This is a genomic window from Pseudaquabacterium inlustre (assembly GCF_038066595.1).
Taxonomy (GTDB): domain Bacteria; phylum Pseudomonadota; class Gammaproteobacteria; order Burkholderiales; family Burkholderiaceae_C; genus Pseudaquabacterium; species Pseudaquabacterium inlustre.
In genome coordinates this window covers 283,621-341,066 of sequence record NZ_JBBUTH010000009.1, presented here as the reverse complement: position 1 = coordinate 341,066, position 57,446 = coordinate 283,621, and the positions used below count along the sequence as shown (strand labels likewise).

The window sequence follows — 57,446 nt, the reverse complement described above, 5'->3', positions numbered from 1 at the left end:
CGCTGGCCCGGCCCTCGAACACCACCGGCGCGTCGGCCAGCGGCGTTCCGCGCCGCCAGCGGCGGATCACCCGCGGGTAGCCCGAGTCGGTCAGCGAGCCGGGGCCGAAATCGCTGCCCACGTACAGCGTGTCGGCATCGGCCCAGCTGACCCGGCTCTTGGCCTCGGGCAGCGCGAAGCCGCCTTCCGATGCGGGGACGAAGCGCTTGGCCACGGTGTCGAACTCGCGCACCACGGTGGCATCGGCGCCGCCGCGCGACAGGCTCACCAGGCAGCGGCGGTAGTCGGGCCCCAGGGCCTGGGCGCCGGCCCACACCCAGTTCTCGCCCTCGGCCTTGGCCAGGGCGTCCAGGTCGATCACGGTCTCCCATGCCGGGCTGTCCTTGCGGTACTCCACCAGCGTGCAGCGCCGCCACAGGCCGCGCGGGTGCTGGGCGTCGCGCCAGACGTTGTAGAACCAGTCGCCGCGGCGCGTGACGGCCGGGATGCGGTCACGCGAGTCGAGGATGGCGCGCAGCCCGTCGCGCGTGGCGGCAAAGCGCGGCTGGGCCTCCAGCACGGCGCGGGTGGCGGCATTGCGTTCGCGCACCCAGGCCAGCGCGCGTTCGCCCTGCACGTCTTCCAGCCACAGGTAGGGGTCGTCGGCGGTCGGGGCCGGCAGGGGCGACTGGGCGTCGGCTTCGGTCATCGTCAGTCCCAGGCCGGCCAGAGCCGGCAGCGTGCGAAGGAGTTGGCGGCGGTGCATGGCGTTGCGGTGGGCGGGTGCGGTGCTCAGGCGTCGGCGCCCCACAGCGGCTGCGGCGAGATCTCGACGTTGCGGCTGTCGTCGCTGACGTAGACATGGCCGTCCTGCACCGTGACGGTCAGGCGCATCGCGCGGCTGGCCAGCGCGGCCAGGGCCTGGCTCTGCTCGGCCGGGATCTGCCAGACCTTCAGGTTGCCCAGCCGGGTGATCTTGTTGGCGATGCCGGCAAACCAGATCGGCGTGCTGCTGGCGTAGGCGTAGATGGCCACGCGCTCGGCGCGGCCGCAGGCCTTGGCCAGGCGCCGCTCGTCGGGCTGGCCGACCTCGATCCACTGGATCAGCTGGTCCGACAGGTCCTTCTGCCACAGGTCGGGCTCGTCGGTGTCGGACAGGCCGCGCGCGAACTGCAGCGTGCCGTTCAGGTCGTCGGCCGGCAGGTTCAGTGCAAAGGCCAGCACGCGCACCATCAGGCGCTCTTCGGTCTCGCTGGGGTGCAGGGCCAGGGTCAGCGCATGCTCGCCGTAGACATGGCGGTCCATGTCCGACAGTTGCAGCGTGGCCTTGTAGATCGTGGACTTGAGTGCCATCGGGAGACGGGGCGGGCAGGCGTGGAAAAGGCGCGACTGTGCCACAGTCGACTTAGCATCGCGCCATGAACGCTGCACCGCCTGCCGACCTGGCCGCCGCCGCCACCTTCGGCCGCCCGCTGGCCGGCTGGCGGCTGAAGGCCTACGCCATCATCTTCGAGGCCGACACCCGCGCCGGCCGCGCCTTCGACCTGGCGCTGGTGGGCCTGATCCTGGCCAGCGTGGCGGTGGTCATGCTCGACAGCGTGGCCAGCCTGCATGCCCAGTGGGGCGGGGTGTTCACGGTGCTGGAATGGGGCTTCACGGCGCTGTTCACGCTGGAGTACCTGCTGCGCCTGGCCTGTGTGCAGCAGCCCTGGCGCTATGCGCGCAGCTTCTTCGGCGTGGTCGACCTGCTGGCCATCGCGCCCACCTACCTGGCGCTGCTGTTCCCGGCGCTGCATGCGCTGATCGATGTGCGCGTGCTGCGGCTGCTGCGCATCTTCCGCATCCTGAAGCTGGCGGCCTATGTCAGCGAGTACCGCGCGCTGGGCCAGGCGCTGTGGGCCACGCGGCGCAAGATCGCGGTGTTCCTGGGCTTCGTGCTGCTGGTCACGCTGGTGATGGGCACGCTGATGTACGTTGTGGAGGGGCCGGCCAACGGCTTCACCAGCGTGCCGGTGTCGGTGTACTGGGCCATCACCACGATGACCACCGTGGGCTTCGGCGACATCACGCCCAAGACCGACCTGGGCCGCCTGATCGCCAGCACGATGATGCTGCTGGGCTGGGGCACGCTGGCCGTGCCCACCGGCATCGTCAGCGCCGAGATCGCCGCGCGCCGTGGCCCGGCCGAGGTGACCACGCGCACCTGCCCGGCCTGCCTGAGCGAGGGCCACCTGTCCAGCGCGCGCTTTTGCCGCGACTGCGGCCAGCCGCTGCCGCGCCACCAGCGCGACGCCTGACCGGCCGGCGGCTCAGGCCGGCTGGTAGGCCAGGCGCACGTAGATCGGCGCGAAGGCCTCGGCCTGGGTGATCTCGAGCAGGTGCTCGCGCGCCAGTTCGAGCATGGCGATGAAGGTCACCACCATCACCGGCACGCCGCGCGTGGGGTCGAACAGGTCCTCGAACTCGACGAAGCGCCGGCCCTGCAGCGTGCGCAGCACGATGCTCATGTGCTCGCGCACGCTCAGCTGCTCGCGGCTGATGCGGTGGTGCTGGTTGAGCTTGGCGCGGCGCAGGATGTCGGCCCAGGCCTCGCGCAGGTCGACCACCTCCACATCGGGGAAGCGCGGCTTCAGGCTCTGCTCGATGTGCACCTGGGCGCGCAGGAAGTCGCGACCGATCATCGGCAGCTGGTCCAGCCGGGCGGCGGCCAGCTTCATCTGCTCGTACTCGAGCAGGCGGCGCACCAGCTCGGCCCGCGGGTCGGCCACCTCGCTGCCGTCGTCGCTCTTCTTGGGCGGCAGCAGCATGCGCGACTTGATCTCGATCAGCATCGCCGCCATCAGCAGGTACTCGCTGGCGAGCTCGAGGTTGCGCTGGCGGATCTGGTCGACGTAGGCCAGGTACTGGCGCGTCACGTCGGCCAGCGGGATGTCGAGGATGTTGAAGTTCTGCTTGCGGATCAGGTAGAGCAGCAGGTCCAGCGGGCCTTCGAAGGCCTCGAGGAACACCTCCAGCGCATCCGGCGGGATGTACAGGTCCTGCGGCATGGCGAACAGCGGTTCGCCATACAGGCGCGCCACCGCCACGTGGTCCACCGGCAGCGCGTCGGTGTCGGGCGCGGCGCGCGGCAGCCCGTCGTCGGCCGACGGGTTCAGGGCCGCCTCCAGCAGCGCGGCGGCCTCGGTGGACTTGCTCACGTCGTGGACGGGCGGGTCAGGCGGAAGGGCAGGCGGGGCTCGGCACCGGCGCGGGGCGGCCGGGCGGCCTCAGCGCGTGCTGTTCTTCGGACGGCCGAAGTACACGTAAGCGCCCTGCGGCACGCGGGCGGCCTTGAAGTCGGCCTGCGCGTCGCGGTCCTGCTCGCGGTCCCACAGCAGGTTGCGGCCGGCGCGCTGCTCGGCTTCCAGCGTCGGCTTCTTGGCCTTCAGCTCGTTGATGAACTGGGTGGCTTCGGACTGGTAGTGCTTCCAGAAAAGCGGCATGGCGTGGGCTCGTTCGGCAAGGCGGAGCGGGGGCTCCGGGTCAACCCGGCATTGTATGCGTGGCACCGGCCGCGGCTGTCACGGTCGCATGGCACCATCGTCGCCATGACGCACGAGGTCGAGCTGAAGTTCCGCATCCCCGCCCATCGCCTGGCCGCACTGCGCCGCGCCGTGGCCACCCGCAGCGCCCGGCCGCTGACGCTGGCCGCCCGCTACATGGAGACGCCCGATGGCGACCTGGGCCGCGCCCGCGTGGCGCTGCGCCTGCGCCAGGAGGGCGACGGCTGGGTGCAGACGCTCAAGGCCGAGGGCCGTGTGGCGCTGCAGCGGCTGGAGCACAACGTGCCGCTGCCGGACGAGGCCACGCCAGCGCTCGACATCGCCCGCCATGACGGCACCGAGGCCGGCGCCCGCCTGCGCGAGGTGCTGGCCGGCGCGCGCCAGGCCACGTTGCGCGAGCACTACGCCACCGCGGTGCAGCGCACCTGCCGGACGGTGCGGCACCAGGGCGCGCTGATCGAGCTGGCGCTCGACGAGGGCGAGATCCGCGCCGGCGGCCTGGTGCTGCCGGTGTGCGAGATCGAGTTCGAGCTGCTGCAGGGCGAGCCGGCGGCGCTGCTGGGCCTGGCCGCCGCCTGGGCCCGCCGCTTCGAGCTGTGGCTGGACGTGCGCAGCAAGAGCGAACGCGGCCATGCGCTGGCGCACCAGGCGCAGCAGCCCGGCGGCAGCGCGGCGCAGGCCATCAGCCGGCCGGCCCGACCGCGGGCGCTGACCTTGCCCGGCACGCTGGGCCCGCAGGCCGCCGCGGCGGCGATGCTGGCCGAGGGCCTGCAGCAGGCGCTGGCCAATGCCAGCCAGATCGCCGATGGCCAATGGCAGCCCGAGCACCTGCACCAGCTGCGCGTGGGCCTGCGCCGGCTGCGCAGCGTGCTGCGCCTGCATGCGGCGCTGCTGCCGGGCCTGGAGCCGGCGCTGGCCGACGCGGTGGCCGCGCTGTTCCAGCGCCTGGGCGCCGCACGCGACCGGGATGTGCGTGCCGCCTGGCTGTGGCCGGTGCTGCACGCCGCCGGCGGCCCGGCCATCGCCCAGCCCGAGCCGCAGGTCGATGCGCTGGACCTGCCAGCCTGGCTGACCAGTGCTGACACGCAGCAGCTGTGGCTGCGCCTGCTGGCGCTGACGCTGCCGGGCGCCGTGCTGTCCGCCGGGGCCGAGGCGCGGGCTGCGGGCCAGGGGACGGCCAAGGCCCTGCGCCAGGCCCTGCGTCCACCGCTGCACAGCCTGCTGCGCCAGTTGCGGCGCGATGCCCGCGCCTTCGCCACGCTGGACGATGCGGCGCGCCACCGCCTGCGCCGGCGCATCAAGCGCCTGCGCTACGCGGCCGAACTGAGCGCCAGCCTGTGGCCGGCGCGGCGGCTGCAGGCGCTGCTCGACGCGCTGCAGCAGGCCCAGCGGCCGCTGGGGGTGCTGAACGACGCGGTGGTGGCCGCCGCCCATTGCCGGGCTCTGGCGGGCGGGCAGCCCGAGGCCTGGTTCGCGGTGGGCTGGTTGGCGGCACGCCACGAGGCTGCGGTGGCGGCCTGCAGCGCGCCGATGGCGGCGCTGGCCGAGGTGCGCTCGCCCTGGGCCGACTGACCGACTGACGCCCGGGCCTGACCCACGCGTGACCCCCGCGCGCCGCCGCCTCAACCGGCCGCTGGCGGGGTCATCGTCGGCACCACGCCCGCCGCATCGGCCACGCTGGGCACGATCTGCTCGGCGCCGATCTCGGCCTCGAAGCCCGATCGGCGGATCAGGCCCAGCGGCTGCGGGTTCACGTGGGCCAGCACCAGGGCCACGCCGCGGCGCTGCAAGGCGGCGTGCAGTTGGTGCAGGGCGTCCAGCCCCGAGGTGTCCATCGAGATCAGGCGGTGCATCTCCAGCACCACCGCGCGCGTGCCCTCGGGCACCTGGGCCGGCAGGGCCTCGATCTTGCCCACCGCGCCGAAGAACAGCGCGCCGTACAGCTCGAAGGCCGCCACGCCCGCAGGCAGCGGGTCGGCGCTGGCATGCGGCTGCACCGAGAACAGGCTGCTCATGCGGTAGATGAAGAAGCCGCAGGCCATCAGCAGGCCCACCTCCACCGCCACCGTGAGGTCGAACACCACGGTCAGGACGAAGGTGCCCAGCAGCGTGGCGCGGTAGGGCAGCAGGAAGTGCTTGAGCCGCGCGAACTCGCGCCACTCGCCCATGTTCCAGGCTACGAACAGCAGGATGCCGGCCAGCGCCGCCAGCGGCACATGCAGGGCCAGCGGCGCGGCCACCAGCACCACGGCCAGCAGGGTGGCGGCGTGCACGATGCCGGCCACCGGCGTGGCGGCCCCGGCGCGCACATTGGTGACGGTGCGGGCGATGGTGCCGGTGGCCGGGATGCCGCCGAAGAACGGCGTCACCAGGTTGGCCAGCCCTTGAGCCATCAGCTCCTGGTTGGGATCGTGGCGTGGATGCTGCGGCGCCATGTTGTCGGCCACGCGCGCGCACAGCAGCGATTCGATGGCGCCGAGCAGCGCGATGGTGATGGTGGGGATCACCAGCTGCTTGGCGGTGGCCCAGTTCAGGTCGGGCAGCGCGAAGGTGGGCAGGGCCTGCGGGATGCCGCCGAAGCGGCTGCCGATGGTCTCGACCTTCAGCCCCAGCAGCAGCGTGGCCAGCGTGGCCAGCGCCAGCGCGACGATGGTGCCCGGCACATGCGCGGCCAGCCGCCGCGTGTGGGCCAGCGCACCCACCGGGCCCACCGGCATGGTGTAGCTCTTGGGCCACAGCACCACCAGGGCCAGGCAGCCCAGGCCGAGCGCCAGCGCGGCCGGGTTCAGCGTGTGGGCATGGCGCGCCAGCATGGCGATCTGGCTGAAGAAGTCGCCGGGCATCTTGTCGATGGCCAGGCCCAGCAGGTCCTTCACCTGGCTCAGGCCGATCAGCACCGCGATGCCATTGGTGAACCCGATGACGATGGACACCGGGATGTAGCGCACCAGCGCGCCCAGCCGCAGCCAGCCCATCACGAACAGCAGCACGCCGGCCAGCGAGGTGGCCAGCAGCAGGTTGGCCAGGCCGTAGCGCTCGATGATGCCGTAGACGATGACGATGAAGGCGCCGGCCGGACCGCCGATCTGCACCTGCGAGCCGCCCAGCGCCGAGATCAGGAAGCCGGCGATGATGGCCGTGAACAGCCCGGCCTCGGGCTTCACGCCGCTGGCGATGGCGAAGGCCATGGCCAGCGGCAGCGCCACGATGCCCACCGTGAGGCCGGCACCGCAATCGGCGGCGAACTGCTGGCGTGTGTAGCCGCGCAGCGCCGAGATCAGGCGTGGGCGGAAGGGATGGATCGGGACGGGAAAGGACATGCGGCCTCCGACGGACGGGAACGTGGAACGGTGCGGTTCAACGTCGGAGGGCCGCCATGCTGGATGCGCGCGATGTAGCGCCGGCGCGCGGAAATGCGCGCTGCAGCGGGGCCAATGGCGGGGCTGGCATGCATGGCTGGGCCCATGCTATCACCCGTATCTGCGGGTAACACCTGAGCGCGTTGACCGGCCTCACCCCACGCCGGGCTGAATGCCGATACGATGCCGATCACCCTTTCGTGCACGATGGGCCGCAGGTGCGCACATGCTGAACACGGTGATGGTGGTTGACGACAGCGACATGGACCTGCTGTTCGCCCGCATCATGCTGGAGCGCGCAGCGCTGGCCGAGCGGCTGCTGTGCTTCGACACCGCCCGCACGGCGCTGGCCTTCCTGGACACGCCCGAGGGCGCGGCAGTCGACCTCATCCTGCTGGACATCCACATGCCGGGAATGAACGGCTTCGAGTTCCTGCAGCAGCACGAGGCCGCCAGCGCAGCGGCCGGACGCCCGGCCGTGCCGGTGGTGATGCTGACCTCGTCGCCTGACCCGGCCGACCGGGCGCGCGCGGCGCAGTACCGCTGCGTGCGCGACTACCTGGTCAAGCCGCTGAGCCTGGACGCCGCGCATGACATCGCCGCCGCGCACTGAGCCCGACGGCGCGCCGGGGCTGTCGCCGGCCCTGCAGCGCTGGCTGCAGGCGCGTCAGCCGGTGCGTTTCGGGCCCGAGCGCGACTACGGGCCGTTCGTGTTCCAGCAGCCCGATGGCCGGCTGGACGGCCTGTCGGTCGACATGCTGCGCCTGGTGCAAGCGCGCACCGGGCTGCAGGTGCGCGAGCTGCCGGCGGCGCCGCTGCGCGAGTTGCTGGCCGCGGCGCGCACGCGGCAGGTGGATCTGCTGTCGTCGCTGCGACCCACGCCCGAGCGGGCCGAGTACCTGCGCTTCAGCCAGCCGTATGTGTCGGTGCCTGCGCTGCTGGTGCGCCGGGCCGACGACGCCGTGGTTGGCCTGGCGCAGCTGGCGGGTGTGGCGGTGGCGGTGGGCGACGGCTATGCGGTCGAGGCGCCGATGCGCCAGCGCCATCCGGCCGTGCGCTGGGTGCCGATGGCCGATGACGGCCTGGCGCTGACCGCGCTGCTGCAGGGCGCCGTGCAGGCCGTGGTGGTGGATGCGGCCAGCCTCGCCTTCCTGGTGCGCAGCCGGGGCCTGGGCGGCTTGCGCGCCGACGGGCCGGTGGGCTTCGAGTACACGCTGAGCTTCGGTGTGCGCGCCGACTGGCCCGAGCTGGTGGAGGTCATCAACCGCGGCATCCAGCTGATCGGCAAGCAGGAGCGCCAGCGTGTGCTCGACCGCTGGCTGACGCCGCTGCCGGCGCTGGCCGAGGCGGCCACCGGGTCGTGGGCGGTGCGCTGGGGCGGGGCGCTGGCGCTGCTGCCGGTGCTGACGCTGGGTGGCCTGTGGCTGCGCCGTCGCCGCCTGCGCGCGCAGAAGCGGCCGCCCGATACGGGGGACCGCCTTGGCTGAACCGATCACCGGCTTCGATGCCTTGCCGCCGCCACCGGGCCAGCCCGATGAGCCGGCGGCCGACGAAGCCGGGCCGGGCCGCCGCCTGCGCCTGATCTGGCAGTGCCTGCTGCTGGCTCTGGGCTATGGCGCGGCGGCCATGCTGTCGATCGCGCTGAGCCGCGAGCCGGGCTCGGTGGCCAACATCTGGTACGCCAACGCGGTGGCCGTGGTGGTGCTGCTGCGCCAGCCGGTCGCGCACTGGCCGGCGTTGCTGCTGGCCGTGGGCCTGGCCAACGTGGCCGCCAACCGGTGGTGGGGCGATCAATGGTCCACCGTGCTGCTGCTGGCCGTGCCCAACCTGCTGGAGGTCGCGCTGGCCGCCTGGAGCCTGCGCCGCCTCCGCCTGCCGGCCGAGCCGCTGCGTGCGCCGATGAGCCTGCTGCGTCTGCTGCTGCACGGCGCCTTCCTGCCGCCGCTGGCGGCGGCCGTGCTGGCGGCCGTGCTGCTGGGCTGGCATGGCGCGCGCGAGCCCTGGCTGGTGGGCCTGACCTGGCTGGAGGGCGGCACGATCGGCGCGGTGTCGGTGCTGCCGCTGGGCCTGGCCCTGGCACCGGCCCCGTGGCAGGCCCTGGGTCGGGTGGCCAACGACCTGCGCGCGATGCTGATGCTGCCGCTGGCGGTGGGCCTGTCGCTGGTGTGTCTGGCGGTCATGCCGTACCCGTTCGTCTACGTGCTGCTGCCGCTGCTGGCCGCCGCCATATTGCTCGACATGACGGCGGTGGCGCTGCTGACGCTGTCGGTGTCGCTGACCATCGCGCTGGCGCTGGGCACCGGCGTGCTGCTGCCACCGCCCACCACGGCCGAATGGCAGTTGGGCCTGGTGTACATGGCGGTGGCGGCCGTGCTGGTGCCGGCGCTGCTGCTGGCCAGCGCCGTGGCCGCCTGGCGCGACGACCATGCCCGGCTGCTGCAACGCAGCGAACAGCTGGAGCGCGCCCATGCCGGCCTGCGCCAGTTCGTGCACGCGGCCTCGCACGACCTGCGCGAGCCGCTGAATGCCATCACGCAGTTCAATGCGCTGGTGCGCGATGACCACGGCGGACGCCTGCCGCCCGATGCGCGCGACTGGCTGGGCCGCGTGGCCAGCGAGGCGCAGCGCATGCGCGCCATGCTCGACGAGGTGCTGCAGTACGCCCAGGTGCAGCGCCTGTCGCTGCCGCCACCGCAGGCGGTGGCGCTGGACACCGTGCTGGCCGAGGTGCTGAGTGCGCTGCCGGCGGCGCAGCGCGCGGCCGTGCGCCTGTCACCGTTGCCGGTGGTGGCGGGGCAGCAGGGCCTGCTGGTGCAACTGTTCGCCCACCTGGTGGGCAATGCGCTGAAGTTCGTGGCGCCGGGTCAGGCGCCGGAGGTCAGCGTGCGGGCGCTGGCGCGCGACGGCTGGGCTGCGGTGGTGGTGGCCGATCACGGCATCGGCATCGCCGAGGCCGACCTGCCGCGGCTGTTCCAGCCCTTCCAGCGCCTGCACCGGCGCGCCGACTACCCCGGCACCGGCCTGGGCCTGGCGCTGTGCCAGCAGGTGGTGATGGCGCACGGTGGCGACATCACGCTGCGCTCGCGGCCCGGCCAGGGCACGCGCGTGCTGGTGCGCCTGCCGCTGTGGGCGGCGGCCGGGCGGGGCCCGGCCTGACGCGTCAGCGGATGCGCATGCCCGGCTGGGCGCCGGCGTGGGGCTCGAGGATGAAGATGCCCGGCGTGGCCTTCTCGTCGGCGTGGCTGGCGGCCAGCACCATGCCTTCGCTCAGGCCGAACTTCATCTTGCGCGGCGCCAGGTTGGCCACCATCACGGTGAGCTTGCCCAACAGCGCGGCCGGGTCGGGGTAGGCGCTGCGGATGCCGGAGAAGACATTGCGCATGCGGCCTTCGCCCACGTCCAGCGTCAGGCGCAGCAGCTTGGTGCTGCCGTCCACGAACTCGGCGTTGGCGATCTTCGCCACGCGCAGGTCCACCGCGGTGAAGGCGTCGATGCCGATCTCGGCGGCGATGTCCTCGCCACCGGGCTGCGGCGCGGGCGGGATGGCCTCGGCAGGAGGCTCGGGCGGTGTCAGCAGGGCCTCGACCTTGGCCGCGTCCACGCGCTGCATCAGGTGCTGGTAGGCGCCGATGGTGTGGGCGCCCAGTGCACGCGACGCATCGGCGAACTGCAGCGCCGGCACCTGCAGGAAGGCTTCCACGCTGGCGGCCAGCGCCGGCATCATGGGCTTGAGGTAGATGGTGAGCACGCGGAAGGCCTCGATGCACACCGAGCACACGTCGTGCAGCTGGGCCTCGGCATCGGGCTTCTTGGCCAGCTCCCAGGGCTTGTGCTGGTCGACGTACTCGTTCACGCGGTCGGCCAGCAGCATGATCTCGCGCACGGCCTTGCCGAACTCGCGCGTTTCGTACAGCTCTTCCACCGTGGCCCGGTGGGCGCGCAGGCCATCCAGCAGCACGCGGCCTTCCACGCCGCAGTCGGCCGACAGCTTGCCGCCGAAGCGCTTGGCCAGGAAGCCGGCGGCGCGGCTGGCGATGTTGATGTACTTGCCGACCAGATCGCTGTTGACGCGGGCGATGAAGTCCTCGGGGTTGAAGTCGAGGTCTTCCACCCGGGCGTTGAGCTTGGCGCAGATGTAGTAGCGCAGCCACTCGGCGTTCAGGCCCAGCTCCAGGTACTTCAGCGGGCTGATACCGGTGCCGCGGCTCTTGCTCATCTTCTCGTTGTGCACGGTCAGGTGGCCGTGCACAAACACGTGATCCGGCACCTTGCGGCCGCTGAACTTCAGCATCGCCGGCCAGAACAGCGTGTGGAAGGTGACGATGTCCTTGCCGATGAAGTGCACCTGCTCGCGCTGCGGGTCGGCGAGGTAGGCGTCGAGGTCTTCGCCGCGTTTGTCCAGCAGGTTCTTCAGCGAGGCCAGGTAGCCCACCGGCGCGTCCAGCCAGACGTAGAAGTACTTGCCCGGCGCATCGGGGATCTCGATGCCGAAGTACGGCGCGTCGCGGCTGATGTCCCAGTCGCCGAGGTTGGCCTTGCCGTCCTCGTCGCGGGTGAACCATTCCTTGACCTTGTTGGCCACCTCGGGCTGCAGCTTGCCGTCCTGTGTCCACTGCTCCAGGAACTCGACGCAGCGCGGATCGCTGAGCTTGAAGAAGTAGTGCTCGCTGGTGCGCAATACCGGTGTGGCGCCGCTGAGCGCCGAGTACGGGTTCTTCAGCTCGGTGGGCTGGTACACCGCGCCGCAGACTTCGCAGTTGTCGCCGTACTGGTCCTTGGCGCCGCACTTCGGGCACTCGCCCTTGATGAAGCGGTCGGGCAGGAACATGCCCTTGTCGGGATCGTAGAACTGCTCGATCGTGCGCACCTCGATCAGCTCGTTCTTGCGCAGCGCGCGGTAGATGTCCTGGGCCAGCGCGTGGTTCTCGGGCGCGTCGGTGCTGTGCCAGTTGTCGAAGGCGATGTGGAAGCCGTTCAGGTAGGGTGGCCGGCCGGCGGCGATGTTGGCCACGAACTGCTGCGGCGTCACGCCGGCCTTCTCGGCGGCGATCATGATCGGCGCGCCGTGGGCGTCGTCGGCACAGACGAAGTCCACCTGCGCGCCCCGCATGCGTTGTGCCCGCACCCAGGTATCGGCCTGGATGTACTCCATGATGTGGCCGATGTGGAAGGCGCCGTTGGCGTAGGGCAGGGCGGTGGTGACGAAGAGCTTGCGGACCATGGCGGACCATCCAGGAAGACAGCCCGCGATTCTAAGTTGGGGCCATCGCCTGCGCCGGGCCGTCGCGTGAGCGTCAGCGCTCGACCCGGAATCGCGCCACCCCGGCGCTGAGCGACTGCGCCTGGCTGCGCATGGCACTGGCGGTGGCGGCCGTGTCGTGCACCAGGCGTGCGTTGCGCTGGGTGCTGCCGTCCAGCTCCTGCAGCGCGCTGCCGATGTGGGCCACGCCGGCGCTCTGCTCGGCCGCACCGCCGGAGATCTCGGCCAGCAGCTGCTTGATGCGGTCGGCGTTGCGCACCACCTGAGCCATGGTGCTGCCGGCGGCCTGCACGCGCTCGGTGCACTGGGCCACGGTGTCGACGCTGCCGCCGATCAGGTCGCGGATCTCGCGGGCGGCCAGGGCCGAGCGCTGGGCCAGCGCCCGCACCTCGGTGGCCACCACGGCAAAGCCCTTGCCCTGCTCGCCGGCGCGGGCGGCCTCCACCGCGGCGTTGAGCGCCAGGATGTTGGTGCGGAAGGCCAGCCCATCGATCACGCCGACGATGTCGGCGATGCGGCCCGAGGACGCGCGCACCGCGTCCATCGTGCTGACCACCTCGGACACCATGGCGCCGCCGGCGCCGGCGGTGGCCGCGTTGTCGACCGCCAGGCGCGCGGCATCGCGGCTGGCTTCGGCGCTCTGCTTCACCGTGGCGGCGATCTGCTCCATCGACGCAGCCGTCTCCTCCAGCGCTGCGGCATTCGCCTCGGTGCGTGCGGACAGGTCGCCTGCGCCCTGGCTCACCTGTTCAGCATTGGCCAGCAGGGCCTGCGCCGCATCGCGCACACCGACGACGATGCCGCACAGGCCCTGGCGCATGTCCTCCAGCGCCAGCATCACCTCGGCGATCTCGTCGCTGCCCACCACGTGGGCGGGCTGGCCCAGCCGGCCGTCGCGCACGGCGTGGATCTGGCCGGTCAGCGCCTGCACGCCGCGCGCCATCACACGGTAGAAGCTGCCCATCGCATACGCCGCCAGCAGCAGCCCGACCAGCACGGCGCCGAAGCTCAGCAGGCGCTGGCGCTCCAGCCGCGCGATGCGTTCGGCCAGCAGGCCGTCCAGCGCCGGCAGGCCGCGCTCGTACAGCGTGAACAGCTGGCCCAGCGCCTGCCGGCCGGCGTCGTAATGGGTTTGCGCGGCGCTGGCCGAGCGCTCGCGGCCCAGTTGCTGCGCGGCCGTGACGAAGGCCTGGGCGGCGGCCAGCGGCGCCATGTCCAGCTGACCGGCCAGTGCGGGGTTGGCCTTCACCACGTGCTGCAGGTGGGCGCCCAGGTCGCGGGCATACACGTTCGCGCTGGCGACCCAGCCGATGTAGCGGTTCTCGTGCGTGACGCTGCCGAAGCCGCCGTTGGCGGCCGCGAAGCTGCCCCAGCCCCAGACCTGGCCCAGGTCTTCGGCCAGGCGCGGCAGCGTGAGAACCAGCGCGTTGATGGTGTAGAAGCTGTCGACGTCGGGGTCGAGCACCAGGTTGGAGTCGTCGCCCACGCGCTGGATCAGCGTGACCAGCGCCGCGGACACCGGGCCGAACACCGTTCGCCCCTGGCCGTCGACGCCCTGGCGCGACGTGGCCGTGGCCTGCCAGGCGCGGGCGAGCTCATCCACCGTCGGCAGCAGCCCGAGGTCGTCACCCTCGGTGCGCAGGTGCTGCTGCAAGGCCTGCAGGGCGACGTCGGTGGCTTGGCGGGCACGCTGGTAATCGGCGGCCGCGTCATGCCCGCCCAGCAGGGCACGCGTGGCATTGCGCGTGGCCAGCACCCCTTGCAGCAGCGGCGCGACGCGGTGCATCACCGCCACGCCCAGCCGCTCCTTGCGGGCGAATTCGATCTCGGTGGCCATGTTGCTGGCCAGCAGCGTGCTCAGCACCGCGATCGGCAGCAGAAAGCACAGCGTGATCAGCGCCGCCTTGGCCGGAAAGCGCAGCCGCCGCAGCAGCCGCACGCCGGGGCGCAGCACCTGGTCGAGCCAGGCATCGCGCCCACCCGCGGACGGCCCGGCATCCGCCGAGGCGGACAGGGGGGCCGACGAGGAGCAACCCGTCAGAGCGGGGCCTGTGACTGCTGAGGCTCGCCTGGACATCGACAACTCTCCTGAAAGGGTGGGGGCGCGATGGAGACCATTGTTTCTGTGAGGGGCTTTCTCTATCGCCGAAGTAAGGGGTTCTTGATTGCCTAGATCGCTTCGGCCGTGCGGGGCATTCGGGGCGAGGGCGCGGACCGGCCGTGGCTTGGATAGACTCGCGCGCTGTCGTCCGCCGGCCCGTCGGGTCGGCGGTGCCTCCAGAACACCAGCCTCCAGCACCATGCCCACTGTTGTCGAAGCGGACCTGATCGCCGCCCTCAAGACCGTCGCCGACCCCCTCACGGGCAAGGACTTCGTTGGCACGCGCCAGTTGAAGAACCTGAAGATCGACGGCGATGACGTCGCCTTCGACGTCGAGCTCGGCTACCCGGCCAAGAGCCTGCACGGCGCGCTGCGCCGCCAGCTGATCGAGGCCGCGCGCAAGGTGCCGGGCGTGGGCAACGTCAGCGTCAACGTCAGCAGCCGCATCGTGGCGCATGCCGCGCAGCGCGGCGTGGCGCTGCTGCCGGGCGTCAAGAACATCATCGCCGTGGCCTCGGGCAAGGGCGGCGTGGGCAAGAGCACCACCGCCGCCAACCTGGCCCTGGCCCTGGCCGCCGAAGGCGCCACGGTGGGCATGCTGGACGCCGACATCTACGGCCCCAGCCAGCCGATGATGCTGGGCATCAGCGGCCGCCCCGAAAGCGTGGACGGCCAGAGCATGGAGCCGATGGAAGGCCACGGGCTGCAGGTGGCCTCGATCGGCTTCCTGGTCGAGCCCGACCAGGCCATGATCTGGCGCGGCCCGATGGCCACCCAGGCGCTCGACCAGCTGCTGCGCCAGACCCGCTGGCGCGAGCTCGACTACCTGATCGTCGACATGCCCCCGGGCACCGGCGACATCCAGCTCACGCTGAGCCAGCGCGTGCCGATCACCGGCGCGGTGATCGTCACCACGCCGCAGGACATCGCGCTGCTGGACGCCAAGAAGGGCGTGGCCATGTTCGAGAAGGTAGGCGTGCCCATCCTGGGCCTGGTGGAGAACATGGCGGTGTACTGCTGCCCCAACTGCGGCCACACCGAGCACATCTTCGGCGCCGACGGCGGCAAGAAGATGGCCGAGGAATACAAGTTCGATTACCTCGGCGCGCTGCCGCTGAACCGCAGCATCCGCGAACAGGCCGACTCCGGCCGCCCGACGCTGGTGTCGGACCCCGACGGCGAGATCGCCGGCCTGTACAAGAGCGTGGCCCGCCAGGTGGCCGTGAAGATTGCCGAGAAGGCCAAGGACTTCTCCAGCAAGTTCCCGACGATCACGGTGAGCAAGGGAACCTGAGAGCGGGTTTTCAGCATCCCGCGAGTGCGGGGTCGATGTGCGTGGGATGGTCCGCCACCACCAAAGTGCGTGATGCTTTGCGCTTCTTCACTGAATCGTTGAGCAGCGTCATGCCCTTGTCCACCTTGTTCCGTCCCGTCCTGGCCGCCGCTGTGATCGCTTCGGCGGCCATGCCTGCCTCAGCCTTCGATCAGGTGGTGGTCTTTGGCGACAGCCTGTCCGATACGGGGCGCTTGGCGGCGCTTTCTTCGACCCTGAATCTGCCGGGTATCGGCACGGTCCCTGCGTCGCCGTATGTGGATGGCCGCTTTTCCAACGGCATGGTGGCCGTTGAGTACCTGGCGCAGTCCTTGGGCCTGAGCGGTGCGCTCACCAATTACGCCTATGGTGGGGCCACCAGTGGCCTGCTCAATGCGCACTTCGGCATTGATGAGTTGATCGACCCGGGCCTGACCGCCGCTGCACTTCCGTTGCGTAACACCGGCATTCAATCGCAGGTGGGCATGTTCCAGGCAGACCTGGCAGCGGCCGGAAAGTCTGCGTCATCGTCAGCGTTGTACGTCGTTTGGGGCGGGGCCAACGATTTCCTGTACGCGCCCGCAGAGGTCTATCAAAGCCAGGCCGCGGCGATAAGCTTCATCCAAGGTGTGGTCGGCAATCTCGTGAGCTCGGTTCAGACCTTGTACGCGATGGGTGCCCGCAACTTCCTGCTGCCGACGCTGCCAGATCTGGGCATCACGCCGCGCACCATGGACTTGGGCGCGATCGAGTCTGGCGGGGCCACCAGTCTGTCATGGGTATTCAACACCGTACTGGTGAACACCTACAAGGGCCTGGCGTCAGCGCTTCCTGACGAACGCTTCTACGCCTTCAATACGTTCCTGGCCAGCCGTGATGCGCGTGCAAGCTTTGCCAATACTTCGGAGGCTTGCATCGCCACCGGCGATGCCAAGGACTGCCTGGGCTACATGTTCTTTGACGACATTCATCCGACAACGGCCACCCATGCCATGCTTGGCGCGCAAATGGCCGCGGCAGTCCCGGAGCCACACGGTGTGTTGCTGATGGCTTTGGGTGCTTTGGTTCTGCTGGGCCATTCGGCGCGCCGCCAACGTCGCGCATGACCACACGCGGCTGACCGTTTGCAGCCGTAACTGCAACTCAGGCGGCTGGGGCGTTCTCCCAAGGCGGCACATCCATTGCCGCTGGGTTGAGTGCCGCTGGCACCGGAGGGTTGCGAGCTAGGTTGTCTGGCATGACGCTCGGTGCAACGTCACCCAACGCCTGCTCGCCCCCCAACGCGTCCAGCAGATCGCCGATCATCGGCAGCAATTCGCCGGTGCTTATCGCCGCGTCGGCGTCGAAGTTCTCGTCGCGGCTGGCGCCGGGCTGCTTCTCGAACACGCCGTCCTCGAAGGCGATGCGCTTGACCTGCAGGCCCTCGGTCAGCACGAAGCTGACGCGGCCGTTCCAGGTCAGCGCCAGGCGGGTGGGCTGTTTGCCGGCGGCGATGTGCTCGCGGATCTCGGCGATCTCCAGCGTGTGGCGGGCATAGCGCACGGCGGGCTTTTCGCCGTCGGCGGCCTTCAGTTCGCAGTCGCGGTCGATCGTGAAGCCGGCCGGGGCTTCGCCGCTGACCAGCCACTCGGCCATTGCGGCCGCGGGCGACATGGCGGTGTTGATCGGCCGCGCGGCAAAGCCCGGCAGGGCCTCGGTCAGTGCGGTCAGCACCTCGTCGGCCTTGCTCTGGCTGCCGCAATCGATGGCCAGCAGGCGCTCTTCGGGCGCCAGCCACACACGCACGCTGCCGCGCTTGGTGAAGGCCTGTGGCAGCAATTCCTGCAGGGCCTGATCCTTCAGGTCCTGCTTGGCCTTGCGGCCGGGCTTGCGGCCGGTGTCCTGCTCGATCTTGGCCGCCAGCGCATCCACCTGGCGCTTGATCACCGAACCGGGCACCAGCTTGCGCTCGACCATCAGGCTCATCAGCCAGTGGCCGGCCACCGATTCCACCAGGGCGGCATGTGCATCGCCACGCGGGCTGGTCCAGCCCAGCGACACCGGTTGCGTGGCGCCACACTCGGTGAAGCGCGCCTTGCCGAGGGCGGCATCCAGGTCGGCGAAGTCCACCGTCCACTCGGGGACGATGCGGTAGATCAGCAGGTTCTTGAACACGGGCAGGCAGTCCGGCGGGGCAAAACCCGGCATCCTACCTGCCCGATGTGGCTTGACAGGCGCTGCAGAACAGCGCCCATCCCGACGACGCTCAGGCCGACGGTGCCGGCGTTCGGATCAGGTGGTCGAAGGCGCTCAGCGCGGCCTTGGCGCCTTCGCCGGTGGCGATGATGATCTGTTTGTACGGCACCGTGGTCACGTCACCCGCGGCAAAGATGCCCGGCACGCTGGTGTGGCACTTGGCATCGACCACGATCTCGCCGAATCGGCTCAGCTCCACCGTGCCCTTCAGGAACTCGGTGTTGGGCACCAGGCCGATCTGCACGAACACGCCCGCCAGCGGCAACTGGTGCTCGGCGCCCGAGACGCGGTCCTTGTAGTTCAACCCCGTCATCTTCTGGCCGTCGCCGATCACCTCGGTGGTTTGCGCGTTCACGTGGATGGTGACGTTGGGCAGGCTCTTCAACTTGTCCACCAGCACCTGGTCGGCCTTGAGCTGGTCGGCGAATTCCAGCAGCGTGACGCTGCGCACCACACCGGCCAGGTCGATCGCGGCCTCGACGCCCGAGTTGCCGCCGCCGATCACCGCCACGTCCTTGCCCTTGAACAGCGGGCCGTCGCAGTGCGGGCAGTAGGCCACGCCCTTGGTGCGGTACTCGGCCTCGCCGGGCACGTTCATGTTGCGCCAGCGCGCGCCGGTGGCCAGGATCACGCTGCGGCCCTTCAGCTGCGCGCCGTTGTCCAGCGTCACGGTGGCGTAGCCGCCGGGCTGCGCGGCCGGGTCGACCTTGGCCACGCGCTGCAGCGTGATGATGTCCACGCCGTAGTGGCGCACATGGGCCTCCAGCGCGGCGGCGAACTTCGGCCCCTCGGTCTCCAGCACCGAGATGAAGTTCTCGATGCCCAGCGTGTCCATGGTCTGGCCACCGAAGCGCTCGGCCACGATGCCGGTGCGGATGCCCTTGCGCGCGGCGTACACCGCGGCCGCGGCGCCGGCCGGGCCGCCGCCGATGATCAGCACCTCATACGGGGCCTTCTCACTCAGCTTGGCGGCCTCGCGCTGGGCGGCGCCGGTGTCGATCTTGGCCAGGATCTCGGCCACCTCCATGCGGCCGTTGCCGAAGGGCGCGCCATTCAGCACCACGCTGGGCACGGCCATGATCTGCTTGTCTTCCACCTCCTGCTGGAACAGGCCGCCGTCGATGGCCACGGCGCGGATGCGCGGGTTGAACACCGCCATCAGGTTCATGGCCTGCACCACGTCCGGGCAGTTGTGGCAGGTCAGGCTCATGTAGGTCTCGAAGCTGAAATCACCGTCGAGCGACTTGATCTGCTCCAGCACCTCGGGCTCCACCTTCGGCGGATGGCCACCGGCCCACAGCAGGGCCAGCACCAACGAGGTGAACTCGTGGCCCATCGGCACGGCGGCGAAGTGCACGCCCATGTCGTGGCCGACGCGGGTGATCTGGAAGCTGGGCTTGCGGGCGAACTGGCCGTCGAAGCGGGCGCCGATCTTGGCCGGCGCGATCGCCGCGATCTCGGTGATCAGCTCGCGGATCTGCTGCGCGCCTTCGCTGTCGTCCAGGCTGGCGATCAGTTCGATCGGCTGGCTGATGCGCTCGAAGTAGGCGGCGAGCTGCGCTTGGGTGTTGGCGTCGAGCATGGTGCGGTCCTTTCGCGGAATGTTCAGGCGTGGTCGTTCCGACCCCGTTGAAAGCATCCATGGGCGAAGGCCGCCGGACGCTTTCAACAGGGCCTGAAGCAGGGTTCAGGCTGGGGGAGGGAGGCGGGCGCCAGGCCCGCCTCGCTACAGATCATCGAAAGATGATCAGATCTTGCCGACGAGGTCCAGGCTGGGCGCGAGGGTCTTGGCGCCTTCCTTCCACTTGGCCGGGCACACCTGGCCGGGGTTGGCGGCGGTGTACTGGGCGGCCTTCAGCTTGCGCAGGGTTTCCGAGACGTCACGGGCGATCTCGTTGCTGTGCACTTCGGCGGTCTTGATCACACCCTCGGGGTTGATCACGAAGGTGCCGCGCAGCGCCAGGCCTTCTTCGGGGATGTGCACGCCGAAGGCGTTGGTCAGCACATGGGTGGGGTCGCCCACCAGCGGGAACTTGGCCTTGCCGACGGCCGGGCTGGTCTCGTGCCACACCTTGTGCGAGAAGTGCGTGTCGGTGGTGACGATGTAGACCTCGGCGCCGGCGGCCTGGAAGGCGGCGTAGTTGTCGGCGGCGTCTTCGATCTCGGTCGGGCAGTTGAAGGTGAACGCGGCCGGCATGAAGATCAGCACGGACCACTTGCCCTTCAGGCTCTCGTCGGAGACGGTGATGAACTCGCCCTTGCCATTGCGGTTGACGAAGGCCTGGGTCTTGAACGGCTGGACTTGCGTGTTGATCAGCGACATGTCGATTCCTTGTGTGGGTGGGTTGCGTCGATCGATGCGACGGAAGGAATCTTATGTGCGTTGCACCATTGGAGCGTTTGATTGATCCAATGTCGATCATTGGGGCTGGCTATTCAGCCGCCTTCATCGCCGGTCAACACGAAGGCCTTGCCGATCTTGAAGATGCCGCTCATGCGCACGGCCGGCACACCGTCGGCCGTCACCAGGCCCTGGGCGAACACCATCGTGCGGGTGCTGCGCAACACCTGCGCCTCGCCCTGCACCCAGCAGCCCAGCGGCGCCGGCGCCAGGTAGTCCAGCGTCAAGTTGACGGTGGGCAGGAACTTGTGCCCCACCTCGGGCGCCTTGCGGTGGATGGACAGCGGCAGCACCATGTCGCAGAAGCTGGCCAGCCAGCCGCCGTGGCAGTTCTTCATCGGGTTGCAGTGCCGCGGCTCGACGCGAAAGCCCAGCAGCACCAGGTCGCCGCCGGCCTCGGCCGGGCGCGGTTCGTGGCGCATGTACAGCGGGCCGTTGTTGGCAATGAAGCCGCTGGGCATGGGCAGGGCCTGGAAGCCCTCGGGAATGCCGGCGCCACTCATGCCGCGCCGCCCCCGGTCTCGCGCGCCACGTCGGCCATGAAATCACCGCTGGTGTCGTCCAGGCCGGGGTAATGGCGGTCGAAGTCGGCGCGCATGGCCGCCAGCGGCACGTCGTTGAAGCTGCCGCGCTGGGCCAGGTACTCCATGTGGCGTCGGCCCTCGCGGTCGTACGGGTGGTAGATCGAGTCGTGAATGCCGTCGAACTCCAGCGGCAGCAGGCCGAAGCGATCGCACAGCGACAGGTTGAAGGCCGGCGTGGCCTTGCGCCAGGCGCCGTCCAGCCAGATCTCGGTGTAGCCGTGCCAGTAGAAGGTGTCGGTCTGCATGCGCTGGCGCATGCGCTCGGTGCTGAGGTGGTTGCGCACGTCGGCAAAGCCCAGCCGCGCGGGGATGCCCGCGGCGCGGCACACGGCGGCCAGCGCCGCGGCCTTGGGCACGCACCAGCCCAGGCCGCGCTGGATGGCGGTGCTGGCCTTCATGCCCTGGGGCGTCAGGCTGATCTGGTACGGGTCATAACGGATGCCGTCGCGCACGGCCAGGTACAGCGCCACGGCGCGCTCACGGTCGCTGCTGCCCCGGGCGTGCTGTCTGGCGTAGGCCAGCACCTCGGGATGGTCGCTGTCGACCATGATGGCCGGGGCCAGGCTGTGGTTGTCCAAGGGGCGTCTCCTGTGTACGGCGGTGTTCGGTGGCGGTCCAGTTTGGCGGTAGTCTCGCGGCGGCCGTGTCACCGGTGCGCCAGGCCTTCGCGCGTGGCGGACGGTGTTATCCTGAAAGCGCTTTCAAAATCATGGACCACGTGGTTCGCGGCGTGGCCCTAGGAGACCCCCGGTGATCGAATGCTTCTTCGATTGCTCCAGCCCCTGGACCTGGCTGGGCTTCCACAACCTGCAGCCGCTGGCGGCCGAACTGGGCGTGCCGGTGCGCTGGCGGCCCATCCTGGTGGGCGGCATCTTCAATGCGGTGAATCCCAGCGTCTACGAGTCGCGTGCGCACGGCGTGCCGGCCAAGCAGGCCTACCTGAAGAAGGACCTGATGGACTGGGCCCAGCACTGCGGGTTGCCGATCCGCTTTCCGCCCACGGTGTTTCCGGTCAACAGCGTCAAGGCCATGCGCGGCTGCCTGTGGGCCGAGGCGCAGCACGGCCCGGCCGCGCTGGTGGCGCTGGCCACCGCGTACTTCGAGGCCTACTGGCGCGACGACCGCGACCTGTCGAAGGACGCGGTGCTGGCCGACTGCGCCCGCGCCGCGCGCCTGGACGCCGACGCGCTGGCCGCCGGCATCGCCACCCCCGCCATCAAGGCGCAGCTGAAGGCCAACACCGACGAGGCCATCGCCCGCGGGGCCTTCGGCTCGCCGACGATTTTTGTCGGCGGCGACGACATGTATTTCGGCAACGACCGGCTGCCGCTGGTGCGCGCGGCCGTGCTGCGCCGCCAGGGCCTGGGCGCGCCGGTGGGCCGCGCCTGAGCGGCTGCGGCCCGTGTTTCCCGCCATGCCAAGGGCCCTGAATTGACCTCTGTTTCGCGCAGCTTCATGGCCCGGCCGCGGCTGCTGCCGCTGGCCGGCCCGCTGTTCGCCGAGCTGCTGCTGGGCATTGCGGTGGGCGTGCTCGGCACCGTGCTCGCGGCCCGGCTGGGCGACCGGCACGGCGCCGCCTTCGCGCTGGCCAACCAGGTGCTGGCCATGCTGTTCATCTTCTTCCGCATTGTCGGGGCGGGGGTGGGCGTGGTGGTGTCGCAGGCCCTGGGCGGCCGCCGCCGTGACGAAGCCGACCGCGTGGCCCGCGCCACGCTGGGGGCGGCCACCTGGATCGGCGGCCTGGGGGCGCTGGGCGCGCTGCTGGGCGCCGGCCCGCTGCTGCGGCTGATGAACGCGCCGCCCGAGGTGCTGCCGCTGGCCACCGTGTTCCTGCAGACGCTGGCGCCGGCCGTGCTGCTGGATGCCTGGAACGCCACGCTGGCCAGCGTGCTGCGCTCGCACCTGCAGGCGCGGCCCACGCTGCGGGTGATCGTGGCCACCCAGTTGCTGCACCTGGGCCTGGCCTGGCCGGCCATGTCCGACGCGAGCTGGGGCTGGGGCCTGGGCCTGCCGGGCTTTGCCCTGGCGCTGCTGGCCAGCCGGGTGCTGGGCGTGCTGCTGCTGGGCCAGCTGTGGCGGCAGCGCCTGGGCCTGCACACCGTGGCCTCCGACTGGTGGTGCCTGCCACGGCGCACGCTGGCGCCGGTGCTGCACATCGGCCTGCCCGGCGCGGCCGAGAACATCGCCTGGCGCCTGGCCTTCATGGTCAGCGTGGCGGTGGTGGGCGGCATGGGCACGGCGGCCGTGGCCACGCAGGCCTACACCATGCAGGTCATGCACCTGCTGCTGCTCACCGGCCTGGCCACGGGCTTGTCGGCCGAGATCGTGGTCGGGCACCTGGTGGGGGCCGGCCGGCTGCACGAGGCGCACCGCCTGGTGCGGCGCGCGATGGGCGTGGGCCTGCTGGTCAGCGGGGGCCTGGCGCTGCTGGCGGCGCTGGCCGGCCCGCGGCTGCTGGGCCTGTTCACCGACGACGCGGCCATCGTTGCCGCCGGTGCCACGCTGCTGTGGCTGACGCCGCTGCTGGAGACCGGCCGCACCTTCAACCTGGTGCTGGTGAACGCGCTGCGCGCCGCCGGCGACGCACGCTACCCGGTGCTGGCCGGCGCGGCCAGCTTTGCGCTGGTGCTGGCCGGCGGCAGCTGGCTGCTGGGCAGCCAACTGGGCCTGGGGCTGGCCGGCGTGTGGGTGGCCTATGCGGCCGACGAGTGGATCCGCGGCCTGCTGATGTGGCGCCGCTGGGCCGGCCAGGGCTGGGTGCCGCATGCGCGGCAGGCGCACCGCCGGCTGCGGCTGGCCCGCCAGTGAATCAGATGCCGTGGAAGGTGGCGAACTCCTCCAGCGGCGCGCGCTGCGCCTGCAGGGCGTTCACCGGGTGCTCCGGATTGGCGTAGCCGATGGCCATGCCGGTGAACAGCATGCGCTCGGGTGGCAGGCCCAAAAAGTCGCCCACGGTCTTCGGGTAGACCGACCAGGCCTCCTGCGCGCAGCTGTCCAGGCCTTCTTCCTTCAGCAGCAGCATCACGCTCTGCAGGTACATGCCCAGGTCGCTCCACTGCGGCGGGCCCATGCGGCGGTCCACGCTGCAGAACAGCAGCACCGGGGCGCCGAAGCCCTCGTAGTTGCGTGCAAACCAGCGCAGCCGCGCGGCGCGGTCCTCGCGCGGCACGCCGAGGCGGGCGTACATGTCCTCGCCGATCTGGAAGCGGCGGTCTCGGTAGGGTGACACCAGCTCCTTCGGGTAGATGCTGTACTCGGGTTGCTCGGTGGGCTCGCCAGCGGCTGCCGCGGCTTGCACCTTCTTGACGCGGGCCAGCAGATCCTTCAGCGGCTCGCCGGCCACCACGTCGATGTGCCAGGGCTGCAGGTTGCCGCCCGAGGCCGAGCGCGCCGCGGTGGTCAGCACCTTGCGGATCAGGTCGCCCGGCACGGGCTTGGGCAGGTAGTCGCGGATCGATCGGCGGGCGGCGAGGGCGTCGGCCACGTGCATGGGCGGTCTCCGGTCAGGCGTTGCGGGTGGTTATGGCACGACGTTAGCGCATGACGGCGCTGTGTCCGTCGCGGCGGCGACGAAGCCCGGGCGGCGCCCACTGGCCGCAAGACGGGTGGCAGCCGCCGGGTGCACGCCCGATGCGGGCCGGATGCGGCTGGCATGGTGGTGGGGGGCCGCCGTGACGGGCGTCACACCGCCGGGGCTCAAGTTCGGGCGGCAGCGGCCGAGGGCTTCGGGCCGGGTGCGGCAGCGTGACATTCGCACGGCGACTAGCGCACGTTCTGTCACACCCCACCCCCCATTCGGGTGGGGTCGCCGCGATGATGCCGGCCTTCGGCACGTTAAGAGCCTGACACGGATCGCGCCGCACAAAAGGAAGACAAGATGGGTTTTCTGACGCCATTCATCGTGCTGATCGAGCGCCGCATGCTGCGACCGCTGCTGCTGGCGCTGCTGTCGAGCCTGGCGCTGGTGCTCGGCCTGGGCGTGCACGCGGGCGGGCAGGTGAAGCACCGCAAGATCGCGCGCGACCTGGAGGTGGCCGCGGCATCGCCCACCCAGCCGGGCCACCGCTGGGTGCGCCAGGCCAACGGCCAGCGCATGGTGGAAGCCGTGATCGTCGGCCAGGGCAGCGACCCCGAACTGCGTGCGCTGCGCAAGCACATCACCGCCATCGGCGGCACGGTGAACGGGCGCTTCAGCGCCATCAACGCGCTGCTGGCCACGGTGCCGGCCAAGGCGCTGAAGTCGATCGACGACCGCGATGACGTGGCCTCGGTGTCGCCCAACCGCAGCACGCGGCATTCGGTCAGCACGCTGGAGACGGTGACCGGTGCCGCCACGCCGGCGGTGCGCAGCTACGCGGGCCTGCCCGGCAGCTACAGCGGCCTGGACGGCGCGGGCGTGGGCATCGCGGTGCTGGACTCCGGCGTGATGACCACGCACGAGAGCCTGTCCAACGGCCTGGGCGCCAGCCGCGTGGTGCGCCAGGTCAGCCTGGTGGGCAAGGCCGCGGCCAACCTGGCGGCCAATGCCTATGCGCCCGGCAGCCCCGAGCGCCAGGCCTACGAGGCGTCGCTGAATGTCGGCGTGAGCCTGGACTACGACCCCTACGGCCACGGCTCGCACGTGGCGGCGGTGGCCGCGGGCCGCCGCGGCAGCGGCGCGATGGACATCGCCGGCATGGCGCCGGGCGCCTCGATCATCGATGTGCGCGTGCTCGACAACAGCGGCACGGGCTCGATCGCCGACCTGCTGGCCGGCATCGACTGGGTCATCGACAACGCTCGCACCTACAACATCCGCGTGATGAACCTGAGCCTGGCGTCCAGCAGCACCGAGTCGTGGCAGACCGACCCGGTGGCGCGTGCCGTGCGCAGCGCCACGGCGGCTGGCATCACGGTGGTGGCGGCGGCCGGCAATTTCGGACAGGCCAACGGCACCACCACCTACGGCACGGTGGGCTCGCCGGGGCTGGATCCGTCGGTCATCACCGTGGGCTCCACGCACATGAACGGCACGCCCATTCGCGGTGACGACACGGTCAACGGCTTCAGCTCGCGCGGCCCCACGCGCGGCGGTGCCGTGGATGCCAACGGCGTGCGCTACCCCGACAACCTGATCAAGCCCGACCTGGTGGCGCCGGGCAACCGCATCGTGTCGCTGGGTGCCACGTCGGAGCTGGGCGGCTGGAACAAGCTGGCCCAGGGCACGCCGGCCCTGGTCAGCGGCCTGGGCACGCAGTTGCTCAAGCGCTCGGCCATGATGCTCAGCGGCACCTCGATCGCCGCGCCGGTGGTCAGCGGCGCCGCCGCCGTGCTGCTGCAGGCCAACCCCGGCCTGACGCCGCCGATGATCAAGGCCATCCTGCAGTACACCGCCCAGCCGCTGCCCAATGCCAGCCTGGTCGACCAGGGCGCCGGCATGATCAACCTGGAAGGCGCGGTGCGCCTGGCCAAGGCGCTGCGCACCGACACGCTCGACCGCCTGGCCGCCGGCACGCTGACCGCTGGTGCCGCCATCAACGCCACGGCGCTGCCGGCGCCGTCGACCACGATCAACGGCCAGACCTTCGCCTGGTCGCAGATCGTGATCCTGGGCGGCCGGCAGATCGTCAGCGGCACCGACCTGTTCACCAAGTGGCAGCCGATCTACGACCCGCGCCTGGCCTGGGGCGGCAAGACGGTGCGCAAGCAGCTCGTCACCTACTGGCCGGCGCCGGCCGGCACGCCTTGGTACAACTACGTGCCCAAGGCCTTCAGCGACAGCATCGCCCCCAACGGCGCGCTGCTGACCGCGGGCGTGCGCAGTGCCACGGCGCTGGCCGGCATCAGCTCCAAGACCGGCAAGACTGGCGTGTTCCTGCCCTCGGCCACGCTGGCCGGCTGGCTGGGCGCCGGCAGCGGCGTGACCCTGGCCTCGGGCGTGGTGCTCAGCGAGGGGGTGGTGCTCAGCGAGGGCGTGGTGCTCAGCGAGGGCGTGGTGCTCAGCGAAGGCGTGGTGCTCAGCGAGGGCGTGGTGCTCAGTGAGGGCGTGGTGCTCAGCGAGGGCGTGGTGCTCAGCGAGACCGCCAACGGCACGGTGCGTGCCACCGCGTTGCCTGGCATGCTGGGCGAGCCCTGAGCCACCGGCCGGCGCCTCAAGATCGCCCGGCGCCGGCCGACAACCAGACAGAGCCCCAGGTGGGTGCCTGCCCCGTGCGGCAGGACACCTCGTTGCCCAGTAGTCGCTGGGGTGCCCTCACGCAGCCGATGTCCTCCACGCCGACGGATCCTCCCGACGACCGCCGCCAGCCGCCCGCAGGGCCCTGGCGCCGGCTGCACGCCTCGCTGATGCCCGACTACAACCGGCGCGCCACCGGGTACTGGTGGAGCGTGGTGGCGCTGGGCGCCGTGGCACTGGGCCTGGCCATGGGCTGGATGGCGGGGCAGCGCGGCGGCGTGCTGCTGCAGGTGCTGGTGGGCTGCGGCATCACCATGCTCGCCGGCCTGTTTCCGGTGCGCATCCCGGGCTCGCGCAATTCCTTCGCGGCCGGTGAGCTGTTCATCATGCTGCTGCTGCTGCTCAACGGCCCGGCGGCTGCGGCGCTGGCGGCGGCGGGCGAGGCCTTCGTGGGTGCCGCCCGCACCAGCAAACGCTGGACCAGCCGCATCATCAGCCCGGCCACCGCCTGCCTGTCGATGATGGTCTGCGGCTCGCTGTTCCAGATGGCCACGGCCGCGCTGGCCCGTCATGGCCCCGACAGCGCGCTGGCCGAGGCCTTCGTGCTGCTGCTGGCCATGGTGGCGGCGATCGGCCACTTCCTGCTCAACACCACGCTGATCTCGCTGGTGCCGCATCTCAAGCGCAACGAGCCGCTGCGCTGGAGCAGTTTCGTGCAGAGCTTCGGCTGGGTGGGCACCACCTATGCCGCCAGCGCGCTGATCGCCGGCCTGCTGTACCTGGTGTTCAAGGCCTCTGGCGTGGGCGTGATGGCCGGCGCCGTGCCGATCATCATCGTGCTGCTGGTGATGCTGCACTACCACTTCCGCCAGCGCGAGAGCGACGAGAAGGCCAATGCGCTGCGCATCGAGGCTGCCGAGCGCGAGGCGGCGCAGTCGGCCCGGCATCTGCAGCAACTGCGCGAGAGCGAGCGGCGATTCCACAGCGCGTTTTCCCATGCCGCCATCGGCATGGCTCTTGTCTCGGCCGATGGCCGGGTGCTGCAGGCCAACCCGGCGCTGGCGCAACTGCTGGGCTGCGGCGACGAGGAGCTGGCCGGCCGCGACTTCATGCGCCATGTGCACCGTGACGACCTGCCGCTGCTGGAGCGGCAGTGGCGCAGCCTGGTGGATGCGGGCGGGCCGTTGCGCCCCGGCGGCACGGACGAGGAGGGCGCCGACACCGACGAGACCGCCGCCGCGGTGGAACTGCGCTGCCTGCGCAGCGACGGCAGCCAGGTGGCGGTGGCCGTGCACAGCGGCCACTTCGCTGACCGCCACGCCAGCGAGCCCTGCCTGATCCTGCAGGTGCAGGACATCAGCGCCCGCCGCGAGGCCGAGGCCAAGCTGCAGCACATCGCCTACCACGACAGCCTCACCGCGCTGGCCAACCGCATCCGCTTCGGCGACTGCCTGGCCCAGGCGATCGCGCGCAGCAAGCGCGACGCCGGCTACCGCTTCGCGGTGATGTACCTGGACTTCGACCGCTTCAAGCTCATCAACGACACGCTGGGCCATGCCGCGGGCGACCGCTTCCTGACCCTGGTGGCGCAGCGCATCCGCGAGGCCGTGCGGCCCGGCGACACGGTGGGCCGGCTGGGCGGCGACGAGTTCGCGATCCTGATCGACGGCCTGGCCGACGAGGCCCCCACGCTGGCCATGGCCGAGCGCCTGCAGCGCATGCTGGCCGAGCCCTACCTGCTGGACGGCACCGAGGTCAACAGCAGCGCCAGCATCGGCATCACCTTCAGCACCGTGGGCTACGACACGCCCGGTGACGTGCTGCGCGATGCCGACATCGCCATGTACCGCGCCAAGTCGGCCGGCCGGGCGCGCACCGCGCTGTTCGACGCCAGCCTGCGCGCGCAGCTGGCCGAGCAGGTGAACCTCGAGCGCGACCTGCGCCGCGCCATCGAGCAGACGCAGCTGTCGCTGGCCTTCCAGCCGATCTACGACCTGGCCAGCGGCCGCATCGACAGCTTCGAGGCCCTGGTGCGCTGGGACCACCCCGAGCTGGGCGCCGTGCCGCCGGCCACCTTCATCCCGATCGCCGAGGACTCGGCGATGATCTCGCCGCTGACCGACTGGGTGCTGGCCAGCGCCTGCCGCCGGCTGCGCGAGTTCCAGCAGCTGCAGGGCCAGGGCCTGCGGGCGCGCCTGCATGTCAATGTGTCGGGCACCGACATGTGCCGCAGCAACTTCGTCGCCCGGGTGTCCACGGCGCTGCTGAGCAACCAGCTCGAGCCGGGCCAGCTGACGCTGGAGATCACCGAGAGCACGCTGATGCACCGGCTGGATGCCGCGCTGCAGGTGATGGCGCAGCTGCGCGAGATCGGCGTGGGCCTGTCGGTGGACGACTTCGGCACCGGCTATTCCTCGCTGGCCTACCTGTCCACGCTGCCCATCACCAGCCTGAAGATCGACCGCTCCTTCGTGCAGCGGCTCAACGCCGACGCCCGCGATGCCAAGGACGCCGAGGTGGTGCGCGCCGTCATCACGCTGGGCAATGCGCTGGGCAAGACGGTGATCGCCGAGGGCATCGAGACCCCCGAGCAGCTGGCCCAGCTGCGCCTGATGGGTTGCCAGTTCGGCCAGGGCTATCTGCTGGCGCGGCCCTTGACGCCCGAGATGGCCGGGGCCCTGGCCCAGGCCGAGCGCCTGCGCGATGCCCCGCCGGGCGCCGTCGCGGACCGCGATGCCGATGCACCGGCCAATGTGCCGGCCAACGTGCCGGCCAGCGCCGCACTGCCCTGAGCCTGGGGCTTTCCCCGGTAAGGCCCTGCACCGGCCGGGGCACAGCATGTACGCACAAGACGGCCTGACAGCCGGCCCGTAGTCTCGCGCCCATCGTCCCCAGAGACGGCGGCATGCCGCCGCAGGAGAAGGCGCTTGGAGTTCGTGCAACTGCTGGTTTCGGGCATATCGCTGGGGTGCATCTATGCCCTCATCGCGCTGGGCTTCGTGCTCATCTACAAGGCCACTGAAACGGTCAATTTCGCCCAGGGCGAGCTGATGATGCTGGGCGCCTTCGGCGCGCTGGTGCTGATGAAATGGGGCCACTGGTCGTTCTGGGCCGCAGCGCCGGTGGCGGTGGCCGGCATGCTGGCGGTGGGCATCGCGCTCGAGCGCCTGGTGATCCGGCCCATCCTGGGCCAGCCGCAGTTCACCGTGGTAATGCTCACCATCGGCGTGGGCTACACGGCGCGTGGCCTGATCTCGATGCTGCCCGAGATCGGCACCGAGACCAGCACCATCGACGTGCCCTACAAGGGCCAGGTGCTGAACCTGGGCGGCGCGGTGATCAGCGTGGAGCAGCTGGCCGTGATCGTGATGACCGGCCTGCTGTGCGGGCTGCTGTTCCTGATGTTCCGCTTCAGCAAGGTGGGCATCGCGATGCAGGCGGCCTCGCAGAACCAGCTGGCTGCCTACTACATGGGCATCCCGGTGCGCCAGCTCAACGGCCTGGTGTGGGGCCTGTCGGCCGCGGTGGCGGCGCTGGCCGGCCTGCTGCTGGCACCCATCACCTTCGTGCACGCCAACATGGGCTTCATCGGGCTGAAGGCCTTTCCGGCCGCGGTGGTGGGCGGCTTCGGCAGCCTGCCCGGCGCGGTGGTGGGCGGGCTGGTGATCGGCATCGTCGAGGCCATGGCCGGCTTCTACCTGCCCGAGGGCTTCAAGGACATCGCCGCCTATGTGGTGGTGCTGGTGATGCTGGTGGTCAAGCCCAACGGGCTGTTCGGTGGCGCGATGCGCAAGAAAGTCTAGACATGTCCGCCCCCACGTCACTTCGTTCCTGCCCCCCGAGGGGGTTCTCAGTCGCCTTGGGGCGGCCCGGCGGCAACTGAGTCCAGCATGCGCTTTCTTTTCAAAACGACCTACGAGCAGGACATCCGGCTCGTCGAACACAACGGCCAGGCCTTCTGGTACGGCCTGCTGCTGGCCGCGGCGCTCACTGCGCCGTGGTGGGCGGGCGACTACGCGCTCAGCCAGCTCAGCTTCGTGCTGGTGTACGCCATCGCCGGCCTGGGGCTGATGGTGCTGTCGGGCTTCACCGGCCTGGCATCCATCGGCCATGCCGCCTTCATGGGCGTGGGCGCCTACACCGAGGCGGTGCTGGCCAGCCGCGGCTGGCCGTTCCCGGTGAGCATGGCCTTCGCGGCCCTGCTGTCGGCAGCGGTGGGCGTGGTGGTGGGGCTGCCGGCGCTGCGCGTCAAGGGCATCTACCTGTCGATCGCCACGCTGGCCTTCGGCTTCATCGTCGAGGAGGTGCTGGCGCGCTGGGAGAGCGTGACCAAGGGCAATGCGGGCCTGAGCGTGGTGAAGCCGCAGCTCTTCGGCCTGGACCTGAGCTCGCAGAACGCGTTCTACTTCATCGCCCTCGGCACCTGCCTGCTGGTGACGTTGGGCGTGATGAACCTGCTGCGCTCGGCCACCGGACGGGCCTTCATCGCCATCCGCGACAGCGAGATCTCGGCGCAGAGCATGGGCATCCACCTGGCCGGCTACAAGACGCTGTCGTTCGCGCTGTCGGCGGCCATCGTGGGCCTGGCCGGTGCGCTGTATGCGCACAAGCTCAGCTTCATCTCGCCCGACCAGTTCGGCATCGGCCAGTCCATCGACTTGCTGCTGCTGGTGGTGGTGGGCGGCCTGGGCTCGGTGCATGGCGCGTTCTTCGGTGCGGTGTTCCTGATCGCCATGCCGCAGGGCATCGCGGTGGCCAAGGACTGGCTGCCACCGGCCATCGGCCAGGCCACCGGCCTGCAGGCGGTGGTCTACGGCCTGGTGCTGATGGCCTTCGTGCTGTTCGAGCCCATGGGCCTGTACGGCCGCTGGCTGAAGGTGCGCACCTGGCTGCAACTGTTCCCGTTCTACCGCAAGGGCATGTTCAAGCGTCAAAAGAGCTACACCAAGTCAGAGAGGCTGAAATGAGCGCGCTGCTGGAAGCCAGGGATCTGAGCGTGCGCTTCGGCGGCGTGCTGGCGGTCAACAAGGTCAGTTTCGATGTGCGGCGCGGCGAGGTGTTCACGCTGATCGGCCCCAACGGTGCCGGCAAGACCACGGTGTTCAACCTGATCAGCCGCATCTACCAGCCCACCACCGGCACGCTCAGCTTCGAAGGCCAGCCGCTGGACGCGCTGGCGCCGCACGCGATCGCGGCGCTGGGCATCGCGCGCACCTTCCAGAACATCGAGCTGTTCGAGAACGCCACGGTGCTGCAGAACCTGCTGATCGGCCACCACATCCACCGCGGCACCGGCTTCTGGAGCAACCTGTTCTTCACGCCGGCCACGCGCCGCGCCGAGCACGCCGCCCGGCTGCGCGCCGAGGAGGTGATCGACCTGCTGGACCTGCAGCACTACCGCGACACCCATGTGGCGGGCCTGCCGTATGGCAAGCGCAAGGTGGTGGAGCTGGCGCGCGCGCTGTGCACCGGCCCCAAGTTGCTGCTGCTGGACGAGCCCTCGTCGGGCCTCAATGTCGAGGAAACCGAGGACATGGCCTGGTGGATCCAGGACATCAAGAGCGAACTGGGCATCACCGTGCTGATGGTGGAACACGACATGACGCTGGTCTCGCGCGTCTCCGACCGCGTGCTGGCGATGAACCAGGGCGAGGTGCTGGCACTCGGCACACCGGCCGAGGTGCAGAGCCATGCCGGTGTGATCGAGGCCTACCTGGGCACCATCGACGATGTGTCCAGCCTGCGGAGGCAAGCCGCATGAGTGCCGTGTTGAATGCCGTGCCGCCGGCCGCGGCGGACAGCGAAATCCTGCTGTCGCTGGCCAATGTCGAAAGCGCCTACGGCCCGATCAAGGCCATCCGCGGCGTCAGCCTGAAGGTGCGGCGTGGCGAGATCGCCACCGTGCTGGGCAGCAACGGCGCGGGCAAGAGCACCATCCTGAAGACCATCTCCGGCGTGCTGGATCCGCTGCGCGGCACGGTGCAGTTCAAGGGCCAGGACATCACCGGCAAGGACCCCGCCGAGATCGTGCGCCGCGGCCTGGCCCATGTGCCCGAGGGCCGCGAGGTGTTCCCGCTGCTGAGCGTGCGCGACAACCTGCTGATGGGCGCCTTCACCCGCAACGACAAGGACGGCGTGGCGGAGGACATCGAGCGCGTGTTCGGCTACTTCCCGATCCTGAAGGAGCGCGAGCGCCAGGACGCCGGCCTGCTGTCGGGCGGCCAGCAGCAGATGCTGGCGATCAGCCGTGCGCTGATGGCCCGGCCCGAACTGATCCTGCTCGACGAGCCCAGCCTGGGCCTGTCGCCGCGGCTGACCAAGGAGATCTTCGAGATCGTCGTGCGCATCAACCGCGAGCGCGGCACCACCATCCTGCTGGTCGAGCAGAACGCCAACATGGCGCTGAACGCCGCCGACTACGGCTACGTGCTCGAGAACGGCCGCATCGTGATGGAAGACCGCTGCGACATCCTGCGCGAGAAGGAGGACATCCGCGAGTTCTACCTCGGCATGAAGGAATCCGGCGTGCGCGGTGAGCGGCGCTGGAAGAAGAAGAAAACGTGGCGATGAGCACCCCGATGAGCAACGCAGTCGATCCCCACCGCATCGTCACCGCCAACCGGCCGGGCTGGGCGCCGGAACCGTTGCCCTTCGACACGGTGGCCAAGATGTTCTGGCACCGTGTGAAGGAACTGGGCGACGCGGTGATGATGCGCCAGAAGGATCTGGGCCTGTGGCGCAGCTACACCTGGAACGAGGTGGCCACCATCGTCACCGAGATCGGCGCCGGCCTGGTGAGCCTGGGCTACCAGCCGGGCGAGGTGATCTCGGTGCTGTCCAACACCTGCCGCGAATGGGTGTGGACCGATCTGGCCGGCCTCTCGATGGGCGGTGCGGTCAACGGCATCTACCCTACCGATGCGGCGGTGCAGGTGCAGTACCTGTGCGCTGATTCAGGATCGGTGTTCCTGTTCGTCGAGGACGACGAGCAACTCGACAAGTGGCTGGAGATGCGCGATCAGCTGCCGCTGCTGCGCAAGGTGGTCATCTTCAACATGGAAGGCCTGACCCAGTTCAGCGACCCCGATGTCATCAGCCTGGACCAGCTGCGCGAGGCGGGCCGCGCCTACCTGAAGCAGCATCCCGGCCTGCTGCAGGAGCGACTTGCCAGCCGCGGGCCGGAGGATCTGGCCGTGCTGGTCTACACCTCGGGCACCACCGGCAAGCCCAAGGGCGCGATGATGCTCAACCGCAACCTGTGCGCGGTGCTGGCGTCCACCAACCCGGGTCTGTTCCAGGACCTGCCCGAGGCCGAGGAGCGCGTGGCCTTCCTGCCGCTGTGCCACATCGCCGAGCGGCTGATCGGCGAGTACGTGTCGATCTACCGGCGCTCGGTGGTGAACTTCGTCGAGAACCCCGAAACCGTGTTCGAGAACGTGCGCGAGGTGCAGCCGCATGTGTTCTTCGCCGTGCCGCGGGTGTGGGAGAAGATGTACTCCAGCGTCAGCATCGCGCTGAAGGAGGCCGGCAAGCTGCAGCAGCTGGCCTATGCCTGGGCCATCGGCGTGGGCACGAAGGTGGCGGCGCTGAAGGAGAAGGGCGGCACGCCGGGCGGCCTGCTGGCTGCGCAGTACGCCGTGGCGCGCGTGGCCGTGCTGGGCAATGTGCGGCGCATGCTGGGCCTGAACCGCGTGCACCTGGCCCTCACCGGCGCGGCGCCGATCTCGCCCGAGCTGATCCGCTGGTACCTGGCACTCGGCATCCCGCTGCGCGAGGGCTGGGGCATGACCGAAACCTGCGGCGGCGGCACCGTCACGCCGCGCGACGCCACGCGGCCGGGCAGCATCGGCATTCCGGGGCCGGGCGTGGAGATGCGCATCGCGCCGGTCACGCACGAGATCCTGCTGCGCGGCGACAACCGCTTTGCCGGCTACCTGAACCTGCCCGAGAAGACCGCCGAGGCCATCGACGCCGAGGGGTGGCTGCACACCGGCGACGTGGGCCGCGTCGACGATCAGGGCTGGTTCTACATCACCGACCGCATGAAGGACATCATCATCACGGCCGGCGGCAAGAACATCACGCCCAGCGAGTGGGAGAACCAGCTCAAGTTCAGCCCTTACGTCACCGACGCGGTGGTGATCGGCGACAAGCGCGCCTACCTCAGCTGCCTGGTGATGATCGACGAGGAGAACGTGGCCCAGTGGGCGCAGGACCGCGACGTGCAGTTCAGCGACTTCAAGAGCCTGTGCCGCGCGCCCGAGGTCATCACGCTGATTGGCGAGGAGATCGAGAAGGTCAACAAGGCCTTCGCCCGGGTGGAGCAGATCAAGCAGTTCCGCCTGATCGAGCAGCGCCTGACCGCTGAAGACGAAGAGCTCACGCCGACGATGAAGCTCAAGCGCTCGCTGATCAACAAGAAGTACGCCGATTTGATCGAAGGCATGTACAAGGGCCAGGCCGCGGCTTGATCCACCGCAGACGGCGGCGGCTGCTGCCCGCTGCACCGCCCTTGGCGCGGCTGACGGCCGGCTGACATTGATCTGCCGCAGACCCCGCCACCGGCGGCTGAGCGCCAATGTTTCACCGGCCACAGGGCTGGCCGGTGGAACAGCGAGGCTCCGATGCGCGGCAACCAGCACCTATTTCCCCCGGCGGCATGGCCTCTTGCGGCCCGGGCGCCCGAGTCCGGCACGCCCTGGGCCTGGCCACCCGGCGAGGATGCGCTGACCCAGTTGCTCGACCAGATCGGCGTGGGCGATGCCGCCCACCCGGCGCCGCTTCGTGACGGCCTGGTGGCCGTGCTCAACGGCTTGCTGGGCGACCACCTGCAGCGCGCCGACCATGCGCTGGCCACCCAGATGCAGCTGCGGCGGGGCGGCCACCGCCTGAACCTGCCGCTGGGCGCCGGCGCCTGGGCCGAGCCGCCGCACCAGCGCGTGGTGCTGCTGGTGCACGACCTGTGCCTGGACGAGCACAGCTGGCAGCGCGATGGCCACGACTATGCGGCGCAGCTGGGCAGCACCCTGGATGCCAGCGTGCTGCACCTGCGCTACAGCAGCGGGCTGCGCATCTCGGCCAACGGCGCGCTGCTGAACCGGCTGCTGGCCGAACTGCACCAGGCGTGGCCGGTGCCGCTGCGCGGCATCGACATCGTCGGCCATGGCATGGGCGGCCTGGTGGCGCGCAGCGCCTGTGCCCAGGCCGAGGGCGCTGACGAGGCCTGGCGCCGCGCGCTGCGGCGGCTGGTGTTCCTGGGCACGCCGCACCACGGCCTGCCGCTGGACCACATGCGGCCCTGGCTGCGCCGCGTGCTGGGGCTGCGCCAGGCCTCGGCACCGCTGGCCCGGCTGGCCCGCCTGCGCAGCGACGGCGTGGCCGACCTGCGCCACGGCAACCTGCTGGCCGCCGACTGGCAGCCGCACGACCACTTCGACACCCGCGACCACCGGGTGCCGGTGCCGCTGCCCGACGGTGTGGAGTGCCATGCGCTGGCTGGCTGCTTGCCGGCACGGGTGGGCCGCCATGGCGCGCCGCGCCAGCCGGGCGATGGGCTGGTGCCGGTGGACAGCGCCATGGGCCGCCACGCCAACCCGGCACGAGACCTGGCGCTGCCCGAGCGCAACTGCTGGGTGGGCGAGGACCTGCACCACCTGGAGCTGCTCAGCCACGCCCGCGTCTACCGCCGGCTGCTGTACGCGCTGTCGGACGCCTGAGCGCCGCATTGGGCGCCGGCGGGCCATGCCCAGCGGCCGCGGGGCGGCTGGCGCACAATCGGCCGATGCCTGCTACCGATTCCGCTCCTGCCGCCGCGGCCAGCGCCGACGGCCGTCCCGACCTGCCCCCCGAGGCCGACGAAGCCATCGCCGAGCCGCCCTACAAGCTCGACTACCCCTGGGCCGAGGCGCCCGCGCCCGGCCAGCCGCTGGAGGTGGCGCCCGGCGTGCTGTGGCTGCGCCTGCCGATGCCCTTTGCGCTGAACCACATCAACCTGTGGCTGATTGCCGACGAGGACGCGCAGGGCCCCGGCTGGGCCCTGGTGGACACCGGCACCAAAACGCCCGAGGCCCTGGCCGTGTGGCGCGCGCTGATCGCCGAGGACGGCCCGCTGGCCGCCACGCCGCAGGGCGCGCGCATCACCCGCATCTTCTGCACCCACATGCACCCCGACCATGTGGGCATGGCCGGCTGGCTGACCCGCAAGTTCCAGTGCCGGCTGTGGATGACGCGCGAGGAATACCTGACCTGCCGCGTGCTGGCCGCCGACACCGGCCGCGAGGCGCCGGAGGATGGCGTGCGCTTTTATCGCCAGTGCGGCTGGCCCGAGGAGGCCATCGACGTCTACCGCGCGCGCTTCGGCGGCTTCGGCAAGTTCGTGCACCCGCTGCCCGAGAGCTTCCGCCGCATCGTCGATGGCGAGGTGATCCGCATTGGCGCGCACGACTGGCGCGTCATCGTCGGCCGTGGCCATTCGCCCGAGCACGCCTGCCTGGTGTGCGACGACCTGAAGGTGCTGGTCTCGGGCGACCAGGTGCTGCCCAAGATTTCGTCGAACGTCAGCGTGTTTCCCACCGAGCCCGACGCCGACCCGCTGGGCGACTGGATCTCGTCGCTCGAGAAGCTGCACGGCGCACTGGGCGATGACCTGCTGGTGCTGCCGGCGCACAACGAGCCCTTCCGCGGCCTGCACGCGCGGCTGCAGCGCCTGATGCGTGGCCACCAGCGCGGGCTGCAGCGCCTGGGCCGCACGCTGCGCGACGGGCCGCGCCGCGCCATCGACGTGTTCGGCGCGCTGTTTGCCCGCCCCATCGACGGCAAGGGCGAGCTGCTGGGCATGGCCACCGGCGAGAGCATGGCGCACCTGAACCACCTGGTGCACCGCGGCGAGGTGCGCGCCGAGCTCGATGCCGCCGGCGTGCGCTGGTACCGCTGGGTGGCCTGACGACGCTGCGCTTGTGGCGGGCCGGGGCCGTCGTCAAGGCCCCAGCAGACAAGCCTGTGCCGGCCGCAGCGGGCAGGGGCCGATCAGGCCGAGCCGGCCACCCGACTCGGCCAGCGGGCCGAGCGGCACACGCCAGGTCACCGGCTGGGGCTGGCCGGCGGTGCGGCTGGCGGCAGGCGCCGACAGCACCTGCCAGGGGCTGGCGCCACTGCGCTGCCAGGCCACACGGTAGGTGGCGCCGCGGCGCAGGCTGCGCGTGTGAAGCAGCAGTTCGCCGTCGCTGATCTGTGCGCTGGGCGCATCGGGCCAGGGCCGCGCCAGCGGTTCGCCAACGAACAGGCCCTGGCCGGGCCAGGCCACCGATTTCCAGTAGGCCTCGATCAGCGTGGCGCCGCGCAGGTAGTGGTCCACCAGCACCGTGGCGCGCGGAAATTTCTGCACATGGTTGCAGGGCTCTTCCACCGTGCCGTAGCTGCCGGTGGCGCCGGCCGCCAGCCAGGCCAGCGCCGTCATCTGGCCATGGCCGTCGGGCAGCGCGCCGCCGGTGGAGGTGAGGTGGTCGGCCACCGCGCCGGGCACGAAGCGCAGCGTGTCCAGCTTGTCCACCCGGGCCAGGCCTGTGAAGTAGAACAGCACGTCGCTGCGGTCGGCGAGGGCATTGCCCGGTGCCGAAGCGGGGGCGCTGGCACCGTTGGCGGCGCTGTGGTCCAGGTATTGCCAGGCCAGGCCCGGTGCTTGCGCCCAGCCGGCCGGCAGCTGCGCCAGATCGGGCCAGCGCACGCTGCGAGCGGCGTCGCTGGTGCGCAGCGCATAGCCGGTGCCGGTGGGCTGGCTGCCATCGGCGGCCAGGCCGCGCGCGATCAGCGCCTCGGCTTCGGCCAGCGTGCGCGCGCCCAGCATCATCGACGGGCGGATGCGCAGGTCGGTGTAGGGCCGGGTGCTGTCGCTGTCGAAGTAGGGCGAGGGCAGGGTGGGCGCGCACTGGCCGCACAGCCGTGCGTCGAAGCCGAAGGCCATGGCCGCCGTGATGCTGGCCGCACAGCGCTCGCCCTGCACGCGCGAGGGCTGGGTGAAGGTGAGCAGCGTGGCCTGCACCTTGGGGCCCAGGCGGGCGTCGATGGCGGCCTTGACCGCGGCGAACTCGGTCGCGCCGATGGCATCGCGCCCGGCCGGCAGCGCCACGCGCACCATGTGCGATTCCGGGATGCCGCGGGCGCGCTGGTAGGCCAGGCCGACGGCCTCGCTGAGCGGGTCGCCCTCGGCGATCACCACGGCCAGCTCGGCCGCGGTAATGGCGCTGCGGGGCAGGGTGGGCAGGGCCGGGGCGGCGGCGGCGCCGGACCCCAGTGCGGGCAGAACGGCAAACAGCAGCGCCGACAGCAGGCGCAAGGCACGGACAACAGGCATGCGCGGTTTGTACCGCGGATGCCTGCCGGCCAAAGCCCCGATCAGCGTGCCGGCCGCACGCGGTAGACCCCGTTGTTGCGGTCGGCGCTGAAGAACACGTTGCCCTGGGCGTCCACCGTCACGCCGGTGGGCACATAGGGCGGCGGCATGCCGGGGCCGCCGGACAGGCCGATCGGCAGCCGGTCGGCCAGCGTGCGCCGCGTGTTGCCGGCCAGGTCGATCTCGGTCAGCTTGCCCGCTGCGGTCTCGGCCACCACCAGCGAGCCCCAGGGCGTGAAGGCCAGGCCTTCGGGCAGGGCCAGGCCGGTGGCCACCGTGGTCTTGGCGCCGTCAGCCAGGTTCACGCGCACCACATTGCCCGCGGCCTCGCTGACGTACAGCGCGCCATCGGGGCCCAGCGTCATCTGCACCGGGCCGGCCAGGCCGCTGGCCACGGTGGCGCGCTCATGCCAGTCCTTGCCATGGGCACGCAGGATGCTGCCGGTGGCGATCTCGGCCACCAGCACCGTGCCGTCGGGCAGCGGCAGCGCGTCGTACGGCGCCTTGAAGCCATGCAGCATCGCCAGGGTCTTGTTCGTCTCTCGGTCCAGCACCTGCACCGTGCCGGTGAACCAGGAAGCCAGCGCCACATGTTTGGCGCTCAGGCCCAGCGAGAACGGGTACTCCATGTCCGACGACTGCATGCGCTTCAGGTCGGTCACCTCGCCGCTGGACGCGTCGATGCGGCGGTAGGCAAACACATCGGCCAGCCACAGCTGGCCACCATCGGCCTTCAGGCCGGCAGGCACGGCGGTCTTGCCGCGCGTCAGCGTGCGCTGCGCGCCGGTGGCGGGGTTGACTTCGATGACCGCGTTGTCGGCCATGTTCGAGACATAGATCAGGCCGTTGTCGGGCGCGATGGCCAGGTTGTCGAGTGCGGTGGCCAGCTGCGCCACCACGGTCTTGCGACCGTTGGCCAGCGCCACCTTGCTCAGCTCGCCGGTGACCGTGTCCACCACCCACAGGTTGCCCTTGCCGTCCAGGTTGGCGGCGGCCGGGATCTTGAACTCCGAATTGATCACCGTGATCTGGCCCGTGGCGGGATCGACCTTGGCCACGCTGTTCTTGAACCACAGCGGGCCGTACAGCATGCCGTCGGGGCCGACCTCGAAGCCGTTGAAGCCGCCCAGGTCCTTGGCGATCAGCCGCGGCGGCTTGACGCCGTCGCGGTCGATCTCCCACAGCGCATCGCCCAGGAACACCTGTGAGGCGTAGAGCTTGCCGTTGCGGCGGTCGAAGTCCAGCGAGTTGAGGCCGGGCAAGCCTTGCGCCAGCACCTTCATCGGCGCCGCATCGTTGTCGCGATACCGCAGCATGCCCATCAGGTAGTTGGTCCAGGCCAGCTCGCCCTTGGGCCCCACGGCGATGTCGTCGGCCTGGCCCTCGGGGCCGCCGATCAGGATCTTGGCCGCACCGGTCTGGCGGTCGACCTGCCAGATGGCATTGCCCACCACGCTGCCGGCCAGCAGGCGGCCTTGCGTGTCCACCGCCAGGCCATGCACGCCGGTGAAGGACGAAGGCGCCACCACCGCCTCGGGCGCCGACCATCCGGCCGGACGGGTGGGCGGCTGCGTGGCGCAGCCGGCGGCCAGGGCCAGCACGGCGGTGGCCAGCAGGGTTAGCAAGGGGGTGCGCATCGGGGGTCTCCTTGAGTGGGTGTTGGCGGACGGGGGCGCCGTCGGCGGCCAATGTAGGCGCGGCCCCTTGGCCGCCATGTCGCTTGCATGACGCGGCAGGATCAGGGTTAGCACCTTGGTCACGGCCAGGGCGGCGGCGCAAACTGAAACGCCACTCAGGTCGATGCAGGAGCAGGTCATGGGCAAGCTCGAAGGCAAGGTGGCGATCGTTTCCGGTTCGGGCCGAGGCATCGGCCGGGCCATTGCACTGAAGCTGGCGCGCGAGGGGGCGCGGGTGGTGGTCAACGACCTCGACCCCGGCTGTGCCGAGGAGGCCCTGGCCGCCGTGCGGGCGGCGGGCAGCGAAGGCGCGGTGTGCGTGGGCAATGTCACTGCCGACGGCTTTGCCGAACGCTTCGTGGCCACCGCGGTACATCAGCTGGGCGGGCTGGACATCATCGTCAACAACGCCGGCTACACCTGGGACGAGCCGATCCACAAGATGGACGACCGCCAGTGGCATGCGCTGCTGGAGGTGCATCTCACCGCGCCCTTCCGCATCCTGCGTGCGGCGGGCAGCTTCATCCGCCACGCCGCGAAGGAAGAGGCGGCGGCCGGGCGCGAGGTGTTCCGCAAGGTGGTCAACATCTCGTCGATCAGCGGCCTGCACGGACGCAGCGCCCAGGCCAACTATGCGGCGGCCAAGGCCGGCGTCAACGGCCTGACCGTGGCGCTGGCCAAGGAGTGGGGGCGCCACAAGGTCAACGTCAACAGCGTGGCCTTCGGCATGATCCGCACGCGCCTGACCGAGGGTGGCGCCGATGGCCGCACCCACATCGACATCGACGGCCAGCGCATCGAGGTGGCCAACAACCCCGGCCTGTTGAAGGGCGCCGAGGCGGCGGTGCCGCTGGGCCGCGCCGGCACACCGGAAGAAGCGGCGGGTGCCGTCTACCTGCTGTGCAGCCCGGAGAGTCACTACATCACAGGGCAAGTCCTGGTCTGCTCGGGCGGTCTGCCTTGATGGGGCGCCCGGCGCCGCGGGTACGCGACGCCACCCGCCGGGCGGGTTGGCCGCCCGGCTTGGGGCGGCCCGGCGCTCGGTCGGCCTCGCGGCTCCATGGGGCGTGCCAAACTCGCCGCCCATCCCAGGCCACTGACCCGCACCCATGTCCCAGCTCGAGATCCAGATCGCCGACGGCATTGCCACGCTGACGATGAACCGCCCCGATGCGCGCAACGCGCTGGGCGATGAACTGAAGGCCGCATTCGCGGCCGCCGTGCCGGCGCTGGTGCGCGATGGCGATGTGCGTGCCGTGGTGCTGACCGGCGCCGGCGGCGTGTTCTGTGCCGGTGGCGACCTGCGCGCCATGCTGGCCGCGCGCGAGGGCATGACCACCGAGCGCTGGCGCCAGCGCATGCTGGATCTGCACCCCTGGGTGCGCCAGCTGATGGAGCTGGACAAGCCGCTGATCGCCGCGGTGGATGGCGCGGCCTACGGCGCCGGTTTCAGCCTGGCGTTGATGGCCGACTTCGTGCTGGCCACGCCGGCGGCGCGCTTCTGCCTGTCGTTCATGAAGGTGGGCCTGGTGCCCGACTTCGCCGCCATGCACTCGCTGCCGCGCGTGGTGGGCGTGCAGCGCGCCAAGGAGCTGATGCTGTCGGCGCGCGAACTGCGGGCCGACGAGGCGCAGCAGCTGGGCATCGTGATGGAGCAGTGCGCCGCGGCCGATCTGCTGCCGCGCGCCCAGGCGCTGGCACGCAGCTTCACCGGTGCATCACCGATGGCCATCAGCCTGATCAAGCGCGAGGTGGGCATGGCCCTGGCCACGCCGCTGGACACCACGCTGGCCCACGAGGCCGACCACCAGGCCCTGTGCTACCAGAGCAGCTACCACGCCGAGGCCGCGCGCCGCTTCATCGCCAAGGAGCCGGCGATGTTCAGCTGGCCGCAAACGTAGGGCACTCGGCGCCAGGGAACTGGCACCACCCGACGGGCGGGCTGAGCTCGGACATAAGGCGTCCTGGGGACGGCTTGCGCCTGGCGAAGCGGCCAGCCATGCAGGGCTGGCCGTGGGGATGTCCTTCTGCCCGAGTTCCTCAGGCGTGCGCCGTGCGAAAGCGCGACACGGCGCCCATCATGCGGCTGGCCTGGTCGTGCAGGTTGGCGGCGGCGGCGGCGCTTTCCTCCACCAGCGCGGCGTTCTGCTGCGTGGCCTGGTCGAGCTGGCTGACCGATTCGTTGACCATGCCCAGGCCGGTGGCCTGCTCGGCTGTGGCGCGGCCGATCTCGCCCACCAGGCTGCTGACCTGGCCGGCCCGGTCGACTATCTGCTGCATGGTGTCGCGCGCCTGGCTGACCAGTGCGGCGCCGCTCTCCACCGTCTCGACGCTGTGTCCGATCAGGCCCTTGATCTCGCGTGCGGCGCCGGCCGAGCGCTGGGCCAGCGTGCGCACCTCGGCGGCCACCACCGCGAAGCCGCGGCCCTGCTCGCCGGCACGCGCGGCCTCCACCGCCGCGTTCAGCGCCAGGATGTTGGTCTGGAAGGCGATGCTGTCGATGGTGCCGATGATGTCGGCGATCTTGCGCGAGCTGTCGCTGATGGCGTTCATGGTGCTGGCCACGCGCAGCATCAGTTCGCCACCTTCACCGGCGGTGGTGCTGGCCTGGGTGGCCATCTCGGTGGCCTGGCGGGTGTTGTCGGCGTTCTGGCGCACGGTGCCGGTCAGTTGCTCGAGCGACGAGGCGGCCTGCTGCAGGTTGGCGGCCGCGCTTTCGGTGCGCGCGCTCAGGTCGGCATTGCCGCTGGCGATCTGCGCCGACGCCGTGCCCAGCGACACGCCGCTCGCCTTCACCTCGGCCACCATGCCCGCCAGCTGAGCCATGGCCTGGCCGATGCCACGCGCCAGGTCGCCCAGTTCGTCCCGGCGGTCGGTGGCCACGCGGTGGTCCAGTTCGCCGCGCGACAGGGCCTGCATGGCCGCCTGGGCCGCCTCGGTGCCCGAGCGGATGCTGCGGTTGATGCCCACCACGGCCACCGTGGCGGCCACGACCAGCATCACCACCAGCGAGCCGGCCAGCCCCAGCGCGCGCTGCGACTCGGCCAGGCGTTCCTGCAGCATGGCGTCGACGCGGGCGAACGCCTTGTCACTGAAGCCGTACTGGGCGTCGATGAAGCCGGTCATGGTGTCGAAGTACGCGGTCGACGGCTGGCTCAGCGTCTCGGGGTCGAGCAACTGGCCGCGCACCAGGGCCACGGCGCTGGTGATGGCCTCGCGCGCGGCCTGCATGGGTTGCGCCAGGGCCTGCGCGGTGGCGGGGTCATGGCGTTGCAGGTTCTCCACATCGCGCTGGTAGTCCAGCTGCAGTTGCGCCACGCGCTCCAGCGCGCTCTGCAGGCGGGCGCGTTCGGCCGGCGCCAGGTTCTGGCGCTTCAGGGCCAGCGCGCCCACGGCCCGGCTCTGGCCCAGCAGCTCGGTGATGCGCGGCAGCGTCTCGACCATCGCCGTGATCAGGTAGTAGGTGCCCGGCATCGGGTCGAGGATCATCGTCGAGTCGTCGGCCACGTCGGTCAGCAGGCGGTGCTGCAGGGCCACCAGGTCGGAGTGGCGCTGGAACGCCTCGGCCGGTTGCAGCTTGCGGGCGGCCACGTCGGCCAGCAGGGCCTGCCATTGCTGCTGCACGGCGCGGCGGCGCTCGCCCAGCGGACCGGTGGCGTAGGCGGCCGTGGCGGCCTGGGCCTGTGCCAGGGCCTTGTCGAGGGCCTGGGCCTCGGCTTCGCGGCGCGGGCCCATGGCCTCGTTGCCGCCCAGCCAGCCGTTGGTCAGACCGCGGTGGGTCTGGGTGTGGCGGATCAGCGCCAGCACGGCCCCCACGGCGGGCACGCCGGCCCGTTCAGCGCGGGTGGCCTCGTAGTCGCGCCACTCGGCGCGGATCACCAGCGTTGCCAGCGGCAGCGTCAGCGCACCGAACACGAGGGCCAGCACCAGCACGCGTTGGGTGATGCGCAGGTTTTGCAGGAATTGCATGGGCAGGAGCCTCCTTGGTTGCCTGCACGCCGCTGCCCATGACTGCCGGCCGGACGTGCTGTCTCGCACCTCTCTTCGGCCCCGCGCGTCCGGTCTTGAGGGTTTGCCCGTTGCCGGAGGCCTTAGGTGCCGTGCCGGCGTGACCAGGCCTGCACGATGTCATGCAGCCGGTCCAGGCCGTCGGTCAGCGCGGCCGGCCCGGGTTGCAGGATCAGCGGCGACTTGATCTCGTGCAGTTCCCCGTCGCGCACGGCCGGCACCGCATGCCATCCCGGCCGCGCGGCCACCTGCTCGGGCCGGAACTTCTTGCCGCACCACGAGCCGATGATCAGCTCGGGCGCCGCTGCGATCACTTCGGCCGGGTCGGCGACGATGCGTTCGCGCGCCAGCGAGGCCGTAGCGCGCTGCGGGAACACGTCGTCGCCGCCGGCGATGCCCACCAGTTCGCTGACCCAGCGGATGGCGCTGATCTGCGGGCTGTCCCATTCCTCGAAGTACACGCGCGGGCGGCGCGGCAGGGCGGCAGCGGCGGCGCGCACGCGTTCGATGCGCGCGGACAGCGTGTCGGCCAGCCGTGCGGCGGCGTCGGCCGCGTCCACCAGCGCGCCCAGGCGGCGCACGTAGTCCAGGATGCCGGCCACCGAGCGGTGGTTGCTGATCCAGACCTCCACGCCGGCGCGGATCAGGCCCGCGGCGATGTCGGCCTGCATGTCGGAGAAGCCGATCGCCAGGTCGGGCTGCAAGGCCAGGATGCGGTCGATCTTGGCACTGGTGAAGGCACTCACCCGCGGCTTGTCGCGCCGCGCCTCGGGCGGTCGCACGGTGAAGCCCGAGATGCCCACGATGCGCTGCTGCTCGCCGAGCAGGTACAGCACTTCGGTCGGCTCCTCGGTCAGGCAGACGATGCGCTGCGGTCCGTGGCGGCGCCGCGACGCGGGCGAGGGCATGGGCGTGGGGTCGGCAGGGAGATTCACGGCGCACGATTGTGCAGCCGGTTCTTTTCCGGCCTTTGGTGGTGTGATGATGTGATAAAACCGTTGACTTGGGCTGGTGGGAGCGGTTGCACCGACAACCGCGCGAGCAATCAGCGGCGCAACGCGCCGCGGCCGGTGAGGAGCACCCCGATGTGGCCGACGCATGGCGCGCAGGCGCTGGTGTTGATCGTGGATGACAACCCCGAGAACCTCACGGTGATCGGTGAGTTGCTGCACCCCGAATACACCGTGCGCGCCGCCAACGGCGGACGCCGTGCCATCGAGCTGGCGCGCCGCGCGCCGCAGCCCGACCTGATCCTGCTCGACGTGATGATGCCCGACATGGATGGTTTCGCCGTGCTGCAGCAGCTGCGTGCCGACCCCGCCACCGCCGGCATCCCGGTGATCTTCCTGACCGCGCTGGACGATGCCGACAGCGAGGCCCATGCCCTGCGCCTGGGCGCCGGCGACTTCATCACCAAGCCGATCCGCGCGCCCAGCCTGCTGGCGCGGGTGCGCACCCATGTGGCGCTGAAGCAGGCGCGTGACCGCCTTCAGGTGCCGGTGGCGCCGGTGCTGCCGGCCGACGCCGCCGAGGCCTGGTCCGAGGCCGGCCTGGTGCTGCTGATGCAGCTGGCCGCGCGCTGCCATCCCGGCGGCCAACGCCACCTCGACCGTGTGGCTGCGGTCAGCGGCGTGCTGGCCGAGGCCCTGCACCATGGCGGTCGCCATGCCGAGGCGCAGCGCCCGGGCTGGGTGCAGACGCTGCGGCTGGCCGCACCGCTGCATGACATCGGCAACGCCGCGGTGCCCGAGCGCATCCTGGGTCAGCCCGGGCGGCTGAGCGAGGGCGACTGGAACGCCGTGCGCACCCACACGCGGCTGGGGGCCGATGCGCTGCGCCAGGTGAGCGCGCGCGAGGCCGCGCCCAGCCTGCTGTTCTGTTGCGCGCGCGACATCGCGCTCAGCCACCATGAGCGCTGGGACGGCCGTGGCTACCCCGACAGCCTGTCTGGTGCCGCGATCCCGCTGCCGGCGCGCGTGGTGGCCGTGGCCGACACCTTCTCGGCCCTGCTGTCGCCGCGGCCGCACCGCCGTGCCTGCAGCGTGGACGAGGCGCGCGTTTGTGTGCTCGAGGGCCGCGGCCGCCAGTTCGATCCCGCCATCGTCGACCTGTTCGAGGACGCCTTCGACACCATCGTCGTGAAGGGCGCCGAGGCCGGCGCCGACCTCGGTGCCCGGGACGCGGGTCTGGTCGACGCAGGGCCGGCCGACGCAGTGCATCTGGGGCACGGTGCCGGGCAGGGCCGCTTCGCCGGGCTGGCGGCCTGAGCCGTTCGCCGATGACGGTCGCAGTCCGGATCGCACGCCACTGGTTCGCCATCACGGGGGTCTTTGCGGCCGCCCTGCTGGCGCTGCTGTATTTCGGCGCGCCGCTGGGCGGTGTCAGCATGATGGCTGGCGTGGGCGTGGCGGTGGCCGTGGGTGCGGTGCTGGCCTGGCAGCGCGGTGCCGGCGGGTCGGGCGACCGGGGCACACATGAAGCCCAGGCCGCCCGGCAGGCCCTGCTGGACGCCCTGGACCGGCCGGCCGCGCTGCTGGATGCCGAGGGCCGCATCGTGGCCGTGCATCCCGGCTGGCGCCGCTGGGCCAGCGGCGACGATGGCCAGCCCGGTGCGGCCCCGCTCGGCGGCGCACTGGGCCTGGACTACGTGGCCGCCTGCCGCAGCCTGGGCGCGGACGCCACGGTGGCGCGCATGGATGCGCTGCGCTGGGCCGATCAGGTGGCGCAGGCCCTGGCCGGCCCGGCCGGTGCTGCCCAAGCGGAGGTCGCGGAGCCCGCCGACGACCATGCCACCGACCGCGCCGGCGAGATCGAGTTCATCGGGCAGCAGGGCCTGGCCGAGCGGCGGTTTGCGCTGCGTGTACGGCCGCTGGCCGGCGGTGGCGCGCTGCTGCTGGGCGAGGAAACCACCGCCCGGCACCAGCTGGCGCAGCGCGCCGGCGAGAACGAGGCGCGCCGGCGTGCGGTGTTCGAGACGCCAGCCGTGGGCATCGCCGAGAACCGGCTCGACGGCGGCTGGATCAGCATCAACCCACGCCTGTGCGCACTGACCGGCTACAGCCGCGAACAGCTGCTGCGCATGGATTTCCGCCTGCTCACCCACCCCGACGACCGGCGCGGTGATGCGCTGGCCATGCAGCGCTTGCTGGACGGCGAGACCGATAGCATCACCGTCGAGAAGCGCTTTCTGCGCGCCGACGGCAGCACGCTGTGGGTGTCACGCACCAGCTCGATGGTGCGCGATCCGGCCGGCGGGCCCGACCATGTGGTGTCGGTGATCAACGACATCAGCGAGCACAAGCGCGCGCAGGAGCAGCTGGCCGAGCACCAGGCCCAGCTGGAGCGGCAGGTGGCCGAGCGCACCCGCGCGCTGGAGGAGGCCATGTCGGCGCGCCTGGCCAGCGATCGCTTCCTGCGCTCGGTGGCCGACAACCTGCCGGACATGGTGTGCTACTGGGATCCGCTGGGCATCTGCCGCTTCGCCAACAAGCCCTACCGGCAGTGGTTTACGCCCGACGGCCGCGAGATCGTGGGCCTGCGCCGCGACCAGGTGCTGAACGCCCATGCCTTCGAGCGCGGCCGCGAGGCCTTTGCCGCGGCCTGCACCGGCGTGCCCCAGCAGTGGCAGGACATCTACGTCGACGGCGAGGGCAATCCGCGCAACTTCTGGGTGCATTTCGTGCCCGACCGCCTGCCCGATGGCCGGGTGGCGGGCGTGTTCGTGCTGGCCTCCGACATCACGGTCATCAAGGCCAGCGAGACGCGCCTGTCGGCGCTGAACGAGCAGTTGGTGGCAGCCCGCGACCGTGCCGAGCAGGCCAGCCGCGCCAAGACCTCGTTCCTGGCCAATGTCAGCCACGAGATCCGCACGCCGATGAACGCCATCATCGGCCTCACGCACCTGATGCAGCGCGACCTGCGCGACGAGGTCTCGCAGGCGCGGCTGGACAAGGTGTCGGCGGCAGCCCACCACCTGCTGGACGTGATCAACGACGTGCTCGACCTGTCGAAGATCGAGTCCGGCAAGCTGCGCATCGCGCAGACCGATTTCGCCATCGGCGCGCTGCTGTCGCGGGTGTGCGCGCTGGTGGGCGACCGCGTGCGCGGCAAGGGCCTGGTGCTGCAGGTGCAGGCCGATGGTCTGCCCACGGTGCTGCGTGGCGACCCGACGCGGGTGTCGCAGGCGCTGCTGAACCTGATGAGCAATGCGGTGAAGTTCACCGACCATGGCCGCATCGAGCTGTGCTGCGCGCCCGAGGGCCCGCCGGGCGACGATGGCGGCGTGCTGCTGCGCTTCACCGTGCGCGACACCGGCATTGGCGTGCCGGCCGACCGCATCGGCCAGCTGTTCAACGCCTTCGAGCAGGCCGATGCGTCGACGACGCGGCGCTTCGGCGGCACCGGCCTGGGGCTGGCGATCACGCGGCGCCTGGCCGAGCTGATGGGCGGTGACGTGGGCGTGCACAGCACGCTGGGGCAGGGCAGCGAGTTCTGGTTCACCGCCCGCTTCGAGCCGGCCGCGCTCAGTGCCGGCTCGGGCGGGCTGCCGGCCGAGCCGCCGGCCCTGGCCACCGAGGGCCTGGCCGAGGTGCGTGCCCGCCACGAGCACCAGCTGCGTGCCCGCCACCAGGGTGCGCGCGTGCTGCTGGCCGAGGACAACGTGATCAACCAGGAGGTGGCTGGCGAACTGCTGCGCGCGGCCGGCCTGACCGTGGACGTGGCCGGCAATGGCGCCGAGGCCGTGCGGCTGGCCGCCGCCGGCCACTACGACCTGATCCTGATGGACATGCAGATGCCCGAGGTGGACGGTCTGTCGGCCACGCGGCAGATCCGGCTGCAGCCGGCCCATGCCCGCACGCCGATCCTGGCGATGACCGCCAACGCCTTCGGCGACGACCGCCAGGCCTGCCTGGACGCCGGCATGGACGACCACCTGGCCAAGCCGGTCGATCCGGTGCTGATGTACGCGATGCTCGACCGCTGGCTGCCGCTGCGCGAACGCCAGCCCGACGCCCGCAGCGCCATTGCCGTGGCGGACGCCGGGCCCGGGGCTACGGTGGCGGCACCGGCCGACGACCCGTTCGCCGGCATCCCCGGGCTGACGATGAGCCAGGCGCTGATGTACCTGCCGGGGCGCACCGCGGTCTACGAGCGGGTGCTGCGGCAGTTCACCGAGCACTACGGCGACGGCATCGCCGGCCTGGACGACGCGGTGCAGCGCGAGGCCTGGGGCGAGGTGCGCCAGTTGCTGCACTCGCTGCGCGGTGCCTGCGGGGCCGTGGGGGCCAGCGGCGTGGCGCTGCAGTGCCGCGCCATCGAGGCCCGGCTGGGGGCGCAGACCGAGGACGCGCCGCCCGACGGCGGCGTGCTGCAGGCCCTGCAGGTGCTGCAGGACGACCTGGCGATGCTGGTCACGGCGGTGATCGAGCGCCTGCAGCGCCAGCAGCAGGCTCAAGCTCAAGCCCAGGAGCAGCCGGTGCTGGGTGTTCATGCGGCAGGGGCCGCTGCGCAGAGCGTCGCGACACCGGCCGATGCCGCCGCGCTGGACGAGCGGCTGGACGCGCTGCAGGCGCTGCTGTCGGCCGCCGATTTCCGTGCCGGGGCGCTGCACCGGTCACTGGAGGCCCAGATCGTGCAGCGCTGGGGCAGTGCGCAGGCGGCCACGCTGTCGCGGCCGCTGCGCCTGCATGACTACGAGACGGCGTTGTGGGCGCTGCAGACGTTGCGCAGCGGGCCGGCCGGCGCGCCGGCCGATCCTCAGTAGCGGTACACGCCGCGCCCGGTCTTGCGGCCCAGCCAGCCGGCGGCCACCATTTCCTTCAGCAGCGGCGCCGGGCGGTACTTGGAGTCGGCGAACTCGTTCACGTAGACCTCCATCACCGCCAGGCACACGTCCAGGCCGATCATGTCGGCCAGCGCCAGCGGGCCGATCGGCTGGTTGCAGCCCAGCTTCATGCCGGCGTCGATGTCCTCGGCCGTGGCCGCGCCCTCGGCCAGCACGAAGAAGGCCTCGTTGATCATCGGGATCAGGATGCGGTTGACGACGAAGCCGGGCGCGTTCTTCACGCTGATCGGCGTCTTGCCCAGGGCCTCGGCCATGGCCTTGACCGCGTCATGCGTGGCGTCGCTGGTGGCCAGGCCGCGGATGATCTCCACCAGGGCCATCATCGGCACCGGGTTGAAGAAGTGCATGCCGATGAAGCGGTCAGGGCGCGAGGTGGCGGCGGCCAGCTTGGTGATCGAGATCGAGCTGGTGTTGGTGGCGATGATGGCCTCGGCCGGCAGCAGCGCATCCAGCTGGGCCAGGATCTTGCGCTTCAGGCCTTCGTTCTCGGTGGCGGCCTCGATCACCAGCGGGCAGGCGGCCAGCGCGGCATAGTCGGTGCCGGCCTGGATGCGGGCCAGCGCCGCTTCCTTCTCGGGCACCGTGAGCTTGTCCTTCTTGATCAGGCGGTCGAAGCTGCCGGCGATGGTGGCCAGGCCCTTGTCCACCGCGGCCTGCGCCACGTCGATCATCACCACGTTCAGGCCGCTTTGCGCGCAGACCTGCGCGATGCCGTTGCCCATGGTGCCGGCGCCGATGATGCCGACGGTTTGAATGCTCATGTGTGCTCCTGGTGAGTGAAATGGAATCGGGGCAGGCAGCTGTGCTGCGTTGCAGCAAGCTTACCTGCCCCGTGTGGCGCCGGCTGTAGCGCCAGCGTCAGGGTCAGCCTGGATCAGACCCGTTCAAAGATCGCGGCAATGCCCTGGCCGCCGCCGATGCACATGGTCACCAGCGCATAGCGGCCGCCGGTGCGGTGCAGTTCGTAGATGGCCTTGGTGGTGATGACCGCGCCGGTGGCGCCGATCGGGTGGCCCAGCGAGATGCCAGAGCCGTTGGGGTTGACCTTGGCCGGGTCGAGGCCCAGTTCCTTGACCACCGCGCAGGCCTGGGCCGCGAAGGCCTCGTTGCTCTCGATCACGTCCAGGTCCTTGATCGACAGGCCGGTGCGCTCGAGCACCTTGCGGGTGGCCGGCACCGGGCCGATGCCCATGATGGTGGGCTCGACGCCGGCGTGGGCATAGCCCACCAGGCGAGCCATGGGCTTCAGGCCCTGGGCCTTGACCGCGTCGCCCGAGGCCATCACCACGGCGCCGGCGCCGTCGTTGATGCCCGAGGCGTTGCCGGCCGTCACCGCGCCGTCCTTTTTGAACGCCGGGCGCATCTTGGCCAGCGTCTCCATCGTGGTGTCGGCCTTCACATGCTCGTCGGTGTCGAAGGCCACTTCGCCCTTGCGGGTCTTGAGCATCACCGGGACGATCTGCTCCTTGAAGCGGCCGGCGGCGATGGCCGCGGCGGCGCGGCGGTGGCTTTCCACCGCCAGCTCGTCCATCTGCTGGCGGCTGATGCCGAACTGCTCGCCCACGTTCTCGGCGGTGATGCCCATGTGGATCTTGTGGAAGGGATCGTGCAGCGCGCCGACCATCAGGTCGATCATCGGCGTGTCGCCCATGCGCGCGCCGAAGCGGGCCGAGGGCACCAGGTAGGCACCGCGCGACATCACCTCGCAGCCGGCGCCGACGGCCACCTCGGCATCGCCCAGCGCGATGGCCTGGGCGGCCGACACGATGGCCTGCAGGCCCGAGCCGCACAGGCGGTTGACGTTGAAGGCCGGCGTCTCCTTGGGCAGGCCGGCGTTCACGGCGGCCAGGCGGCTGAGGTAGCAGTCACGCGGCTCGGTGGTGACCACGGTGCCCATGGCCAGGTGGCCCACCTGGTCGGGCGCCACGCCCGAGCGCTCGAGCGCGGCCTTGACGATCAGCGTGGCCAGGTCGGTGGGCGCGGTGTCCTTCAGCGATCCGCCGAAGGTGCCGATGGCGGAGCGGGCGGCGGATACGACGAAGATGTCTCGGGGCAGGCTCATGGATGTCTCCTCGGCAGGGGTGTCGAACAGGGGTTCGGGAAAGGCACAGCTTAGGCCGGCCGCATTGCGGCGACCTGACACGCAGGTGGCACGGGCTGGGGCCCTGGACAGTGATTTCACCCTGGTTTTGGCCCAGATCAGACGCCTTGCGCGGGGACGCCGATGCGGGCCGTCCCGGGTGGCGCGCTGGCAGCGGCGGCCTACACTGCCGGGATGAAAGACGTCGTCATCTCCGGCACCGGCCTGTACCGGCCGCCCCATGTGATCACCAACGCCGAATTGGTGGCTTCCTACAACGCCTACGCCGACCTGCAGAACGAGAAGCACGCGGCGGCCATTGCCGCTGGCGAGCGCCAGGCGCTGGTGCATTCCAGCGTGGAATTCATCGAGAAGGCCTCGGGCATCAAGCAGCGCTACGTCATCGAGAAGGACGGCGTGCTCGACCCCACGCGCATGAAGCCGCGATTTGCGCCGCGGCCCGATGAGCAGATCTCGCTGATGGCCGAGATTGCCCGCGATGCCGCGGCCAAGGCCCTGGTGGCCGCCAACGTCGAGGCCGGCGAGATCGACGCGGTGTACTGCGCCGCGGCCAACATGCAGCGCGCCTACCCGGCGATGGCCTGCGAGATCCAGGCCGCGGTGGGCGCTGGCGGCTTCGGCTTCGACATGAACGTGGCGTGCTCATCCGCCACCTTCGCGATCGAGCAGGCCGTGAATGCGGTGCGCACCGGCTGCGCGCAGCGCGTGCTGATCGTGAACCCCGAGATCACCTCGGCCCACCTGGAGTGGCGCGACCGCGACTGCCACTTCATCTTCGGCGATGTGTGCACGGCCATCATCGTGGAAGCGGCCGACACCGCCCGCTCGGCCGAGCGCTGGCAGGTGCTGGGCACCAAGCTCGCCACGCAGTACAGCAACAACATCCGCAACAACGCCGGTTTCATGAACCGCTGCGAGGACACCGACCCCGACGCCCGCGACAAGACCTTCATGCAGGAGGGCCGCAAGGTGTTCAAGGACGTGGTGCCGATGGCCGCGGCGCACATCGAGAAGCACCTGGCCACGCTGGGCTTCAAGCCGCAGCAGGTGCGGCGCTTCTGGCTGCACCAGGCCAACCTGGGCATGAACCAGTTGGTGATCAAGCGGCTGGTGGGTGGCGAGGTAGGCGACGACCTGGCGCCGATCATCCTGAGCGAATACGCCAACACGGCGTCGGCGGGCTCGATCATCGCGTTCCACCATCACCGTGCGGACTTGGTTTCGGGTGATCTTGGGGTGATTTGCTCGTTTGGGGCGGGGTATTCGGTGGGGAGCGTGGTCGTTCGCAAGCAGTAACGACTGCTACTTGCGGTCTTCTGTGCATCAAAGCCGCGGGCGGGCAGGCTGTGGCGGGCCGCTGAAGCGGTCGGCCCACAGGGCCGACTTCCCGGCGCTGAACGGCTTGTCGGCCGCGCCGTACCTTTAGCTCCGCCGGCCTGCGGCCGGCTGCGCACAGGTCCGGCGAGTCAGAAGGTCGATGCGCGCCTGCGGCGCGCCGGCCGCCAATCCATTCATCACCGGCGCTTCACAGGCCCGCCACAGCCTGCCCGCCCGCGGCTTTGCGAGGCGTCGTGGTGTGGCCCGATGCTCCTCCACCATGTTGGCGCTTGATCATTTGAGGCTTTGCCTCGGCCATGTACGCATGCCATGGTGGTGCGGGCGTTCGGCCCGGGCAGCGGGTGCGTCGGGCCGTGGGAAGCGGCGAGGCGCGCAGGCCCGAGGGCGGCGGGAGGCGGCGCAGCCGAATCACGCTTCGACAAACTGACTCGCCGGACCTGTGCGCAGCCAGCCGCAGGCTGGCGGAGCTAAATGTACGGCGCGCCCTCGGGTCGAGCACCGCAGCGCAGTCGCCGCAGGCGACCGCTTCCGTCGGCCCGATGCGCCCGCTGCCCGGGCCGATCGCTCGCTCGGTCAACGCACGCAAACCAAGCCACAAGAACCCTCAGCGATACACCCCATCCCACCCGGCAGCCGGCACCACGGCATTCAACCCATCGTCACTCGCCAACGGCCGGTTCATCTCGAAGATCTGCGCCGGCCCCACCGCCGCGTAGTCCATGTAGCCCAGTCGCAGCAACGGCTCGGTGGCGGCGATGTCGAAGCGGCCGTCGCGGATGTACGACTCGTTGATGTAGATGCCCACCACCTGGCCGATCACCAGCGTGTAGCTCGACGCCGCGCCCGGCTTGTGCGGCGGCAACTCGATGGTCTGCCACAGCTTGCATTCCAGCGCCGCCGGCGCCTCGGCCACGCGCGGCGCGGCGATGAAGCGCGAGGGTGCCGGCGTCAAACCAGCCAACGCGAACTCGTCGACGCCAGGTTTCACCGGCGCCGAGCTGAGGTTCATCGCGTCCTTCAGCGCCATCGTGGCCAGCGAGCAGGTGAACTCGCCGGTCTCCAGCACGTTGCGCAAGCTGTCCTTCACGCCGCCCGACGAGAACATCACCATCGGTGGCCGGTCGCTGATGCCGTTGAAGAAGCTGTAGGGCGCCAGGTTGCGCCGGCCCTGCTTGTCCACCGTGCCGATCCAGCCGATGGGGCGTGGCGCCACCAGGGCCTTGAACGGGTCGTGCGGCAGGCCGTGGTCGCGGGTGGAGGCGTCGTAGTGCATGGCGGGGCGGGGCAGGGTGGCGGGTCGCCTGAGTATCCAGGTGCCCGACGGGGCGGCGCGTCGGCTGCGGGACAATCCCCTTCGCCGTGAACCTCAAGCAACTCGAATACTTCGTGCACGTGGCCGAACTGGGCAGCTTCAGCAAGGCCGCTTTGGTGCTGGACATCGCCCAGCCCGCGCTCAGCCGCCAGGTGCGCGCGCTGGAAACCGACCTGCGCGAGACCCTGCTGCTGCGCAACGGCCGCGGCGTCACGCTCACCGAGGCCGGCCAGCGCCTGTTCGAGCATGGCAAGTCCATCCTGCAATCGGTGGCCGCCGCGCGCAGCGACATGGGCGCCTCGCGCGACGAGCCCACCGGCCGCATCACCGTGGGCCTGCCGCCCACGCTCAGCCGCCAGCTCACGTTGCCGCTGGTGGACGCCTTCCGGCGCCGCTGCCCCCAGGGCCGGCTGGCCATCGTCGAAGGCCTGTCCAGCCACATCGTCGAGTGGATCACCACCGGCCGGGTGGACGTGGGCCTGATGTACAACCCCGAGGCCCAGCCGGCACTCGAGATCACGCCGGTGCTCGAGGAACCGCTGTGCCTGGTGTCGCCAGCCGAGGCCGGCAGCCCGGGGGGCGAGGGCGCCGGCAGTGCACCGCTGCGCCAGTTGTCGCGCTACCCATTGATCGTGCCCGAGCGCGGCCATGCCATCCGCCGGCTGCTGGAAACCCAGGCCGCGCTGGCCGGTGTGCGGCTGGAGATCGGCTGGGAGGTGTCCAGCATCGCCGCCATCGTCGAGCTGGTGTGCGCCGGTTACGGCCATGCCGTGCTGCACGCCAGCGCGGTGACGGCCTCGGGCCGGGCCGACCAGCTGCGCGTGCGCCCGCTGGTGGAACCGCGCCTGGCCACGGTGCTGTGCCTGGCGGCGTCGGCGCACAAGCGCGCCAGCCCGTTGATGCGCCAGACCACCCGCCTGCTGGTGGAGCTGGCGCGCAGCCTGCCGCAGGGCGCCGCGGCGCAATCGCAACCGGGGTAACTGGTGCACCCGGTCGCCGGGTACGGCGCCCACCCGCCGGGCGGGTGCTCAGTTGGCTTGGGGCGGCCCGGCGCTCAACTGAGCCTACTTCGGTGTATGACCTTGCCAATTGGGCATAGCTGCTATCGCCAGCCATGCCTGGGATGTTGGGTCTGACGGGACAAGAATGCGCCCATCCCGATCAGTCTCGGCGGTTGCCCTGCCGCCCGCGCCATGTCCAGCACCCCGTCCAGCGCCGCCTTGCGCGGCATCTCGTCGATGGCCACGCGGGCCATCCTGGCCGAACTGGCCGCCGCCTGGCAGCAGCGCAGCGGCGAGGCCGTGGCGGTGGAGTCGGTGGGGGGCGTGGATGCCGCCAAGCGCGTGCTCGCCGGCGAGTCCTTCGACGTGGTCATCCTGGCCTCGGATGCCATCGACAAGCTGATGGCCGCCGGCCGCCTGCTGCCGGGCAGCAAGACCGATCTCACCCGCTCCGGCGTGGCCGTGGCCGTGCCGGCCGGCGCGACGCGGCCCGACCTCAGCAGCGAAGACAGCGTGCGCGCCGCCGTGCTGGCCGCGCCCAGCCTGGGCTATTCCACAGGCCCCAGCGGTGTGGCCCTGGCCAGGCTGTTCGAGCGCTGGGGCATTGCCCAGCAGATCGCACCGCGCATCGTCACGCCGCCGCCGGGTGTGCCGGTGGGCTCGCTGGTGGCCAAGGGCGAGATCGCGCTGGGCTTCCAGCAACTCAGCGAGCTGATCGCGCTGCCGGGCATCGACGTCGTCGGCCCGCTGCCGCCCGCGATCCAGATCGACACCATCTTCTCGGGCGCCGTGTGCGCCGACAGCACGCAGGCCGAGGCCGTGCGCGCCTGGCTGGCCTTCATGGCCGGGC

At 70.9% G+C, this 57,446-nt stretch carries 45 protein-coding genes (2 of these 45 only partly in view); 25 read left to right on the top strand and 20 right to left on the bottom strand.

Going from position 1 to position 57,446, the window contains the following annotated elements:
• Both AACH10_RS18980 and AACH10_RS18975 read right to left on the bottom strand, forming a co-directional pair.
• Window positions 1-745 carry the beginning of a prolyl oligopeptidase family serine peptidase gene (locus AACH10_RS18980; protein WP_423228627.1) on the bottom strand. It extends 1,421 nt beyond the left edge of the window, so 745 of the gene's 2,166 nt are visible here — the first part of the coding sequence; the start codon lies at window positions 743-745; the stop codon falls past the left edge of the window.
• A 26-nt stretch (window positions 746-771) separates the two neighbouring features.
• Entirely contained in the window at window positions 772-1,332 is a 561-nt protein-coding gene (locus tag AACH10_RS18975; RefSeq protein WP_341412054.1) for a YaeQ family protein, read from the bottom strand.
• 65 nt (window positions 1,333-1,397) lie between these two features.
• Here AACH10_RS18975 and AACH10_RS18970 point away from each other — a divergent pair, with 65 nt between their 5' ends.
• Window positions 1,398-2,276: an ion transporter gene (locus AACH10_RS18970; RefSeq protein WP_341412053.1), complete on the top strand. Its 879-nt coding sequence runs from the start codon at window positions 1,398-1,400 to the stop codon at window positions 2,274-2,276.
• 12 nt (window positions 2,277-2,288) lie between these two features.
• Here the strand turns inward: AACH10_RS18970 and AACH10_RS18965 are convergent, their stop codons facing one another.
• Together AACH10_RS18965 and AACH10_RS18960 are read right to left on the bottom strand one after the other, a co-directional pair.
• Entirely contained in the window at window positions 2,289-3,110 is an 822-nt protein-coding gene (locus tag AACH10_RS18965) for a segregation and condensation protein A (RefSeq protein WP_341412322.1), read from the bottom strand.
• 135 nt (window positions 3,111-3,245) lie between these two features.
• Window positions 3,246-3,461: a DUF3460 family protein gene (locus tag AACH10_RS18960; RefSeq protein WP_341412052.1), complete on the bottom strand. Its 216-nt coding sequence runs from the start codon at window positions 3,459-3,461 to the stop codon at window positions 3,246-3,248.
• Between the two features lie 105 nt (window positions 3,462-3,566).
• Between AACH10_RS18960 and AACH10_RS18955 the strand changes: the two genes are divergently transcribed.
• Complete coding sequence (locus AACH10_RS18955; RefSeq protein WP_341412051.1) at window positions 3,567-5,093, top strand: CYTH and CHAD domain-containing protein; 1,527 nt, start codon at window positions 3,567-3,569, stop codon at window positions 5,091-5,093.
• Between the two features lie 50 nt (window positions 5,094-5,143).
• On the opposite strand, the gene AACH10_RS18950 is transcribed toward AACH10_RS18955, so the two are convergent.
• Window positions 5,144-6,841, bottom strand: a complete 1,698-nt coding sequence (locus AACH10_RS18950) for a SulP family inorganic anion transporter (RefSeq protein ID WP_341412050.1) — start codon at window positions 6,839-6,841, stop codon at window positions 5,144-5,146.
• 265 nt (window positions 6,842-7,106) lie between these two features.
• Here AACH10_RS18950 and AACH10_RS18945 point away from each other — a divergent pair, with 265 nt between their 5' ends.
• Genes AACH10_RS18945 through AACH10_RS18935 form a run of 3 tightly spaced genes read left to right on the top strand, consistent with a single transcriptional unit; the run spans window position 7,107 to window position 10,036 of the window.
• Window positions 7,107-7,493, top strand: coding sequence for a response regulator (locus tag AACH10_RS18945; RefSeq protein WP_341412049.1), 387 nt, complete (start codon window positions 7,107-7,109; stop codon window positions 7,491-7,493).
• A complete protein-coding gene (locus AACH10_RS18940; protein ID WP_341412048.1) occupies window positions 7,471-8,367 on the top strand; it encodes a transporter substrate-binding domain-containing protein in 897 nt (298 codons plus the stop codon). Before AACH10_RS18945 ends, AACH10_RS18940 begins: the two co-directional genes overlap by 23 nt.
• Window positions 8,360-10,036, top strand: coding sequence for a sensor histidine kinase (locus tag AACH10_RS18935; protein ID WP_341412047.1), 1,677 nt, complete (start codon window positions 8,360-8,362; stop codon window positions 10,034-10,036). Before AACH10_RS18940 ends, AACH10_RS18935 begins: the two co-directional genes overlap by 8 nt.
• 4 nt (window positions 10,037-10,040) lie before the next feature.
• On the opposite strand, the gene metG is transcribed toward AACH10_RS18935, so the two are convergent.
• Together metG and AACH10_RS18925 are read right to left on the bottom strand one after the other, a co-directional pair.
• Window positions 10,041-12,101 (bottom strand): methionine--tRNA ligase, encoded by a 2,061-nt coding sequence (gene metG / locus AACH10_RS18930; protein ID WP_341412046.1) that lies wholly within the window; start codon window positions 12,099-12,101, stop codon window positions 10,041-10,043.
• A 73-nt stretch (window positions 12,102-12,174) separates the two neighbouring features.
• Window positions 12,175-14,094 (bottom strand): methyl-accepting chemotaxis protein, encoded by a 1,920-nt coding sequence (locus AACH10_RS18925; protein ID WP_341412045.1) that lies wholly within the window; start codon window positions 14,092-14,094, stop codon window positions 12,175-12,177.
• Between the two features lie 346 nt (window positions 14,095-14,440).
• Here AACH10_RS18925 and apbC point away from each other — a divergent pair, with 346 nt between their 5' ends.
• Window positions 14,441-15,535, top strand: coding sequence for an iron-sulfur cluster carrier protein ApbC (gene apbC, locus AACH10_RS18920; RefSeq protein ID WP_341412044.1), 1,095 nt, complete (start codon window positions 14,441-14,443; stop codon window positions 15,533-15,535).
• A gap of 110 nt (window positions 15,536-15,645) precedes the next feature.
• Window positions 15,646-16,659 carry an SGNH/GDSL hydrolase family protein gene (locus AACH10_RS18915; RefSeq protein WP_341412043.1) on the top strand — a complete coding sequence of 338 codons (1,014 nt, stop codon included), beginning with the start codon at window positions 15,646-15,648 and terminating at the stop codon, window positions 16,657-16,659.
• A gap of 37 nt (window positions 16,660-16,696) precedes the next feature.
• On the opposite strand, the gene AACH10_RS18910 is transcribed toward AACH10_RS18915, so the two are convergent.
• The 5 genes from AACH10_RS18910 to AACH10_RS18890 all read right to left on the bottom strand — a co-directional run bounded on the left by AACH10_RS18910 (window position 16,697) and on the right by AACH10_RS18890 (window position 21,351).
• Window positions 16,697-17,707 carry a recombination-associated protein RdgC gene (locus AACH10_RS18910; RefSeq protein ID WP_341412042.1) on the bottom strand — a complete coding sequence of 337 codons (1,011 nt, stop codon included), beginning with the start codon at window positions 17,705-17,707 and terminating at the stop codon, window positions 16,697-16,699.
• 91 nt (window positions 17,708-17,798) lie between these two features.
• A complete protein-coding gene (ahpF, locus tag AACH10_RS18905; protein WP_341412041.1) occupies window positions 17,799-19,370 on the bottom strand; it encodes an alkyl hydroperoxide reductase subunit F in 1,572 nt (523 codons plus the stop codon).
• 165 nt (window positions 19,371-19,535) lie between these two features.
• Entirely contained in the window at window positions 19,536-20,111 is a 576-nt protein-coding gene (gene ahpC, locus AACH10_RS18900) for an alkyl hydroperoxide reductase subunit C (RefSeq protein ID WP_341412040.1), read from the bottom strand.
• 113 nt (window positions 20,112-20,224) lie between these two features.
• The gene (locus tag AACH10_RS18895; RefSeq protein ID WP_341412039.1) at window positions 20,225-20,692 is read right to left on the bottom strand and encodes a PaaI family thioesterase; all 468 of its coding nucleotides are present in this window, start codon (window positions 20,690-20,692) and stop codon (window positions 20,225-20,227) included.
• A complete protein-coding gene (locus AACH10_RS18890; protein WP_479725278.1) occupies window positions 20,689-21,351 on the bottom strand; it encodes a transglutaminase-like domain-containing protein in 663 nt (220 codons plus the stop codon). Before AACH10_RS18890 ends, AACH10_RS18895 begins: the two co-directional genes overlap by 4 nt.
• Before the next feature lie 172 nt (window positions 21,352-21,523).
• On the opposite strand from AACH10_RS18890, the gene AACH10_RS18885 reads away from it, so the two are divergent.
• The gene (locus AACH10_RS18885; protein WP_341412038.1) at window positions 21,524-22,162 is read left to right on the top strand and encodes a 2-hydroxychromene-2-carboxylate isomerase; all 639 of its coding nucleotides are present in this window, start codon (window positions 21,524-21,526) and stop codon (window positions 22,160-22,162) included.
• Window positions 22,163-22,204: 42 nt separating this feature from the next.
• The gene (locus AACH10_RS18880; protein ID WP_341412037.1) at window positions 22,205-23,581 is read left to right on the top strand and encodes an MATE family efflux transporter; all 1,377 of its coding nucleotides are present in this window, start codon (window positions 22,205-22,207) and stop codon (window positions 23,579-23,581) included.
• A gap of 1 nt (window position 23,582) precedes the next feature.
• Here the strand turns inward: AACH10_RS18880 and AACH10_RS18875 are convergent, their stop codons facing one another.
• Entirely contained in the window at window positions 23,583-24,263 is a 681-nt protein-coding gene (locus tag AACH10_RS18875) for a nitroreductase (protein ID WP_341412036.1), read from the bottom strand.
• A gap of 387 nt (window positions 24,264-24,650) precedes the next feature.
• On the opposite strand from AACH10_RS18875, the gene AACH10_RS18870 reads away from it, so the two are divergent.
• The 9 genes from AACH10_RS18870 to AACH10_RS18830 all read left to right on the top strand — a co-directional run bounded on the left by AACH10_RS18870 (window position 24,651) and on the right by AACH10_RS18830 (window position 37,869).
• On the top strand, window positions 24,651-26,888 hold the full coding sequence (locus AACH10_RS18870; RefSeq protein ID WP_341412035.1) for a S8 family serine peptidase: 2,238 nt from the start codon (window positions 24,651-24,653) through the stop codon (window positions 26,886-26,888).
• A gap of 128 nt (window positions 26,889-27,016) precedes the next feature.
• Window positions 27,017-29,719: a putative bifunctional diguanylate cyclase/phosphodiesterase gene (locus AACH10_RS18865; RefSeq protein ID WP_341412034.1), complete on the top strand. Its 2,703-nt coding sequence runs from the start codon at window positions 27,017-27,019 to the stop codon at window positions 29,717-29,719.
• Between the two features lie 135 nt (window positions 29,720-29,854).
• Window positions 29,855-30,730, top strand: a complete 876-nt coding sequence (locus tag AACH10_RS18860; protein ID WP_341412033.1) for a branched-chain amino acid ABC transporter permease — start codon at window positions 29,855-29,857, stop codon at window positions 30,728-30,730.
• Between the two features lie 87 nt (window positions 30,731-30,817).
• Complete coding sequence (locus AACH10_RS18855) at window positions 30,818-31,894, top strand: branched-chain amino acid ABC transporter permease (protein ID WP_341412032.1); 1,077 nt, start codon at window positions 30,818-30,820, stop codon at window positions 31,892-31,894.
• A complete protein-coding gene (locus tag AACH10_RS18850; RefSeq protein WP_341412031.1) occupies window positions 31,891-32,688 on the top strand; it encodes an ABC transporter ATP-binding protein in 798 nt (265 codons plus the stop codon). Before AACH10_RS18855 ends, AACH10_RS18850 begins: the two co-directional genes overlap by 4 nt.
• Entirely contained in the window at window positions 32,685-33,497 is an 813-nt protein-coding gene (locus tag AACH10_RS18845; RefSeq protein ID WP_341412030.1) for an ABC transporter ATP-binding protein, read from the top strand. The genes AACH10_RS18850 and AACH10_RS18845 overlap by 4 nt, the downstream gene beginning before the upstream one ends.
• 8 nt (window positions 33,498-33,505) lie before the next feature.
• Entirely contained in the window at window positions 33,506-35,398 is a 1,893-nt protein-coding gene (locus AACH10_RS18840) for an AMP-dependent synthetase/ligase (RefSeq protein ID WP_341412029.1), read from the top strand.
• A 153-nt stretch (window positions 35,399-35,551) separates the two neighbouring features.
• Window positions 35,552-36,643, top strand: a complete 1,092-nt coding sequence (locus AACH10_RS18835; protein WP_341412028.1) for an esterase/lipase family protein — start codon at window positions 35,552-35,554, stop codon at window positions 36,641-36,643.
• Between the two features lie 65 nt (window positions 36,644-36,708).
• Complete coding sequence (locus AACH10_RS18830; protein WP_341412026.1) at window positions 36,709-37,869, top strand: MBL fold metallo-hydrolase; 1,161 nt, start codon at window positions 36,709-36,711, stop codon at window positions 37,867-37,869.
• A 33-nt stretch (window positions 37,870-37,902) separates the two neighbouring features.
• Here the strand turns inward: AACH10_RS18830 and AACH10_RS18825 are convergent, their stop codons facing one another.
• Together AACH10_RS18825 and AACH10_RS18820 are read right to left on the bottom strand one after the other, a co-directional pair.
• On the bottom strand, window positions 37,903-39,276 hold the full coding sequence (locus AACH10_RS18825; protein WP_341412025.1) for a TIGR03790 family protein: 1,374 nt from the start codon (window positions 39,274-39,276) through the stop codon (window positions 37,903-37,905).
• A gap of 41 nt (window positions 39,277-39,317) precedes the next feature.
• Entirely contained in the window at window positions 39,318-40,952 is a 1,635-nt protein-coding gene (locus tag AACH10_RS18820) for a Vgb family protein (protein WP_341412024.1), read from the bottom strand.
• Window positions 40,953-41,130: 178 nt separating this feature from the next.
• Between AACH10_RS18820 and AACH10_RS18815 the strand changes: the two genes are divergently transcribed.
• On the top strand, window positions 41,131-41,955 hold the full coding sequence (locus AACH10_RS18815) for an SDR family NAD(P)-dependent oxidoreductase (RefSeq protein WP_341412023.1): 825 nt from the start codon (window positions 41,131-41,133) through the stop codon (window positions 41,953-41,955).
• Window positions 41,956-42,100: 145 nt separating this feature from the next.
• Window positions 42,101-42,892, top strand: coding sequence for an enoyl-CoA hydratase/isomerase family protein (locus AACH10_RS18810; RefSeq protein ID WP_341412022.1), 792 nt, complete (start codon window positions 42,101-42,103; stop codon window positions 42,890-42,892).
• Between the two features lie 139 nt (window positions 42,893-43,031).
• Here the strand turns inward: AACH10_RS18810 and AACH10_RS18805 are convergent, their stop codons facing one another.
• Together AACH10_RS18805 and AACH10_RS18800 are read right to left on the bottom strand one after the other, a co-directional pair.
• Entirely contained in the window at window positions 43,032-44,960 is a 1,929-nt protein-coding gene (locus AACH10_RS18805; protein ID WP_341412021.1) for a methyl-accepting chemotaxis protein, read from the bottom strand.
• Window positions 44,961-45,082: 122 nt separating this feature from the next.
• Complete coding sequence (locus tag AACH10_RS18800; RefSeq protein WP_341412320.1) at window positions 45,083-45,907, bottom strand: ABC transporter substrate-binding protein; 825 nt, start codon at window positions 45,905-45,907, stop codon at window positions 45,083-45,085.
• A gap of 177 nt (window positions 45,908-46,084) precedes the next feature.
• Here AACH10_RS18800 and AACH10_RS18795 point away from each other — a divergent pair, with 177 nt between their 5' ends.
• Together AACH10_RS18795 and AACH10_RS18790 are read left to right on the top strand one after the other, a co-directional pair.
• Window positions 46,085-47,266 (top strand): response regulator, encoded by a 1,182-nt coding sequence (locus AACH10_RS18795; RefSeq protein WP_341412020.1) that lies wholly within the window; start codon window positions 46,085-46,087, stop codon window positions 47,264-47,266.
• 11 nt (window positions 47,267-47,277) lie between these two features.
• On the top strand, window positions 47,278-50,763 hold the full coding sequence (locus AACH10_RS18790) for a PAS domain S-box protein (protein ID WP_341412019.1): 3,486 nt from the start codon (window positions 47,278-47,280) through the stop codon (window positions 50,761-50,763).
• Here AACH10_RS18790 and AACH10_RS18785 read toward each other — a convergent pair.
• Both AACH10_RS18785 and AACH10_RS18780 read right to left on the bottom strand, forming a co-directional pair.
• Window positions 50,757-51,605 (bottom strand): 3-hydroxybutyryl-CoA dehydrogenase, encoded by an 849-nt coding sequence (locus tag AACH10_RS18785; protein ID WP_341412018.1) that lies wholly within the window; start codon window positions 51,603-51,605, stop codon window positions 50,757-50,759. The two genes, AACH10_RS18790 and AACH10_RS18785, sit on opposite strands and share 7 nt — an antisense overlap.
• A gap of 113 nt (window positions 51,606-51,718) precedes the next feature.
• Entirely contained in the window at window positions 51,719-52,906 is a 1,188-nt protein-coding gene (locus tag AACH10_RS18780; RefSeq protein WP_341412017.1) for an acetyl-CoA C-acyltransferase family protein, read from the bottom strand.
• Between the two features lie 213 nt (window positions 52,907-53,119).
• Here AACH10_RS18780 and AACH10_RS18775 point away from each other — a divergent pair, with 213 nt between their 5' ends.
• Window positions 53,120-54,241 (top strand): beta-ketoacyl-ACP synthase III, encoded by a 1,122-nt coding sequence (locus tag AACH10_RS18775; protein ID WP_341412016.1) that lies wholly within the window; start codon window positions 53,120-53,122, stop codon window positions 54,239-54,241.
• 646 nt (window positions 54,242-54,887) lie between these two features.
• On the opposite strand, the gene AACH10_RS18770 is transcribed toward AACH10_RS18775, so the two are convergent.
• Window positions 54,888-55,556 carry a flavin reductase family protein gene (locus AACH10_RS18770; protein WP_341412015.1) on the bottom strand — a complete coding sequence of 223 codons (669 nt, stop codon included), beginning with the start codon at window positions 55,554-55,556 and terminating at the stop codon, window positions 54,888-54,890.
• A gap of 86 nt (window positions 55,557-55,642) precedes the next feature.
• Between AACH10_RS18770 and AACH10_RS18765 the strand changes: the two genes are divergently transcribed.
• Both AACH10_RS18765 and AACH10_RS18760 read left to right on the top strand, forming a co-directional pair.
• The gene (locus AACH10_RS18765; RefSeq protein WP_341412014.1) at window positions 55,643-56,575 is read left to right on the top strand and encodes a LysR family transcriptional regulator; all 933 of its coding nucleotides are present in this window, start codon (window positions 55,643-55,645) and stop codon (window positions 56,573-56,575) included.
• 213 nt (window positions 56,576-56,788) lie between these two features.
• Window positions 56,789-57,446, top strand: partial view of a substrate-binding domain-containing protein gene (locus tag AACH10_RS18760; protein WP_341412013.1) — the 5' portion only. The gene runs 47 nt beyond the window's last position; only the first 658 of its 705 coding nucleotides appear in the window; it begins with the start codon at window positions 56,789-56,791; its stop codon lies beyond the right edge, outside the window.

Excerpts from the sequence above, each read along its gene's own strand:
- AACH10_RS18895 (WP_341412039.1), bottom strand. The coding sequence starts at position 20,692 with ATGAGTGGCGCCGGCATTCCCGAGGGCTTCCAGGCCCTGCCCATGCCC.
- ahpF (WP_341412041.1), bottom strand. The coding sequence starts at position 19,370 with ATGCTCGACGCCAACACCCAAGCGCAGCTCGCCGCCTACTTCGAGCGC.
- AACH10_RS18780 (WP_341412017.1), bottom strand. The coding sequence starts at position 52,906 with ATGAGCCTGCCCCGAGACATCTTCGTCGTATCCGCCGCCCGCTCCGCC.
- AACH10_RS18800 (WP_341412320.1), bottom strand. The coding sequence starts at position 45,907 with ATGCCCTCGCCCGCGTCGCGGCGCCGCCACGGACCGCAGCGCATCGTC.
- AACH10_RS18840 (WP_341412029.1), top strand. The coding sequence starts at position 33,506 with ATGAGCAACGCAGTCGATCCCCACCGCATCGTCACCGCCAACCGGCCG.
- AACH10_RS18770 (WP_341412015.1), bottom strand. The coding sequence starts at position 55,556 with ATGCACTACGACGCCTCCACCCGCGACCACGGCCTGCCGCACGACCCG.
- AACH10_RS18825 (WP_341412025.1), bottom strand. The coding sequence starts at position 39,276 with ATGCCTGTTGTCCGTGCCTTGCGCCTGCTGTCGGCGCTGCTGTTTGCC.
- ahpC (WP_341412040.1), bottom strand. The coding sequence starts at position 20,111 with ATGTCGCTGATCAACACGCAAGTCCAGCCGTTCAAGACCCAGGCCTTC.
- AACH10_RS18915 (WP_341412043.1), top strand. The coding sequence starts at position 15,646 with ATGCCCTTGTCCACCTTGTTCCGTCCCGTCCTGGCCGCCGCTGTGATC.
- metG (WP_341412046.1), bottom strand. The coding sequence starts at position 12,101 with ATGGTCCGCAAGCTCTTCGTCACCACCGCCCTGCCCTACGCCAACGGC.
- AACH10_RS18950 (WP_341412050.1), bottom strand. The coding sequence starts at position 6,841 with ATGTCCTTTCCCGTCCCGATCCATCCCTTCCGCCCACGCCTGATCTCG.
- AACH10_RS18785 (WP_341412018.1), bottom strand. The coding sequence starts at position 51,605 with ATGAGCATTCAAACCGTCGGCATCATCGGCGCCGGCACCATGGGCAAC.
- AACH10_RS18805 (WP_341412021.1), bottom strand. The coding sequence starts at position 44,960 with ATGCAATTCCTGCAAAACCTGCGCATCACCCAACGCGTGCTGGTGCTG.
- AACH10_RS18940 (WP_341412048.1), top strand. The coding sequence starts at position 7,471 with ATGACATCGCCGCCGCGCACTGAGCCCGACGGCGCGCCGGGGCTGTCG.
- AACH10_RS18855 (WP_341412032.1), top strand. The coding sequence starts at position 30,818 with ATGCGCTTTCTTTTCAAAACGACCTACGAGCAGGACATCCGGCTCGTC.
- AACH10_RS18870 (WP_341412035.1), top strand. The coding sequence starts at position 24,651 with ATGGGTTTTCTGACGCCATTCATCGTGCTGATCGAGCGCCGCATGCTG.
- AACH10_RS18810 (WP_341412022.1), top strand. The coding sequence starts at position 42,101 with ATGTCCCAGCTCGAGATCCAGATCGCCGACGGCATTGCCACGCTGACG.
- AACH10_RS18955 (WP_341412051.1), top strand. The coding sequence starts at position 3,567 with ATGACGCACGAGGTCGAGCTGAAGTTCCGCATCCCCGCCCATCGCCTG.
- AACH10_RS18970 (WP_341412053.1), top strand. The coding sequence starts at position 1,398 with ATGAACGCTGCACCGCCTGCCGACCTGGCCGCCGCCGCCACCTTCGGC.
- AACH10_RS18775 (WP_341412016.1), top strand. The coding sequence starts at position 53,120 with ATGAAAGACGTCGTCATCTCCGGCACCGGCCTGTACCGGCCGCCCCAT.
- AACH10_RS18960 (WP_341412052.1), bottom strand. The coding sequence starts at position 3,461 with ATGCCGCTTTTCTGGAAGCACTACCAGTCCGAAGCCACCCAGTTCATC.
- AACH10_RS18830 (WP_341412026.1), top strand. The coding sequence starts at position 36,709 with ATGCCTGCTACCGATTCCGCTCCTGCCGCCGCGGCCAGCGCCGACGGC.
- AACH10_RS18865 (WP_341412034.1), top strand. The coding sequence starts at position 27,017 with ATGTCCTCCACGCCGACGGATCCTCCCGACGACCGCCGCCAGCCGCCC.
- apbC (WP_341412044.1), top strand. The coding sequence starts at position 14,441 with ATGCCCACTGTTGTCGAAGCGGACCTGATCGCCGCCCTCAAGACCGTC.
- AACH10_RS18945 (WP_341412049.1), top strand. The coding sequence starts at position 7,107 with ATGCTGAACACGGTGATGGTGGTTGACGACAGCGACATGGACCTGCTG.
- AACH10_RS18845 (WP_341412030.1), top strand. The coding sequence starts at position 32,685 with ATGAGTGCCGTGTTGAATGCCGTGCCGCCGGCCGCGGCGGACAGCGAA.
- AACH10_RS18975 (WP_341412054.1), bottom strand. The coding sequence starts at position 1,332 with ATGGCACTCAAGTCCACGATCTACAAGGCCACGCTGCAACTGTCGGAC.
- AACH10_RS18850 (WP_341412031.1), top strand. The coding sequence starts at position 31,891 with ATGAGCGCGCTGCTGGAAGCCAGGGATCTGAGCGTGCGCTTCGGCGGC.
- AACH10_RS18820 (WP_341412024.1), bottom strand. The coding sequence starts at position 40,952 with ATGCGCACCCCCTTGCTAACCCTGCTGGCCACCGCCGTGCTGGCCCTG.
- AACH10_RS18790 (WP_341412019.1), top strand. The coding sequence starts at position 47,278 with ATGACGGTCGCAGTCCGGATCGCACGCCACTGGTTCGCCATCACGGGG.
- AACH10_RS18835 (WP_341412028.1), top strand. The coding sequence starts at position 35,552 with ATGCGCGGCAACCAGCACCTATTTCCCCCGGCGGCATGGCCTCTTGCG.
- AACH10_RS18815 (WP_341412023.1), top strand. The coding sequence starts at position 41,131 with ATGGGCAAGCTCGAAGGCAAGGTGGCGATCGTTTCCGGTTCGGGCCGA.
- AACH10_RS18795 (WP_341412020.1), top strand. The coding sequence starts at position 46,085 with ATGTGGCCGACGCATGGCGCGCAGGCGCTGGTGTTGATCGTGGATGAC.
- AACH10_RS18875 (WP_341412036.1), bottom strand. The coding sequence starts at position 24,263 with ATGCACGTGGCCGACGCCCTCGCCGCCCGCCGATCGATCCGCGACTAC.